At 58.5% G+C, this 57671-nt stretch carries 50 protein-coding genes (2 of these 50 running past the window's edge); 33 read left to right on the plus strand and 17 right to left on the minus strand.

Annotation, left to right across the window (positions count from 1 at the left end; genetic code table 11):
- From metK to secG, 20 genes are all read left to right on the plus strand, one after another.
- Positions 1-228: the 3' portion of a methionine adenosyltransferase gene (gene metK / locus HMPREF2547_RS01825; RefSeq protein WP_070438390.1), read on the plus strand. Its footprint begins 990 nt before the window's first position; the window shows 228 of its 1218 coding nt (coding positions 991-1218); the start codon falls outside the window, past its left edge; it ends in the stop codon at positions 226-228.
- A gap of 49 nt (positions 229-277) precedes the next feature.
- Entirely contained in the window at positions 278-2314 is a 2037-nt protein-coding gene (locus HMPREF2547_RS01830; protein WP_070604551.1) for a primosomal protein N', read from the plus strand.
- A gap of 60 nt (positions 2315-2374) precedes the next feature.
- Positions 2375-2878 (plus strand): peptide deformylase, encoded by a 504-nt coding sequence (gene def / locus HMPREF2547_RS01835; RefSeq protein ID WP_016422719.1) that lies wholly within the window; start codon positions 2375-2377, stop codon positions 2876-2878.
- 94 nt (positions 2879-2972) lie between these two features.
- On the plus strand, positions 2973-3947 hold the full coding sequence (gene fmt / locus HMPREF2547_RS01840; RefSeq protein ID WP_070604553.1) for a methionyl-tRNA formyltransferase: 975 nt from the start codon (positions 2973-2975) through the stop codon (positions 3945-3947).
- Positions 3948-5405: an RsmB/NOP family class I SAM-dependent RNA methyltransferase gene (locus HMPREF2547_RS01845; RefSeq protein ID WP_070604555.1), complete on the plus strand. Its 1458-nt coding sequence runs from the start codon at positions 3948-3950 to the stop codon at positions 5403-5405.
- Positions 5406-5416: 11 nt separating this feature from the next.
- Entirely contained in the window at positions 5417-6085 is a 669-nt protein-coding gene (rpe, locus tag HMPREF2547_RS01850; RefSeq protein WP_070604557.1) for a ribulose-phosphate 3-epimerase, read from the plus strand.
- Positions 6086-6101: 16 nt separating this feature from the next.
- Positions 6102-7154, plus strand: coding sequence for a bifunctional diaminohydroxyphosphoribosylaminopyrimidine deaminase/5-amino-6-(5-phosphoribosylamino)uracil reductase RibD (ribD, locus tag HMPREF2547_RS01855; protein WP_016422723.1), 1053 nt, complete (start codon positions 6102-6104; stop codon positions 7152-7154).
- 69 nt (positions 7155-7223) lie between these two features.
- Positions 7224-7811: a riboflavin synthase gene (locus HMPREF2547_RS01860; RefSeq protein WP_048731872.1), complete on the plus strand. Its 588-nt coding sequence runs from the start codon at positions 7224-7226 to the stop codon at positions 7809-7811.
- An 11-nt stretch (positions 7812-7822) separates the two neighbouring features.
- Entirely contained in the window at positions 7823-9085 is a 1263-nt protein-coding gene (locus tag HMPREF2547_RS01865; protein ID WP_070604559.1) for a bifunctional 3,4-dihydroxy-2-butanone-4-phosphate synthase/GTP cyclohydrolase II, read from the plus strand.
- Positions 9086-9568: a 6,7-dimethyl-8-ribityllumazine synthase gene (gene ribH, locus HMPREF2547_RS01870; RefSeq protein WP_048731874.1), complete on the plus strand. Its 483-nt coding sequence runs from the start codon at positions 9086-9088 to the stop codon at positions 9566-9568.
- A 2-nt stretch (positions 9569-9570) separates the two neighbouring features.
- Positions 9571-10065, plus strand: a complete 495-nt coding sequence (locus HMPREF2547_RS01875; protein ID WP_070604562.1) for a PH domain-containing protein — start codon at positions 9571-9573, stop codon at positions 10063-10065.
- Between the two features lie 29 nt (positions 10066-10094).
- Positions 10095-12143 carry an excinuclease ABC subunit UvrC gene (gene uvrC / locus HMPREF2547_RS01880; RefSeq protein ID WP_070604564.1) on the plus strand — a complete coding sequence of 683 codons (2049 nt, stop codon included), beginning with the start codon at positions 10095-10097 and terminating at the stop codon, positions 12141-12143.
- A 112-nt stretch (positions 12144-12255) separates the two neighbouring features.
- On the plus strand, positions 12256-13146 hold the full coding sequence (rapZ, locus tag HMPREF2547_RS01885; RefSeq protein ID WP_005510809.1) for an RNase adapter RapZ: 891 nt from the start codon (positions 12256-12258) through the stop codon (positions 13144-13146).
- 23 nt (positions 13147-13169) lie between these two features.
- Positions 13170-14117: a gluconeogenesis factor YvcK family protein gene (yvcK, locus tag HMPREF2547_RS01890; protein ID WP_048731879.1), complete on the plus strand. Its 948-nt coding sequence runs from the start codon at positions 13170-13172 to the stop codon at positions 14115-14117.
- A 191-nt stretch (positions 14118-14308) separates the two neighbouring features.
- Entirely contained in the window at positions 14309-15307 is a 999-nt protein-coding gene (whiA, locus tag HMPREF2547_RS01895) for a DNA-binding protein WhiA (protein ID WP_048731892.1), read from the plus strand.
- 183 nt (positions 15308-15490) lie between these two features.
- Complete coding sequence (gene gap, locus HMPREF2547_RS01900; protein ID WP_048731894.1) at positions 15491-16495, plus strand: type I glyceraldehyde-3-phosphate dehydrogenase; 1005 nt, start codon at positions 15491-15493, stop codon at positions 16493-16495.
- Positions 16496-16604: 109 nt separating this feature from the next.
- A complete protein-coding gene (gene pgk / locus HMPREF2547_RS01905) occupies positions 16605-17816 on the plus strand; it encodes a phosphoglycerate kinase (RefSeq protein ID WP_049172950.1) in 1212 nt (403 codons plus the stop codon).
- Positions 17817-17885: 69 nt separating this feature from the next.
- Entirely contained in the window at positions 17886-18674 is a 789-nt protein-coding gene (tpiA, locus tag HMPREF2547_RS01910; RefSeq protein ID WP_049190741.1) for a triose-phosphate isomerase, read from the plus strand.
- A gap of 202 nt (positions 18675-18876) precedes the next feature.
- Positions 18877-21705: a phosphoenolpyruvate carboxylase gene (gene ppc, locus HMPREF2547_RS01915; RefSeq protein WP_070604566.1), complete on the plus strand. Its 2829-nt coding sequence runs from the start codon at positions 18877-18879 to the stop codon at positions 21703-21705.
- Positions 21706-21782: 77 nt separating this feature from the next.
- Positions 21783-22019, plus strand: coding sequence for a preprotein translocase subunit SecG (secG, locus tag HMPREF2547_RS01920; protein WP_005510775.1), 237 nt, complete (start codon positions 21783-21785; stop codon positions 22017-22019).
- 116 nt (positions 22020-22135) lie between these two features.
- Here the strand turns inward: secG and pgl are convergent, their stop codons facing one another.
- From pgl to zwf, 3 genes are read right to left on the minus strand one after another with little or no spacing between them, the layout of a single operon-like run.
- Complete coding sequence (gene pgl, locus HMPREF2547_RS01925; protein ID WP_049193714.1) at positions 22136-22903, minus strand: 6-phosphogluconolactonase; 768 nt, start codon at positions 22901-22903, stop codon at positions 22136-22138.
- Positions 22900-23916, minus strand: a complete 1017-nt coding sequence (locus HMPREF2547_RS01930) for a glucose-6-phosphate dehydrogenase assembly protein OpcA (RefSeq protein ID WP_049193712.1) — start codon at positions 23914-23916, stop codon at positions 22900-22902. Before HMPREF2547_RS01930 ends, pgl begins: the two co-directional genes overlap by 4 nt.
- Positions 23917-23966: 50 nt before the next feature.
- Positions 23967-25571 carry a glucose-6-phosphate dehydrogenase gene (gene zwf, locus HMPREF2547_RS01935; RefSeq protein ID WP_049193711.1) on the minus strand — a complete coding sequence of 535 codons (1605 nt, stop codon included), beginning with the start codon at positions 25569-25571 and terminating at the stop codon, positions 23967-23969.
- Positions 25572-25705: 134 nt separating this feature from the next.
- Here zwf and HMPREF2547_RS01940 point away from each other — a divergent pair, with 134 nt between their 5' ends.
- The 3 genes from HMPREF2547_RS01940 to HMPREF2547_RS01950 are packed head-to-tail and all read left to right on the plus strand — an operon-like array spanning position 25706 to position 27500.
- Positions 25706-26068, plus strand: a complete 363-nt coding sequence (locus HMPREF2547_RS01940) for a GntR family transcriptional regulator (RefSeq protein ID WP_049193741.1) — start codon at positions 25706-25708, stop codon at positions 26066-26068.
- Entirely contained in the window at positions 26065-26784 is a 720-nt protein-coding gene (locus HMPREF2547_RS01945) for an AAA family ATPase (protein ID WP_049193710.1), read from the plus strand. The genes HMPREF2547_RS01940 and HMPREF2547_RS01945 overlap by 4 nt, the downstream gene beginning before the upstream one ends.
- On the plus strand, positions 26781-27500 hold the full coding sequence (locus tag HMPREF2547_RS01950; protein WP_049193708.1) for a hypothetical protein: 720 nt from the start codon (positions 26781-26783) through the stop codon (positions 27498-27500). The genes HMPREF2547_RS01945 and HMPREF2547_RS01950 overlap by 4 nt, the downstream gene beginning before the upstream one ends.
- Positions 27501-27768: 268 nt before the next feature.
- Here HMPREF2547_RS01950 and tal read toward each other — a convergent pair whose 3' ends face one another.
- The gene (tal, locus tag HMPREF2547_RS01955) at positions 27769-28884 is read right to left on the minus strand and encodes a transaldolase (protein ID WP_070604568.1); all 1116 of its coding nucleotides are present in this window, start codon (positions 28882-28884) and stop codon (positions 27769-27771) included.
- A gap of 170 nt (positions 28885-29054) precedes the next feature.
- Positions 29055-31154 (minus strand): transketolase, encoded by a 2100-nt coding sequence (gene tkt, locus HMPREF2547_RS01960; RefSeq protein WP_049170630.1) that lies wholly within the window; start codon positions 31152-31154, stop codon positions 29055-29057.
- A gap of 289 nt (positions 31155-31443) precedes the next feature.
- Here tkt and HMPREF2547_RS01965 point away from each other — a divergent pair, with 289 nt between their 5' ends.
- Positions 31444-32358, plus strand: coding sequence for a heme o synthase (locus tag HMPREF2547_RS01965; protein WP_172954651.1), 915 nt, complete (start codon positions 31444-31446; stop codon positions 32356-32358).
- 383 nt (positions 32359-32741) lie between these two features.
- Here the strand turns inward: HMPREF2547_RS01965 and HMPREF2547_RS01970 are convergent, their stop codons facing one another.
- From HMPREF2547_RS01970 to mptB, 4 genes are all read right to left on the minus strand, one after another.
- Entirely contained in the window at positions 32742-33755 is a 1014-nt protein-coding gene (locus HMPREF2547_RS01970) for a COX15/CtaA family protein (protein ID WP_016422745.1), read from the minus strand.
- A 93-nt stretch (positions 33756-33848) separates the two neighbouring features.
- The gene (locus HMPREF2547_RS01975; protein ID WP_070438410.1) at positions 33849-34652 is read right to left on the minus strand and encodes an ABC transporter permease; all 804 of its coding nucleotides are present in this window, start codon (positions 34650-34652) and stop codon (positions 33849-33851) included.
- Positions 34652-35620, minus strand: coding sequence for an ABC transporter ATP-binding protein (locus tag HMPREF2547_RS01980; protein WP_070438414.1), 969 nt, complete (start codon positions 35618-35620; stop codon positions 34652-34654). The genes HMPREF2547_RS01975 and HMPREF2547_RS01980 overlap by 1 nt, the downstream gene beginning before the upstream one ends.
- A 25-nt stretch (positions 35621-35645) precedes the next feature.
- Complete coding sequence (gene mptB, locus HMPREF2547_RS01985; protein ID WP_070567119.1) at positions 35646-37385, minus strand: polyprenol phosphomannose-dependent alpha 1,6 mannosyltransferase MptB; 1740 nt, start codon at positions 37383-37385, stop codon at positions 35646-35648.
- A gap of 185 nt (positions 37386-37570) precedes the next feature.
- Here mptB and HMPREF2547_RS01990 point away from each other — a divergent pair, with 185 nt between their 5' ends.
- The 7 genes from HMPREF2547_RS01990 (at position 37571) to HMPREF2547_RS02020 (ending at position 44021) form a co-directional block, all read left to right on the plus strand.
- On the plus strand, positions 37571-38269 hold the full coding sequence (locus HMPREF2547_RS01990) for a helix-turn-helix transcriptional regulator (protein WP_070604570.1): 699 nt from the start codon (positions 37571-37573) through the stop codon (positions 38267-38269).
- Complete coding sequence (sufB, locus tag HMPREF2547_RS01995; RefSeq protein WP_016422750.1) at positions 38266-39732, plus strand: Fe-S cluster assembly protein SufB; 1467 nt, start codon at positions 38266-38268, stop codon at positions 39730-39732. Before HMPREF2547_RS01990 ends, sufB begins: the two co-directional genes overlap by 4 nt.
- A gap of 5 nt (positions 39733-39737) precedes the next feature.
- Positions 39738-40928 (plus strand): Fe-S cluster assembly protein SufD, encoded by a 1191-nt coding sequence (sufD, locus tag HMPREF2547_RS02000; RefSeq protein ID WP_016422751.1) that lies wholly within the window; start codon positions 39738-39740, stop codon positions 40926-40928.
- Between the two features lie 92 nt (positions 40929-41020).
- A complete protein-coding gene (sufC, locus tag HMPREF2547_RS02005) occupies positions 41021-41782 on the plus strand; it encodes a Fe-S cluster assembly ATPase SufC (RefSeq protein WP_016422752.1) in 762 nt (253 codons plus the stop codon).
- On the plus strand, positions 41775-43028 hold the full coding sequence (locus tag HMPREF2547_RS02010) for a cysteine desulfurase (protein ID WP_016422753.1): 1254 nt from the start codon (positions 41775-41777) through the stop codon (positions 43026-43028). Before sufC ends, HMPREF2547_RS02010 begins: the two co-directional genes overlap by 8 nt.
- Positions 43029-43048: 20 nt before the next feature.
- Positions 43049-43564: a Fe-S cluster assembly sulfur transfer protein SufU gene (gene sufU / locus HMPREF2547_RS02015; protein WP_016422754.1), complete on the plus strand. Its 516-nt coding sequence runs from the start codon at positions 43049-43051 to the stop codon at positions 43562-43564.
- Entirely contained in the window at positions 43557-44021 is a 465-nt protein-coding gene (locus HMPREF2547_RS02020) for a metal-sulfur cluster assembly factor (RefSeq protein WP_016422755.1), read from the plus strand. The genes sufU and HMPREF2547_RS02020 overlap by 8 nt, the downstream gene beginning before the upstream one ends.
- 405 nt (positions 44022-44426) lie before the next feature.
- Here the strand turns inward: HMPREF2547_RS02020 and HMPREF2547_RS02025 are convergent, their stop codons facing one another.
- Positions 44427-45890, minus strand: coding sequence for an amino acid permease (locus HMPREF2547_RS02025; protein WP_049190722.1), 1464 nt, complete (start codon positions 45888-45890; stop codon positions 44427-44429).
- 98 nt (positions 45891-45988) lie between these two features.
- Positions 45989-47197: a lycopene cyclase family protein gene (locus HMPREF2547_RS02030; protein ID WP_070604572.1), complete on the minus strand. Its 1209-nt coding sequence runs from the start codon at positions 47195-47197 to the stop codon at positions 45989-45991.
- 20 nt (positions 47198-47217) lie between these two features.
- On the opposite strand from HMPREF2547_RS02030, the gene HMPREF2547_RS02035 reads away from it, so the two are divergent.
- Entirely contained in the window at positions 47218-48849 is a 1632-nt protein-coding gene (locus HMPREF2547_RS02035) for an ABC-F family ATP-binding cassette domain-containing protein (protein WP_069359559.1), read from the plus strand.
- On the opposite strand, the gene HMPREF2547_RS02040 is transcribed toward HMPREF2547_RS02035, so the two are convergent.
- From HMPREF2547_RS02040 to acnA, 6 genes are all read right to left on the minus strand, one after another.
- Positions 48846-49604 carry a response regulator transcription factor gene (locus HMPREF2547_RS02040; protein WP_224433497.1) on the minus strand — a complete coding sequence of 253 codons (759 nt, stop codon included), beginning with the start codon at positions 49602-49604 and terminating at the stop codon, positions 48846-48848. The two genes, HMPREF2547_RS02035 and HMPREF2547_RS02040, sit on opposite strands and share 4 nt — an antisense overlap.
- Positions 49597-51873, minus strand: a complete 2277-nt coding sequence (locus HMPREF2547_RS02045) for a sensor histidine kinase (RefSeq protein WP_070604574.1) — start codon at positions 51871-51873, stop codon at positions 49597-49599. Before HMPREF2547_RS02045 ends, HMPREF2547_RS02040 begins: the two co-directional genes overlap by 8 nt.
- 45 nt (positions 51874-51918) lie before the next feature.
- Complete coding sequence (locus tag HMPREF2547_RS02050) at positions 51919-52665, minus strand: glutamine amidotransferase (RefSeq protein ID WP_080969614.1); 747 nt, start codon at positions 52663-52665, stop codon at positions 51919-51921.
- Positions 52666-52712: 47 nt separating this feature from the next.
- Positions 52713-53462 (minus strand): glutamine amidotransferase-related protein, encoded by a 750-nt coding sequence (locus HMPREF2547_RS02055; RefSeq protein ID WP_016422762.1) that lies wholly within the window; start codon positions 53460-53462, stop codon positions 52713-52715.
- A 142-nt stretch (positions 53463-53604) separates the two neighbouring features.
- Positions 53605-54171, minus strand: a complete 567-nt coding sequence (locus HMPREF2547_RS02060) for a TetR/AcrR family transcriptional regulator (RefSeq protein WP_016422763.1) — start codon at positions 54169-54171, stop codon at positions 53605-53607.
- A gap of 222 nt (positions 54172-54393) precedes the next feature.
- Positions 54394-57180, minus strand: coding sequence for an aconitate hydratase AcnA (gene acnA / locus HMPREF2547_RS02065; protein WP_080971469.1), 2787 nt, complete (start codon positions 57178-57180; stop codon positions 54394-54396).
- Positions 57181-57547: 367 nt separating this feature from the next.
- On the opposite strand from acnA, the gene HMPREF2547_RS02070 reads away from it, so the two are divergent.
- Positions 57548-57671, plus strand: partial view of an Rv1476 family membrane protein gene (locus HMPREF2547_RS02070; protein ID WP_049193487.1) — the beginning only. The gene runs 386 nt beyond the window's last position; 124 of the gene's 510 nt are visible here — the first part of the coding sequence; its start codon is at positions 57548-57550; the stop codon falls past the right edge of the window.

Genomic DNA, 57671 nt, shown 5'->3' on the forward strand with positions numbered 1-57671 from the left:
TACGTCGACTCTTTCGGCACCGGTCACGTTTCGGACGACGCCATCCGCGAGGCTATCAACAAGGTCTTCGACCTTCGTCCGGCCGCTATTATTCGTGACCTGGACTTGCTGCGCCCGATTTATGCGCAGACCTCCACCTACGGTCACTTCGGCCGAACTGACTTGGACCTGCCGTGGGAGCAACTCAACCGTGTTGAAGAGCTCCGCGCAGCCGCTGGCCTGGGATAAACACCACCCGCCAGCATGACCCTGGGGTGGGGAAGTAGAGTAAGACTCTATGACCGACGCCCCTTTCGCACCCGCCGCCGCAGCTGAGAAGCTGCCTGTCGCGCGGGTGCTTCCACTTTTGGGGCTGCCGCAGTTGGATCGCCCCTTCGATTACCTGGTTCCGCGCGCGCTAGCGGAGGAAGCGGTTGTCGGTTGCCGGGTGCGGATTCGATTCCACGGCCAATTGGTCAATGCGCTGGTGCTGGAGCGCTGTGCCACGCCCACTCACGACGGCAAACTGTCCTATCTCAAGGATGTCATCAGCACTGAGGTTGTCTATCCGCCACAGCTTCGACGGTTGGTGGATTCTCTGGCGGAGTATTACGGCGCAACACGCTCAAACATCATTCGATCCGCCATCCCAACCCGTCATGCACGGGCCGAACGTGCCCGCAAGGAGAAGATGCCCCCAACGTGGGAGGAATTGGGAAAGCTTGCCACCGAGGATCCGGACCTTTCCGCGTGGGGCAACTATGTCTTCGGCGAATCCTTTGTCGATTCCGTCCGCAAGGGCGCCCCGGCACGCGCAGCGTGGCAGCCAGTTCCAGGGGAACAGGTGGCAGCCATGCTCGCCGCGCTCAGCGTTTTGGTCGCCCGCGATGGTGGCGGTGTTCTCATCATTGTGCCGGACGCACGCACGCAGGCACGCTTCGAGAGCGCTTTTCGCGAGCTCATTTCTGCCCGTCAGCTCACTCTTCTCGGGGCTGGTCTCGGTCCCGAGTCCCGCTATCGCCGCTACCTGGATATCCTGCACGGCCAGGGGCGCATAGTCGTCGGAACGCGCTCGGCAGCGTACGCCCCAGTGCAGAATCTGCGTTTAGCAGTGATTGTCGATGATGGCGATGACAACCTCGTAGACCCCCGCGCACCCTACGTCCACTCTCGCGAGGTGCTGGTCACGCGAAGTGCGCAGGAGGGATGCGCTCTTATTTTTGCATCGTATAGCCGTACAGCAGAGGTGCAGCTGCTGGTCTCCTCAGGTTGGGCGCACAATCTGGTTGCAGGCGCCGACGCCCTCGCTGAATCCATGCCGGAGATGATTGCCTCCACGGACACTTCCGAAGACCCGGATGACGTGAGTAGGGGACGCCTTCCTGCCATCGCTTTTCGACGGGCAAAAGCCGCGCTGCGCGAAGAGCTTCCGATTCTGGTCCAGGTACCCCGCAAGGGATATGTACCGACATTGTCGTGTCGCTCCTGTGGCGCGCCTGCGCGCTGTCGCTGGTGTAACGGTCCACTGGGAATTCCACCGTCCGATAACCCGGACGATCCGGCGCCGCCGACCTGTCGGTGGTGTGGCCGCATCGACATCCACCACCGTTGCCATAGCTGCGGTTCCACCAAGATTCGGCCAGTCGTGGTCGGCAGTGAACGTACGGCGGAAGAGTTTGGTCGTATTTTCAGTCCATTCCCAGTCGTCGCTTCCTCTGGCGAACGGATTGTTGACGACATTCCCGAAGGCCCGAGGGTCGTGGTGGCCACGCCGGGAGCCGAGCCTTATGCGCCGGAGGGCTACGGAGCAGTGATGCTGCTGGACACTTGGGCGATGCTCGGCCGGCAGGACTTGCGCGCTCATGAAGAGGCCTATGCGCATTGGTCTCGAGCTGTCACGCTTGCGCGCCCGCGGGAGCGAGGAGGGGCAGTGGTTATCGATGCGGATGCTGCAGTCCCGACTGTGGCCGATCTTCTGGCATGGGACGCGGTAGGCGCTGCGAACAGGGAATTGGCCGACCGTACAGCCGCCGCTCTGCCTCCGGCCTTTCACGTGGCAGCGGTGGACGGGACTGAAGAGGGCCTGCGTAACTTCATGGAGTCCCTGGAGGTTCCATCGGGCGCGGAAATCCTGGGGCCGGTAGACCTTCCCCGCAACGCCAGACCACCAGCAGGCGTGGAACCGGGTACACCTATTCAGCGGATGTTGGTGCGCTGTGACCGTCGGCAAGCACGGGCGGTGGGAGCGGCGTTGAAGGCAGCACAGGTCGTTCGAGCGACCAGGAAGGACCCGACGCCGGTGCGCGTTGTCGTCGATCCGATTAATTTCGGCTAGCTGCTAAAATGAGCGCGTTATCGCTTGATTCACACCAGTTTTCTTGGAGGCTCTAAGTTCATGGCAGTTCGTGAGGTACGTCTTTTCGGCGATCCGGTGTTGCTGTCCAAGGCGGATACCGTCACTGATTTCGACGCGACGCTGTCGCACCTGATTGATGACATGTTCGACACGATGGACGAGCAACAGGGCGTCGGGCTCGCGGCAAACCAGGTCGGCGTGCTGCAGCGCGTTTTCGTCTACGACTGCAACGGCACCCGCGGGCACATCGTCAATCCGGAATGGGAAGCCATCGGCGACGAGACTGTCCACGAAATCGAAGGATGCCTATCTATCCCGGGTATTAATGGACCCGTGACTCGACACGCACGTGTGCGCGTTACTGGCCAGGATCGCCACGGCACACCGGTGAGCTTCGAAGCTGATGATTTGCTGGCTCGCTGTGTGCAGCATGAAAGCGACCACCTGGATGGTGTGCTGTTTTTGAAGCGTCTCGAGGGCGACGAGCGCAAGACCGCGATGCGTTCTCTGCGTGAGCAGGACTGGTTCCTCAACCGCGGTTAACTCACCTGCGCCTAGACCCCTGGGTGTGGCGCCCCGAGTTTCATCACTAGATTAACTAGAACAACTAGGTCCACCAGGAAGGAATCCACTTACTGTGCGCCTGATTTTTGCCGGAACCCCGGAACCTGCTGTCGTTGCACTGAAGAAGTTGCTCGAAGACTCCCGTCATGAAATCGTCGCTGTTCTCACTCGCCCCGATGCCCGCCGTGGCCGCGGTAAGTCGCTTTCGCCCTCGCCGGTGAAGGCTCTGGCCTTGGAACACGACATTCCCGTGCTCACCCCGACGACCCTGCGCGATGAAGAGATCCAGCAGCAGATCCGCGAATTAAACGCCGACTGCATCCCGGTGGTCGCCTACGGCAATCTCGTGCCGGAGGATTTGCTCGATGTACCGACGCACGGCTGGGTCAATCTGCATTTCTCGCTGCTTCCTTCTTGGCGAGGTGCCGCGCCGGTGCAGGCAGCTATCGCCGCTGGCGACGAGGTCACGGGTGCCAGTACCTTCCGGATTGAAAAGGGCCTGGATACCGGACCAGTTTTCGGTACCGTCACCGAAGCGATTCGCCCGACTGATAATGCCGACGACCTCTTGACCCGCCTGGCATACTCCGGCGCGGATCTCCTAGCTGCCACCATGGACGGCATCGAAGCCGGTGCGTTGCGTCCGACCGCTCAGCCGGAACAGGATGTCAGCTACGCCGCTAAGTTCGGGCCGGAGGATGCCCGAATCGTTTGGACTCAGCCGCGTCATCTTCTTGACCGCCGCGCTCGTGCATTCACGCCTGCCCCAGGTGCGTGGACGACTCTCGACGGTGCACGTTTGAAGGTCGGAGAGCTCACCCCGCTTTCCGACGAGGACAGCGCCGCGGTCGACGAGGTGCGAAAGGCAGCTGCTCCGGAGGCGGCAGCCGCCACACCGGGTGAGTTGGTAGTGGAGAAGCACCGAGTATCTGTGCGTTGTGCCGATGGCTATGTGCAGCTGGTGAAGGTGCAGCCACAGGGTAAGAAGATGATGGATGCGTCCGACTGGGCGCGAGGTAGCCAACCCGGCGGAAAGGTCTGCGAGTAAATGGGCAACGACAAACCCCGCCACACCGGTGGCGGACGGCAGCGCGGCAACCGCAGCGGACAGAACCGCAATGACCGCAACCGTAACCGTGACAACCGAGGTGGGGACAATCGCGGTGGCATTGACCAGCCGCGCAAGGTCGCACTGAAGGTACTAGCCGACGTTCGCGAGAATGATGCTTACGCGAACCTGCTGCTGCCCAAGTTGCTGAAGGCACACAAGCTCAAGGGTCGGGATGCTGCTTTTGCAACGGAGCTGACGTACGGCACACTGCGGGCGGAAGGCCTGTTGGATGCCGTGATTGAGGCATCGTCGTCACGCCCGTTAAGCGATATTGCTGGACCGGTGATGGATGTGTTGCGCCTGGGCACGTACCAGCTGCTGCGTACGCGCGTCGACGCCTACGCTGCGGTCGATACCTCGGTGCGGGCAGTGGCGAAGGTGGCGGGACCTGGTGCGCGCGGCTTTGTCAATGCCATTTTGAGGAAGGTTTCCTCGAAGACCGAAAGCGAATGGGTGGCTGAGATTGCGCCGGATCCTGCGACCGATCCGATTGGCTACGTAGCGATGAAGCATGCCCACCCGCGCTGGATTGCGATGGAGTTTGCCCGCGCACTCGGTGCACAAGCCGGTGAGCTGCAGCAGGCACTCGCTGCCGACGATGCGCGCCCGTTGGTGCACTTGGTCGCTCGTCCGGGCGAGATTACGGCTGAAGAATTGGCACTGATTACCGGCGGTGAAGAGGGACCGTGGTCGCCGTACTGCGTGCGCTTGGATTCCGGTGCCCCAGGAGAATTGGAGCCGGTCCGACAGGGCTTGGCTGCGGTGCAGGACGAGGGTTCTCAGCTCATTGCGCGTGCCGTCACCATGGCACCCGTTGCCGGTGAAGACAGCGGCCGCTGGTTAGATCTGTGTTCCGGCCCCGGTGGTAAGTCAGCTTTCATCGGTGGCATCGCTGCTATTGAGGGCGCGAAGCTCGATGCTGTTGAGGTATCTGCGACTCGCGCAGAACTGGTGAAGAAGGCCACGGCCGGGCTGCCAGTGACTGTAACGGTTGCGGATGGTCGCGATACCGGGCTGGAGGCAGGCTTTGACCGCATTTTGGTAGACGCGCCGTGCTCTGGTTTGGGCTCGCTTCGCCGTCGCCCGGAAGCGCGCTGGCGGAAGTCGCCGTCCGATCTGAACTCCTTGACTGCGCTGCAGTTTGAACTGCTCAGTGAAGCTGTGCGTCTGGCACGGCCGGGTGGCATCATCGTCTATTCCACGTGTTCTCCGCATCTGCGGGAAACCAGGGGCATTGTCGATAGGGCAGTGACGGAATTGCCGGTGACGGAGCTGAATGCACACGAGTTGGTAGCGCCGATGACTGATGTCGGACCGTATCCATCTGTGCAGATGTGGCCACACCGCCACGGTACCGATGCGATGTTCTTCTCAGTTTTGCGCAAGAACGACTAGGCTCAGAGGTTATGAGCGCACCAATTATTGCCCCGTCCATTCTCGCTGCTGACTTCGCTCGCCTCGACCGCGAGGTTGAGGCTGTAGCCAATGCAGATTGGCTGCATATCGACGTCATGGATGGCCACTTCGTTCCCAACCTGTCCTTCGGCGCTCCGGTGCTGGAGGCCGTAGCTGCGGTGACGGACAAGTACTTGGATGTCCATCTCATGATTGAGAACCCGAAGAAGTGGGTCGACACCTACATTAAGGCGGGGGCGAGCTCCGTTATTTTCCATGTGGAAGCCGTCGACGATGCCATCGCACTGGCACGCCACATTCGTTCCCAGGGCGTGAAGGCCGGGTTCTCGCTGCGCCCGGGTACCCCAATTGAGCCGTGGCTGGATCACCTCGCCGAATTCGACGAGGTGCTGGTCATGAGTGTCGAACCCGGTTTCGGGGGCCAGTCCTTTATGCCGGATCAGCTAACCAAGGTCGAGAAGCTGCGTCAGCGCATTGATGCCGAAGGTCTGGATACTCTGATCGAGATTGACGGTGGTATCTCCGCCAAGACCATCGAATCCGCTGCCGCCGCCGGTTGCGACGCCTTCGTTGCAGGGTCGGCCGTTTTCGGCGCTGATGATCGTGCGGCGGCTGTCGATGAGCTGCGCGCATTGGCCACTACTGCTGCAACTAAGTAGACGGCGGTGAAGCACGGTGGCACAGTTTCCGGATCTCGTCTCCGCACAGCCGCTGACTGACGCTCAAGCTATGGCATTGGCCATAGAAGCCGGCCAGCGAGTTCGGGGCACCACCTATCCCAATCCACCGATTGGTTGCGTCATCCTCGATACCGCAGGGATTGCGGTAGGAGTGGCCGGAACTGAGCCGGTAGGTGGCCGACACGCAGAGCCACAAGCATTGGAAATGGCGGGGGCACGAGCTCAGGGCGGTACTGCAGTGGTCACACTAGAGCCGTGCAATCATATCGGCCGTACACCACCGTGCACCGAGGCACTTGCGGCAGCCGGAGTTTCCCGCGTCATATTTGCGGTCGCCGATCCTAATCCCGTGGCCGCTGGCGGCAGCGAGTGGTTGCGATACAAGGGAATCGACGTGGTCGAGGAGTTCCAACGCAATCGTGTGGCGGATGGCTATCTGCGTCCATGGTTACACTGGCAGCGCACTCGGCGCCCACACATCACGCTGAAGACGGCGGGCACGCTGGATGGTTTCGCCGCCGCTACCGACCGCACCTCGCAGTGGATTACGGGGGAGCAGGCGCGGGCACGGGTACATATCGATCGTGCACGTCGGCAAGCGATTGTCGTCGGAACGGGAACAGTGCTCGCTGACAATCCGCGATTGACCGCGCGCACACCAGACGGCGAGGAGCTGTCAACGCAACCCCTGCGCATCGCGATCGGCACCTCGGAGGTCGCCGCCGATGCGAATATCCGCGGCGATAACTTCCGCCACATTCGCACTCACGATGTGGAAGTGGCGCTGGAGACAATGGCGGATATGGGACTTATTGACGTGCTGGTAGAAGGCGGCCCACGGCTCGCCAGCGCTTTCTTAGAAGCCGATGCTGTCGACGCGATTGAGTCTTACATTGCCCCGGCGTTTCTCGGAGCTGGTCTGCCGGTGACATCGGCCAACCATGAGACCACCATCACTGACATCTCGCGCTTTCGTACCGTCGCGGTCGAGACTCTGGGAGATGACATTTTGATTACGGCTCTCCGCAGTGGCAAAGATCGCGGGTAGACCGGCTAGAGTTAATTTTGTAAAAATCTTTCAATTTATAACAAACGGTAAAGGATTTTCCTGACCACTATGTTTACGGGAATTGTTGAGGAACTCGGCGAAATTCGCGAAATCCACCGCGAAGCCGATTCCATTACTCTGACCATTCGCGCGACCACCGTGCTTGACGACGTGCACCACGGTGATTCCATTGCTGTCAATGGCGTTTGTTTGACCGTCGTGGAGTTTGGCGATGATTTCTTTACCGCTGATCTCATGCAAGAGACTCTGGTTAGGTCGAGCCTCGGCCAAGTTGAGGTCGGCTCCAAGGTCAACCTCGAACGTGCAACCGCAGTCGGTCAACGCCTTGGCGGCCATATCGTGCAGGGACATGTCGATGGCACCGGCGAGGTTATTTCGCGCACGCCAGGGGAGCGCTGGGAAGTAGTGCGGATTTCGCTGCCGGAGCATCTCTCCAAGTATGTCGTGGAAAAGGGCTCAATTGCCGTGGATGGTACTTCGTTGACCGTCTCTGCAGTAGGCGAGGGGTTCTTTGAAGTCAGCCTGATACCGACGACGCTGACGGACTCCGTTATTGGTTCGACCGCGGTAGGCACCAAGGTCAATTTGGAAGTCGATGTGCTAGCCAAGTACGTCGAGAAAATGTTGGAAAGATAAGCTACAAGACTGTGATTAAGTTCAATTCTGTAGAGCGGGCCATTGCGGACATCGCAGCCGGTAAGGCCGTGGTCGTCGTCGACGATGAAGATCGTGAGAACGAGGGCGACATCATCTTCGCCGCCGAGAAGGCAACGCCTGAACTTGTTGCCTTTATGGTTCGCTATTCCTCTGGTTACATCTGCGCGCCCCTGACCGCCGAGGACTGCGAGCGTCTGAATCTGCCACCGATGGTGTCAGAGAATGAGGATGCCCGCGGTACCGCATACACAGTGACCGTGGATGCCAACACCGGTACGACCGGTATTTCCGCCACAGATCGTGCGAACACCATTCGTACTCTGGCTGACCCCACGTCGAGCCCGCACGATTTCACCCGACCAGGACACGTGGTCCCGTTGCGAGCTCGCGATGGTGGCGTCCTCGTCCGTGCCGGCCACACCGAGGCTGCGGTCGATCTCGCCCGCCTGGCAGGGCTTCGTCCTGCCGGCGTGCTGTGTGAGGTTGTCTCCGAGGAAGACCCGACCGGTATGGCGCGCGCGGAGGAACTGCGTCGCTTCTGCGACAAGCACGATTTAGCGCTGATCTCCATTGAGCAGCTGATCGAATACCGTCGCCACAACGAGCACTTGATTGAACGCGTTGTCGAAACCAAGCTGCCGACCGACTACGGCGAGTTCCGTGCCATTGGGTACCGGAGCCTTATCGACGGTGTCGAGCATGTTGCTCTCGTTGTGGGGGGTGTTTCTTCCAACGATGGTCAGGACGTCCTCGTGCGTGTGCACTCCGAATGCCTCACCGGCGACGCACTGGGATCTCGCCGCTGCGACTGCGGTCAGCAGCTGCACAACTCCATGCGCATGGTTCACGAAGCGGGGCGCGGCGTCATCCTGTACATGCGCGGGCACGAAGGCCGAGGCATTGGTTTGATGCCGAAGCTGCAGGCCTACCATCTGCAAGATGAAGGCGCTGACACCGTTGATGCCAATCTCGCGCTCGGTTTGCCGTCGGATGCCCGTGAGTACGGCACTGGTGCACAGATCCTGCAGGATCTTGGAGTCACCACTATGGCGCTGCTGACGAACAATCCGACCAAGCGTGCCGGCCTAGGTGGTTATGGACTGGAGATGAGCCGCCGGGTACCGGTGCCAGTTGAGGTCAACGAGGATAACTTGAAATACTTGTTGACAAAGCGCGAACGCATGGGCCATGAGCTCCCTTGGTTGGATGAGTACATGGAGACCCACGGCATTTCGACAGAAGGAGCACAGTAGATGAGTGGCGCAGGTCTTCCTGAAATTTCCGTTCCCGATTCCACTGGTGTGACCGTCGGTCTGGTCACCTCTCACTGGAACGAGGAGATTACTGGGCAGCTTCGTCGTGAAGCGCTGGCCCAGGCCGAGGAGGTCGGCGCTGTAGTTACGGATGTGACTGTCGTCGGTGCTCTGGAGATTCCGGTTGTGGTGCAACAGCTCGCCCGAACTCACGACGCCGTGGTGGCGCTGGGGTGCGTTATCCGCGGTGGTACGCCGCACTTCGACTATGTCTGCGACTCGGTGACTGAGGGCCTGACGCGGATCGCACTGGACTGTGAAACGCCAGTTGGCAATGGTGTGCTGACCTGCAACACTGAACAGCAGGCAATTGATCGTGCCGGCGGTGAGGGCGCCGCGGAGAATAAAGGTCGCGAGGCCATGGCCGCAGCGCTGCACACCGTCGCAGTGTTGAAGTCCCTTCGTGAAGGTGGAGCTGAGTAAGAATGGGTAACTCCGAACGCCACAGCAATTCGACTGCCGTCGACACCGGTAACGAAGACAAATGGCTGTTGGAAATCACCTCGCAAAAGCTGCGTCTGTGGGCGATTATCGCTGCAGTTGTGGTTTTCGCTATCCATATCTTCATGGGTATCGTGGTGGACTTTGGTAACACCGGAGCTTCGGTGACCGCTATCGACCAGCTGGCTTTCCCAATGATTGGTTTGATCATCGCCGGGGTAATCCTGCTGCTGACTCGGGCTCGCGTTCGCGTAAATGCCAGGGGTGTGGAAGTCCGCAATCTACTCAATGCGAAGTTTTACCCGTGGGTCGATATCTACGGCCTGAGTTTTCCAAAGAAGTCCCGCTGGGCTCGCTTGGAGCTGCCTGACTTTGAGTTTGTGCCGATGCTCGCGATCCAGTCGGCCGACGGCAGCCGCGTCGTGGAAGACATCCGCCGGTTCCGTGAACTTGAAGACAAGTTCATGCCGGAGGACTAACCCAAGGACACGTTTTAAGGACACCGTAAGTGACTGACCCTTCTCAGTACCGTCCCGCCCCCGGCACCATTCCCACGGAGCCGGGGGTGTACCGTTTTCTCGATTCAACCGGGCGCGTTCTCTACGTCGGCAAGGCGAAGAATCTCCGTGCGCGTTTGTCTAACTATTTCCAGGACTTAACTCGGCTTCATCCCCGCACCCGCCAGATGGTGCAGTCCGCTTCGAAGGTGACGTGGACTGTCGTCCACAATGAAGTCGAAGCGCTGCAGTTGGAGTACACCTGGATCAAGCGCTTTAATCCGCGGTTCAACGTGATGTACCGCGACGACAAGTCGTATCCGATGTTGGCCGTCAGCGTTGGAGAGCTGTACCCGCGGCTCTTTCTCTACCGAGGACCGCGCCGGAAGGGCGTGCGTTATTTCGGGCCTTATTCACACGCGTGGGCTATCCGAGAAACTCTCGACTTGCTTACACGAGTTTTCCCAGCCCGCACCTGTTCAAAGGGAGTCTTCAACCGGCAGCAAGCCCTGGGGCGGCCCTGTTTGCTCGGCTATATCGACAAATGCTCGGCGCCTTGTGTCGGCCGTGTCAGTGCCGAGGAACACCGCGAAATTGTCCGTGGTTTTACCAGCTTCATGTCGGGAAATACGGGCCCGGTCACGAGGCGCTTAAAGAAGGAAATGGAGGAAGCTGCCGGCGAGTTAGACTTCGAGCGCGCCGCTAGTCTGCGCGACAACCTCGCTGCCATCGACAAGGTCATGGAGCGGCAGTCAGTCGTGCTTTCCGACGCCGCCGATGCCGACTTTATTGCGCTAGCAACCGACGAACTGGAAGCGGCCGTGCAGATTTTCCATGTTCGGGCGGGACGTATTTACGGTCAGCGCGGCTGGGTAGTGGAGAAGTCCGGCGAGTACGCGACTACGGAGTTTCGAGAGGGAGAGACTGACCCCAGCTTGGGTGGGCTGCTAACGCAGTTCCTGACACAGTTCTATGGCGACGCCGCCAAGCACGCGGATGTCGACGGCGATGAATCAACCACTGCCGCCCAGGTTGTGCCACGCGAAATTCTCGTTCAGGCCACGCCCGACGATCTTGACGAGGTTACTGCATTTTTGGCCGATATTCGTGGCACCAATGTAGATATTCGCGTCCCACAACGCGGTGACAAGCGGACGCTCATGGAGACCGTGCAGAAAAATGCAGCTGAAGCGCTACGCCAGCACAAGCTAAAGCGAAGTGGAGATCTAACTACTCGATCGCAGGCTCTCTCCGAACTCCAGGACGCGCTATTTATGGATGAAGCGCCGCTGCGCATCGAGTGCACTGACATCTCGCATATTCAGGGCACCGATGTGGTGGCCTCGTTGGTGGTCTTCGAGGATGGATTGCCCAAGAAGTCCGACTACCGTCGCTACCGAATCAAAGATGCAGCAGGTGACGGTCGCTCGGACGACGTCGGTTCTATCGCTGAGGTGGTGCGCCGTCGTTTTCTGCGCCATAACGAGGACAAGCTCGCCATGCCCGATGATGCAAGCGAGATGTTCGTCGAAGAGACGACTGATGCCGTCGATGAGCAGTCGCGGAGTAACCGCAAGTTTGCCTACCCGCCACAGTTGTTCATCGTCGACGGTGGTGCACCGCAGGTCGCAGCCGCACAGGCGGTCCTCGATGAACTCGGGGTCACCGATGTGACGTTGGTGGGAATTGCCAAGCGCTTAGAAGAGCTGTGGATTCCCGACGATGATGAGCCGCTCATTCTGCCGCGTAATTCGGAAGCGATGTACCTAATCCAGCGAATTCGTGATGAGGCGCACCGCTTTGCCATTAATTATCACCGTCAGCAGCGATCTAAACGCATGCGCTCGTCGGTGCTTGATGGCATTAAGGGGCTGGGGCCAGCACGCCGCAGTGAGTTGGTCAAGCACTTTGGTTCCGTTGCGGCGCTGAAGAAGGCCAGCGTCGAGCAGATCGAAGAAGTGGCTGGTTTCGGGCCGATGCTCGCGAAAACTGTTTACGATTACCTCCATCCAGACGAGAAGTCGTCAGAGCCAAACTCGGATGTCGGTCCGGGAGAGTAGGCGTAGAAGTAGGTAAACAAGTGGCTAAAACCGCACTTGAAACAGTGCTAGGGGGTTTACTTCCGCTAGTAAAACCGAGAGCGGTTGGGCGGAATTGTATTAGAGTGATGGCATGATTACTTCGGGTTATTCCCCTCAGGCTGAAAAGTCACTTGTGTTGATTACCGGCATGTCCGGTTCCGGACGCAATACGGCCGCCAGCGTCTTGGAGGAGATGGGCTGGTATGTCGCAGACAACCTGCCCCCGGAGTTGATTATGCGCATGGTCGAGTTGTCGTTTGAAGCGGACTCTCCAGTAGAGCGCCTCGCTATCGTCACCGACGTGCGCTCGCGCGCGTTCGCCGGCAGTTTGGGGGAGGTGCTCGACGGACTCCGCAATGAGGGGCGCCAGCCCTATGTCATCTTCTTTGATGCCAACGACGACACCCTCATCGCCCGCTACGACTCTGTCCGCCGCACCCATCCGCTGCAGGAAAATGGCACGCTTTCACAGGGTATTGCCGCTGAACGTCAGATGTTGCTGCCAATAAAGGGCATGTCGGATTTAGTAGTGGATACCTCTGACATGAGCGTGCACGATTTGCGCCGTGAGTTAGAGCATCAGTTGTCGGATACCGCTAGCAAGATTCAGCAGATCACCATCGAATCATTTGGGTTTAAGCACGGTGCGCCGCGCGATGCCGACATGCTTTTCGACGTCCGTTTTCTCCCCAATCCCTATTGGGTACCTGAGCTGCGTGCGGGCCGCGGTACCAACAAAGCCGTGGCCGACTACGTGCTGTCCCAACCTGAGTCTCAGGGGTTTTTGGACAACGTCACAAACTTGATTGAATTGGTTTTGCCCGGGTACCGCCGTGAGGGCAAGGGTTTTATGACTATCGCTGTGGGATGCACCGGAGGCCATCACCGAAGTGTGGCCATGTCGGAGGCGCTGGCTAAGAAGCTCGAGGGAGTTTCCGGGATCAACGTCAACGTCGTCCACCGCGATATTGACCGCAACTAGCGGTTTTAGTGGAGGTGTAGAAATTGACATCAATTACCAGTCTGGGTGGCGGTCATGGTCTATTTGCCACGCTGAGAGCTGACCGTCAGGTTGCGGACCATGTCACAGCGGTGGTCACAGTTGCCGACGACGGCGGATCCTCGGGTCGCCTTCGTCGTGAGCTGGGGCAGATTCCCCCTGGAGACCTTCGCATGGCACTCGCCGCGCTTTCCGCAGATACGGAAAAAGGCGATCTGTGGGAAAAGACACTGCAGCACCGCTTTGGCGGAACTGGCGCACTGGCAGGGCATGCGATTGGCAATCTGATTATCGCTGGCCTCACCAGTGTGATGGGAAATGAAGTCGACGCGCTTGACGAAATTGGCCGGTTGCTGCAAATCCGGGGTCGAGTCGTGCCCATGTCGCCGATCCCGCTAGAGATTGAGGCCGAAGTCGTTGGCTTGGAGCAGGATGCTCGCGTTGTGCGCCAGGTCCGTGGCCAGGTCGCAGTGGCCACGACACCTGGCCAGGTGCGCCGAATCCGGCTGATTCCTGAGACTCCGCCGGCATCCGAGGAGGCCATTGAAGCTATCCTCAATGCCGATTTGGTGACGCTGGGTCCGGGTTCGTGGTTTACTTCGGTTCTGCCACATCTTCAGGTGCCCGGGCTGCGGGATGCTCTGCAAGAAACCAATGCCACAACCGTCGTGGTGCTGAATCTTGTCGCCGAGCCGGGGGAGACCGCCGGTTTTTCTTCCGAACGGCACATCCATATGCTCACGCAGCATGCACCTAACTTGAAGCTCAATTACGTGCTTGTCGACGACAACACGCCGCTCGCGGATACCGAACGAGAATACCTGCAGCGAGCGGCGGATAGCCTAGACGCGCAGGTTGTCTTCGCCGATGTGCAAGAAGTTGATGACCACGGAGCTCTGACGGGTCGGCATTCGCCGGAGAAACTAGCTGTCGCACTTCGTCAGTTCCTCTAAAGCGTCCGGCCAGTCGAGGGTTTTAATGCATTCTCCTGCGAGGATGCAATAGACAATCAACTAATTGCCACTCGATTGGTACCGGATACTATCCTTGAGGTTTATTGCTAAAGCTCAAATGGGGTTAATTTTACCTAAATTAACCAGGCCCAAACCCAGCTCGCACACATGAAATGAGGATGGACAGCATCGTGGCATTGACGGCGAAGGTCAAAGACGAACTAGCCCGCGTGTCAGTTTCGCAGGAAAGCGCTCAGGCAGCGGAGATTTCGACCCTGTTCCGCTTCGCAGGAGGACTCCACCTGGTGGCAGGTTCGATTGTGCTGGAGGCTGAGTTGGATTCCGGCGCTGTCGCACGCCGCCTGCGCTCCATGCTGGCCGAACTCTACGATGTCAAAGCCAGCCTCAATGTCTTGTCTCCCGGTGGCTTGCGAAAGACCTCGAAGTACATCGTGCGGGTAACCGATGGCGCGGAACTCGTCGTTAGGCAAACTGGCCTGATTGACTCTGCAGGACGTCCTGTACGTGGGCTACCACGCAAGCTGATCATGGGGCAGAAAATTGATCAGGAAGCTGCATGGCGGGGTGCTTTTTTGGCACATGGTTCACTGACTGAGCCGGGGCGGTCCTCAGCTTTGGAAGTCACTGCTCCTTCTGCTGAAGCGGCACTCGCATTGGTGGGATGTGCTCGTAGGCTCGGAATTACGGCTAAGAGCAAGGAGAATAAGTCCCGCGGTGGCGATCGCGTAATCATCCGGGAGGGCGATGCAATCGGTGCGCTGCTGACGCGAATGGGAGCCCAGACTACTCGCCTGCAGTGGGAAGAACAGCGTATGCGTCGTGAAGTGCGAGCGACGGCCACTCGTTTGGCAAACTTCGACGATGCCAACCTGCGGCGCTCGGCTCGTGCGGCCGTTATTGCAGCAGCGCGAGTAGAGCGTGCTTTAGAGATTCTCGGTGACGATGTACCAGACCATTTGGTGTCTGCAGGACAGCTGCGCATCGAGCACAAGCAGGCTTCATTGGAAGAACTTGGGCAGCTGGCCAATCCGCCAATGACCAAGGACGCCGTCGCAGGACGCATCCGCCGTTTGCTCTCCATGGCGGACAAAAGAGCAAACGAACTCGGAATTCCCCCCACAACTGCAGTCGTTACAGACGAACTTTTTGACAAAGAAGTTGACGAGTAAAGCACCTGTTATGCCTAGTCAGGTGCGTAATTTTGGATAAATCTCCGTTTATTTGGGATTTTCGCACCAAACCACCGCTGCGCGAATGAAAAACCCAACGTACACTTCTGTAGTGAACCTGTTGGAGCGCAATCAGCGCCCTGACAAGTGGCATCGATTCGCCAATCCATTAAGGAGATTATTGTGACGGTTCGTGTAGGTATTAACGGTTTTGGTCGCATTGGCCGCAACTTCTTCCGCTCCCTGCTCGCTGCGGGCGCTGACCTGGAAGTCGTTGCTGTAAACGACCTCACTGATAACAAGACCCTGGCTCACCTGCTCAAGTACGACTCCATCATGGGCAAGCTTGACGCAGAGGTCACCTACGACGATGAGTCCCTCACCGTCAACGGCAAGCGCATCGCGGCATACGCTGAGCGCGACCCGAAGGACCTGCCGTGGGGCAAGCACGAGGTCGACATCGTCATTGAGTCCACCGGTTTCTTCACCGATGCCAACGCTGCCAAGGCTCACATCGAGGCTGGCGCCAAGAAGGTCATCATCTCCGCTCCGGCTAAGAACGAAGACGCAACCTTCGTTGTCGGTGTCAACCACACTGACTACGACCCGGAGAAGCACAACATCATTTCGAACGCTTCTTGCACCACAAACTGCTTGGCCCCGATGGCTAAGGTTTTGGACGACAAGTTCGGCATCGAGCGCGGTCTCATGACCACCATTCACGCATACACCGGTGACCAGCGTCTGCACGACGCTCCGCACAAGGACCTGCGTCGCGCCCGCGCTGCTGCTCTGAACATTGTTCCGACCTCCACCGGTGCTGCAAAGGCAGTCGCTCTGGTTCTGCCGCAGCTCAAGGGCCTGCTGGACGGCTACGCACTGCGTGTTCCGACCCCGACCGGCTCTGTCACCGACCTGACCTTCACTGCTAAGAGCGAGGTCACCGTCGAGTCCGTTAATGCTGCCATCAAGGAAGCTGCTGAGGGCGAGCTCAAGGGTGTTCTGGGCTACAACGAGGACCCAATCGTTTCCAAGGACATCGAGGGCGACCCGCGTTCCTCGATCTTCGACGCACCGCTGACCAAGGTCATCGGCGATCAGGTCAAGGTTGTCTCCTGGTACGACAACGAGTGGGGATACTCCAACCGCCTCGTCGACCTGGCTGTCTACGTCGGTGAGCGCCTCTAATAACACACCTGGTTAATCCCAGACCCCGAACGGGCCGGGGTGGTTGTGCCTGAGTAGGGCACGCCACCCACGGCCCGTTTTTACACACTTTCACAAGGATTTCATTGAGATGACTGTTAAGACTGTCAAAGACCTGATCAACGAAGGTATTGAAGGCCGTTACGTCCTCGTCCGCTCCGACTTTAACGTTCCGTTGAAGGACGGCGTTATCACCGATCCGGGTCGAATCGATGCTTCGCTGCCCACTCTGTCCGCGCTTGTCGAAGCCGGTGCCAAGGTCGTTGTTATGGCTCACCTGGGTCGCCCGAAGGGCGAGGTTAAGTCCGAGTTCTCCCTGGCCCCGGTCGCTGAGGCTCTGTCTGAGCGCCTGGAGCAGTACGTCGCGCTCGCCGGTGATGTCTCCGGTGAGGACGCGCACGAGCGCGCTAATGGCCTGACCGAGGGCGATGTACTCTTGTTGGAGAACGTCCGCTTCGATCCGCGCGAGACCTCCAAGGACGAGGCAGAGCGCGCCGAGTTCGCAGCCGAGCTGGCTGCACTAGTTCCGGACGGAGCGTTTGTTTCCGACGGTTTCGGTGTTGTTCACCGCGCCCAGGCTTCCGTCTTCGACGTCGCTAAGAAGCTGCCGCACTACGCCGGCAATCTGGTTCAGGCTGAGCTTGAGGTTCTGCGCAAGGTTGCAGAGACCCCGGAGAAGCCGTACACCGTCGTGCTCGGCGGTTCCAAGGTTTCCGACAAGCTGGGCGTTATTGAGGCTCTCGCGCCGAAGGTTGACTCCCTGGTCATCGGCGGCGGCATGTGCTTCACCTTCCTGGCTGCCAAGGGCTACGCCGTTGGCGCATCCCTGCTGCAGGAAGAGATGATTGACACCTGTAAGGATCTGCTGGACCGCTACGGCGATAAGATCGTTCTGCCAACCGACGTAGTCGTGGCTGACAAGTTCGCTGCAGACGCTGAAAACAAGGTGGTAGACGCCACCGAGATTCCGGAAGGCTGGATGGGCCTGGACATCGGACCGGCTTCCGCCGAGGCATTCGGCAAGGTGCTCGCTGAGTCCAAGACTGTGTTCTGGAACGGCCCGATGGGCGTGTTCGAGATGGAGGCTTTCGCAGCTGGCACCCGCGAGGTTGCACAGGCCATCATCGATGCCACCACTAACAACGGTTGCTTCTCCGTCGTCGGTGGCGGCGACTCCGCAGCAGCAGTACGTACTCTGGGGTTGAACGAGGACGGCTTCAGCCACATCTCCACTGGTGGTGGCGCTTCGCTGGAGTTCCTCGAGGGTAAGACTCTGCCGGGCGTCTCCGTCCTGGAAGACTAAGATTTTTCCACCACCGGATTTTCATCGCTTAAAAATCCGCTAATTGATAGGGAAGTGAATTCCACCACTATGGCACGTACACCATTTATTGCTGGTAACTGGAAGATGAACCTGAACCATCTCGAGGCTATCGGTGTGGTGCAGAAACTCGCGTTCGCTCTGCCAAAGGAGTACTACGACAAGGTTGACGTCGCTGTCATCCCGCCGTTTACCGACCTGCGTTCGGTCCAGACTCTGGTTGAGGGCGATAAGCTCGGCGTCACTTACGGCGCGCAGGATGTCTCAGTCCACGAGTCCGGCGCTTACACCGGCGAGATTTCCGCCTCGATGCTGGCAAAGCTCGGCTGCACCTGGGTCGTCGTTGGTCACTCCGAGCGTCGCGATATGCACGCAGAGGACGATGAGCTGGTCGCAAAGAAGGCCAAGGCAGCACTGCGCGAGGGCATGAACCCAATCGTCTGTGTCGGCGAGCCGCTGGAGGTCCGAGAGGCCGAAGAGCACGTCGAGTACGTTGTCTCTCAGGTCAAGGGCTCCCTGGCTAATCTGACCAACGCTGAGCTGGCCAAGACCGTCATCGCTTACGAGCCTGTCTGGGCTATCGGCACCGGTAAGGTCGCATCGGCTGCAGACGCTCAGGAAGTCTGTGCAGCTATCCGCGAGACCGTCGCTGAAATTGCGGACGAGAACATCGCAAAGGAAATGCGCATCCTCTACGGTGGTTCCGTCAAGGCCGAGAACGTCGCTGAGATCGTCGGCAAGCCCGACGTCGACGGCGGCCTCGTCGGTGGCGCTTCGCTCGACGGTGAAGCATTCGCGAAGCTCTGCGCACTTGCTGCAGATGCCGCTCAGAACGCCTAAGTGCATATAAATTCAGAACAACTGATAAGATAGGCGTCATGCGCGACCCCGGATTGGTTTTATTGATTCTCATAAAACCGATTCGGGGTTATTGCCTTTAGGCGGACTCAATCCAGGCACACCGACTGGCAATAAGTCAGCGCAATACATTTCCCGAGGCTTTCCACTTCGAATGCCCGGCAATTTTCAAAGGACGTGCTCAATGAACGAACAAGTACATGGTGACACTGACCGACACACTGCAAGCAATGAGCAATCCTCTTCGACCGCTACCGCGAAGCAGCAGGACTTGCTCTGGGAGGATATTCGCCACCTGGGTCGAATTCTTGGGCAGGTAATCCGCGAGCAAGAGGGTGACGAGGTCTTTAACCTGGTCGAAAATGCTCGCCGTGCAGCCTTCGAACTCCATCGTGGCGATGGCGACATCGAGAAGCTCACCGGCCTCTTCCGCGATATTGACCCTGCCGAGGCAAGCCCTGTCATCCGTGCTTTCACGCACTTCGCACTTTTAGCTAACCTCGCTGAGGATTTGCACGAGGAGCTGGGCATCGAGGCATCTCTCGATGCTGGCGATCCGCCGCAGGACTCCACGCTGGAAGCAACATGGCAGAAGCTTCGCGACGCCAAGGTTTCCAGCAGCGCCATTGCGGATATGATGGACCACATTGAGGTCGTCCCGGTTCTGACCGCACACCCAACGGAAACTCGTCGTCGCACAGTGTTCGATGTGCAGAAGCACATCACGGCCGCAATGCGGCGCCGCCACGAGATCCAGGCAGCCCCGATGAATGCGCGCACCGCGGACCGACTCGCTGAGATTGATGCCGATATCCGTCGCCGGATCCTGACGCTGTGGCAAACGGCTCTGATTCGCATGAACCGCCCGGATATTCGCGACGAGGTCGAAGTTGGTCTTCGCTACTACCAGCTTTCTCTGCTGGAAGCTGTGCCACAGATTAACCGAGACGTCGTCAAGCACTTGCGTCAGCTCGGCGGCGACAAGCTGCCGGCTAATCCAACCATTCGCATGGGTTCGTGGATCGGCGGTGACCACGACGGCAACCCATACGTGACGGAGGAGACGCTGCGCTACGCCTCCGATAGGGCAGCGGGTACGATCCTGCGTCACTACTTCTCGCAGTTGCACCTGCTGGAGCGCGAGCTCAGTCTCAGCGACCGCCTGACCAAGGTCACCGTAGATTTGGTCGGCTTGGCCAGCCGCGGCCACAATGACGTACCAAACCGCGAAGATGAGCCGTACCGTCGTGCGGTTCACGGTATCCGCGGTCGCGTGGCGGCAACAGCGGTGAACTTCTTCGACGAGTCCATCATTGAGGGCGACTGGTCGGAATTCACTCCGTATGACAGCGCCGAGGAGCTACTTGAAGAGCTCTCGATTATCGACGACTCCCTGCGGTCCAGCCACGATGACCTCATCGCCGATCACCGCCTGCGCGACCTGATGGATTCAGTGGAGGTATTTGGTTTCCACCTGTACTCGATTGATATCCGCCAGAATTCGGACTCTCATGAGGAAATCCTCACCGAGCTGTTCTCCGCTGCCGGTGTGGTGGACAACTACGCGGGATTGAAGGAAGCCGACAAGGTCGAGCTGCTGACCAAGGAACTGCAGTCCTCCCGTCCGCTGGTTTCGACTTCCGCAGATCTTTCCGAAGCTACGGCTCGCGAGCTAGGCATTATGCGTGCGGCATCTCGTGCGGTGCGCAAGTACGGTCACGACGCGGTACCGCACTGCATCATTTCGATGTGTACATCGGTCTCCGACCTGCTGGAGCCGATGATTCTGCTCAAGGAAGTCGGTCTGATTCGCCCGAATGGCTCCCAGCCGACCGGTTCTGTTGACGTCATTCCGCTGTTCGAAACCATCGAAGACCTGCAGGCTGGTGCCGACGTGCTGCGTGCTGCGTGGGACATTCCGGTCTACCGCGCATACGTGTCCGCACGCGGAGATCTGCAGGAAGTCATGCTCGGCTACTCCGACTCCAACAAGGACGGCGGGTACTTCGCTGCAAACTGGGCGCTTTACGACGCGGAGGTCGCCATCGTGGCAGCCGCGAAGGACAACGACATTCGCCTGCGTCTCTTCCACGGCCGCGGAGGTACCGTTGGCCGTGGTGGCGGACCGTCCTACGAGGCAATTCTGGCGCAGCCGTCGGGTGCAGTCCAGGGGTCGGTGCGTATCACCGAGCAGGGCGAGATTATCTCTGCCAAGTACGGTCACCCTGCAGCGGCACGCAGGAACCTCGCCGCACTTGTTTCGGCAACGATTGAGTCGACTCTGCTCGACGTCGATGACCTGAAGAACCCAGCTCGCGCCCACGAGATTATGTCGGAGATTTCCGACCTGTCTCGCGAGGCCTACTCGAAGCTCATGCACGAGGACCCGGGCTTTATTGACTTCTTCACGTCGTCGACCCCGGTCGATGAGATCGGCAGCCTGAACATCGGTTCGCGTCCGACCTCACGCAAGCAGACCCAGACCATTTCTGACCTGCGCGCAATTCCGTGGGTACTGTCCTGGTCGCAGCAGCGTTCTATGGTGCCGGGCTGGTTTGGTGTCGGCTCTGCACTGCAGGAGTGGATCGGCGAGGACGAAGACGGTTCCCGCCTGGCTGAGCTCCGTCAGCTCAACGAGATTTGGCCGTTCTTCAATTCGGTGCTGTCGAACATGGCGCAGGTCATGTCCAAGGCTGACCTGAACCTGGCGCGCGCCTACGCTAGCCTGTGCCAAGATAAGGCCGACGGTGAGCGCATCTACGGCATCATCAAGGCTGAGTTCGACCTGACTTTGGAGATGTTCCTGAAGGTAACCGGGTACAAGCACCTGCTGGAGGACAACCCGCTGCTCAGGCGCTCGGTGGACATGCGCTTCCCGTACCTTATGCCGCTGAACATCATCCAGCTGGAGATGCTGCGTCGCTACCGTGCCGGCGATAATCGCGACAAGGTGCGTCGGGGCATTCAGCTGACCATGAATGGTCTGGCAACTGCACTGCGCAACTCCGGCTAGGGATACCTAGCCAGCGGAGCAATTGCGCTAGTATAGTTGGAGTTCTTAAAGAAGCGACGTTTCAAAAGGAAGTGCGCGTGTACCTCGCCATTCAGATTGTCCTGGTCATCACATCCATCCTGATGACGCTGTTCATCCTGCTCCACAAGGGTAAGGGTGGCGGACTGTCCAGCCTCTTTGGTGGCGGCATGCAGTCGAATCTGTCCGGTTCGACTGTGGTGGAGAAGAACCTTGACCGCGTCACTATTGTGACCGTGATTATCTGGTTGCTCTGCATTGTCCTGTTGCTGCTGTTCAATACTTTCGGCTGGTAGGTTCTGCACGCAGCACGCCCCACCGAAGGCCTTTAAGTAATAAAAATTCCCGTCGATAGCATTTCGCTTATCGACGGGAATTTTGCTGTTTCTGAGCTTAGGAGTACAGGGACAGCCTACAGCTGTGCAGCCGCAGCATCGTCAACAAAGACAACGGTCTCTTGAGCACCGCGGACCCCGGCCGCCGGCCACTGCGCCGGGTCGCCCTGCTGAGCGATCGCCGCAATCGCCTCGGCCTTTTCACCACCGGCTACTAGTAGCCACACACGCTGAGAGCTGGCGATGGCCGGCATAGTCAGCGTGATGCGGGTCGGTGGTGGCTTCGGACAGTTATGCACGTCCACAACCAAGCGTTCCTGCTCAGCGAGCGCTGCGGTGTGTGGGAAAATCGAGTTGATGTGTCCCTCTCCGCCCATACCAAGAAGGTGCAGGTCAAAGCCGTTTGGAGCCTTCTGACGAACGATAGCTTCGTAGCTTTCGGCGGCCTCCGTGGTGGTCACGCCGCTATCGGCAGCAGCAAACTCGAAGATGTTCTGCTCAGGAACGCCGACGGGGGACAAGAGACGCTCACGGGCCGCCAGCGCGTTGCGGTCTGCCGAGTCGGCAGCGACAAAGCGTTCATCTCCGAAGAACACCAGGACTCGCTTCCAGTCGATGTCTCCAGAATCGTCGGCAAGCGCACTGAGCAGGGCAGTACCCGCGCCGCCGCCGGTGAGAACGACGCGTACAAAACCGTCATCGGTGACCGGAGAGACGTTGCCATTCTGGACGGCGACAACCGCATCGATGAAGCGTTGACGTGCAGCCTCGACGATGCCGGCCTGGTCTGCGGCGCGATGGAACTGAGGGGCGGGGACGGTATTCGAGACGTTATCGGTTGTCACTTGTCAGAGACTCCTGGTTCGTTCGCGAAGCTGGTGATCGTGGACGTTGGGGCCTGCATGCCTACGGTGTGAATCTGGCTGAGACCACGCAGGGCACGTCCGTAGGCAGTGTCGTGATCGAGGTGACGCAGTTCCTCTGCCAAGCACTCGGAGCGTGTTGGACGCGACAATGCGACCTTGAACGGGGGCTTTTCTCCGTTGGTGACCGATGCAGTGGTAGCGCTTTCAATATCGATGCGCAGGGTCTGGCCATTTTCACGCTCAAACGCGACGGAGGTCACCGGTGGCTTGGCGCGGCCCTTTTCGTCCACCGGAATCTTCTTCTCCCCGGTGGAGTAACGGTTGACCGGCAGCCCCAGGCGATCTGCCAACCAGCCGGCGGCGACCTCCACCGATGGCGACTCCTGTGGACCGTAGATGGACACGGAGGTCACCGGCGAGTGCGGCGGCAAGTCGAAAGCCGAGGCCAACACACCGCGCCAGTTCGTCAGTCGTGACCAGCTCAGGTCGGAATCGCCAGGCGTGTAGCCCGTACGGCGCGTGTAGATAGCGTTACTATTCGGGTCACACAACGAATCGGTGATACGGCGCTGGGCGATCCTGCCGATTGGTGTCGCCGCTGGGACTTGAGGCGCCTCAGACGGCCACCACGCCACGACCGGCGTATCCGGCAGCAACAGGGGAGTCACCACAGAGCTGTGGTGCTGACCAATCTCACCGGACATGTGCATAACGACGATCTCAGCGGCACCGGCATCTCCACCGACGCGGAGTTCCGCGTCGAGGCGATTGTCCAGGCGTGGATCATCAGAGACCAATACCAGCACACGGGATGGGTGCTCGCGGGAAACGGAGTTGACCGTGGAAATAATGTTTTCCAGGTCGTCTTCGCTTTTGGCCAAAACGATCAGGGTAAGGACACGGCCCGTGGTAACGATGCCGCCCTGCTCTCGAAGCTGCACCAACTGACGAGCAATGCTCGCGGTGTCAGTGTCTGGCAAATTGACAATCATGAAAGTGTTCTTTCTGTCAGAAAATTCTTAAGAACTGAGAGGTCGGCAACCTATGGCCGTCGCCAAGCGCGACCGTCGCGCTCAAGCATGTGGTCAGCGGAGGACGGCCCCCACGAACCTGCGGGGTAACCCTCGGGACGACCGCGCTTGGCCCAGTACTCGATGATGGGGTCAAGAATCTTCCAGGACAGCTCGACTTCCTCATTAGTGGGGAAGAGGCTGGCCTCGTCGAGAAGCGCATCCAGAATCAGGCGCTCGTAGGCCTCTGGCGACTGCTCGGTAAACACCTCGGAGTAGGAGAAGTCCATGTTGACATCGCGCACCTCCATGGCCGAGCCCGGAACCTTCGAGCCGAAGCGCATGAGCACGCCCTCGTCTGGCTGGACTCGAATCACCATGGCGTTCTGACCGAGAGCGGCAGTCATCGTCTCCGCAAAAGGCAAGTGAGGTGCGGACTTAAAGACCAGCGCAATTTCAGTGACGCGGCGGCCGAGGCGCTTGCCGGTGCGCAGGTAGAAGGGGACACCGGCCCAGCGACGGGAGTTGATCTGCAGCGTACAGGCGGCGTAGGTCTCGGTCGTGGATTCGGGGTCGAAGCCTTCCTCATCGCGCAATCCCGGCACGAAGTTGCTGCCCTGCCAATCCGCCGTGTACTGGCCACGAGCGGTGTATTTCGAAAACGGACGCACTGGCTCGACGGCACGCAGAACCTTAATCTTTTCCGCCTGCAGCTCTTCCGGGGTAAAGGCGATGGGCTCTTCCATTGCCACCAGCGCCAGGAGCTGGAGTAGGTGGTTCTGAATCACGTCACGAGCTGCACCAATACCGTCGTAGTAGCCAGCGCGACCGCCCAAACCAATGTCCTCGGCCATGGTGATCTGGACGTGGTCAATGTAGTGAGAATTCCACATCGGATCGAACAACTGGTTGGCAAAACGCATGGCCAGAATGTTCTGGACGGTTTCCTTGCCCAGGTAGTGGTCGATGCGGAACACAGCGTCTTCTGGGAAGACCGAGTTCACAATCCGGTTGAGTTCCTGAGCGGAGGCTAGGTCGTGTCCGAATGGCTTCTCAATAATCACGCGACGCCAATAATCCTCGCCCGACTGCGCCAGCCCCGAACGATCGAGCTGATGACAGACATCGGGGAAGTTAGCTGGCGGAATGGACAGGTAGTAGGCCCAGTTGCCAGCGGTGCCGCGGGAGCGATCGAGCTCCTCAAGTTGTGCGGCCAGGCGATCGAAGGCCTCGTCATCGGTGAAGGTACCGGTGACAAAGTGAATGCCCTCAGCCAGGCGCTGCCAGACACTCTCACGGAAGTCTGTGCGGGCGCCCTGTTCCACTGCGGTGCGCACATAATCCTCAAAGTCCTGTTTCGACCATTCGCGACGACCGTAGCCAACTAACGCGAAGGAGGCAGGCAGCAGACCGCGGTTGGCCAGATCGTAAATGGCAGGCAGAAGCTTCTTTCGGGCCAGATCGCCCGTCACTCCGAAAATCACCATGCCGCCCGGCCCCGCAATACGCGGCAAGCGCTTATCCTGCGGGTCGCGCAGCGGGTTGATGTATCCGTGGTGGTTGGTGCTGCCATCTCCGTTGTGCCGAGAACTGGCAGTAGGGGAGTTCGGATCGTTGCGTTGCAGAGAATCACTCACGGTTTACATAATGTCATATCGAGAAAAGTCCGGTGGAATCGTTTCCGATTCCTTCGATGGGGCCTTGACGGGCCCCTTTCTTCTGCTTTAGGTTTATGACATAGGTGGTATACCCGTACACCATGGAGGTGGATATGCAGGCGAAGGAGGCGGATTCTCGGCCCATCTACGTCCAGATTGCCGAGGATCTGAAATCAATGATTCTGTCCGGGGAGCTCGCGGCTGAAAATCGCGCCCCTTCAACCAAGGAGCTCTCGGAGTTCTATCAGGTCAACCCAACCACGGCTGCCAAGGCCATGACGGAACTGTCGATGGTGGGGCTCGTGGAGAAGAAAAGAGGACTCGGCATGTTTGTCACCCCAGGCGCCCGTGAGCGCATTCGCGCTGAGCGTCGTGAAGCGTTCCAGCGCACCTACATCGAGCCATTAAAAGTGGAGGCCGGCATTCTCGGCCTCACGCTCCACGACATCATCGCCATGCTGGAGGAGGAGAAATGAGCATCTACGGCGTGATTGGCCCCAACGGCGCCGGCAAGACTTACTACCTGCGTACCCTCGCGCAGATGCCTACGGCGGCCCTGGCGAAGGCTGCACCCGACACCCAGGTCTTCGGTGCCACCCCGCGCGAATATTTCCAGATCCTGCGCACCGGCTGGGATCAGCTCGATGTGCCCCACGCGGAGTCCCTCCTCGATTTCCCCGCTGACACCCCTATCAAAAAGCTCAGCCTGGGCCAGCGCCAGCTGCTTATCGCCGCTGCCACCCTGGCATCGGGCAAGGAAGCATTGCTTTTCGACGAGCCCTTCAACGGCCTCGATGTCGAGCACCGCGCCACATTGCGCGGCATGCTTATCGACTCGGCCGAATCGGCCAACCTTGTGGTCACCTCGCAGCACTCCCAGGATCTAGCCGGCCTAGTCGACACCTTGATTGTCATCCACAAGCAGGATGCGTACGGGCCCTATGACGTCGATAAGCTGCGCGCTAGCCATCCGGTGCTGCGCGGCCCTACGGATCTCGTGGCGCAGGTGGCCGGCCCAGTGCTCGCTAAGAAAACCCTCGGCGAGCGCTGCGAGGCAATCCTGTCTACAGAGCTCAGTTCGTCTGCCGCTGCGCATGCCCGCGCCCTCGGCGTTGAGGTGAGCTACCTCGACCCCGCGGCCCTCATCGACCTCGCAAGCACCTCCTCCTACATCGAACGGAGCAAGAAATGAGCACCGGAGCTTTCATCGCGACCAACAAGAAAACCTTCCTCGGTGTTGCCGCCGTGGCCATCCTGTACTCGGCCTTCGGGCGCATGCTCGTAGGCAGCGGAACCGGCAACACCTTGCTTGGCATTATCGCGCTGGGCATCCTCTTCCTCATCACAGCCCGGCGTTCGGTCACCCTGCGTGACTACGGCGTGAGCATCGCCCGCTGGGTACGCTCCGCAATCATCGCAATCTTGGGCACATCGTTGGTGGCTACCGCCTTCATCGTCACGGCGATGGTCATCGAACAGAACAAGTCCGGTTACTACCGCGGATTCGATAGCTTCATTGTCACCTCCGGACCGGCCCTGTTTCCGGACACTAACGGGGAGCTGTACATGATTGAGGATTCCGGGCAGAACTACACCACAGTTCTGCTCACCGCGCTGTGCGTCTTCTTGAGCTTCCTCATGGCTACCGTGGCGAGCACCGCAGTCGGCACCGTCGCCGGCGCGAAGGGCACTCGTGCAGGATCGATCACCATTGGCCTGGCCCTGGTCACGCTCTTCCTCTTCAGCTATCTGCTGGACGTGACCGACTCCGTACCGGGCGCCCCCTGGCCGGCTGTGCCGATCTTTGCCTCAATCATCACCGTAATCTCTGCGTTCGTGATGGCCTGGGCATTAAAGGAAGAGAAACGCCCGCTGCCCACTGTGCGCCCCGCCTTCGCCGCGTCCTAGCTCCATTAAAAAAGCTCCCCTGCGCGGGGAGCTTTTTCATGTCCAACGTTGAACATGCGGGTTAAGTAACACAACAGGCGAACCGAAACTGACAACCCCAAAAGTTACGGGCTGCAGATGTGAAACTGTGCAAGTTTATGACACCTTCAGGCTATTTTTCGGGCCGTTTTTGACATAAACGCAGTCAGTAACTCGGATCGCCAGGCGACCTGCTGGCGCCAGCCAGAAACGCAGCCACTACCAACAGGCACCTAGATAATCAGCAGGCTTACTTCAGCTGCTCCATGCGCTGTGCAATCGACTCGAGCAAGGACTGCCAGGAGTCCACGAACTTCTCCACGCCCTCGCGCTCCAGGACAGCGAAGACGTCATCGAGGTCGATGCCAATCTCGCTGAGCTGAATCATAACGGCGTTGGCTGCGTCACCCTGGCCGCTGACGGCGTCGCGAACCTCGCCCTCGAAGCCCGCGGCAGCACGCAGCGTCTTCTCCGGCATGGTATTCACAGTCTGCGGTGCAGCCAGCTCAGTGACGTAGAGAGTGTCCGGGTAAGCCGGGTTCTTCACACCGGTCGAAGCCCACAGCAGGCGCTGCGGCTTAGCACCGGCGTTTTCCAGCTGTGCCCAGCGAATATTCTGCGCCGAGAAAGTCTCCTCGAACTTGGCGTAAGCTGCACGGGCATTGGCCAGACCAGCCTTGCCGCGCAGAGCCAGGGCCTCCACGGAGCCGATCTTGTCCAGGCGAGCATCGATTTCGGTGTCAACGCGGGAAACAAACAGCGACGCAACAGAGTGAACCGAAGCCAGGTCCACGCCGTTGTCCTTCGCACGCTCAATGCCCTCGATGAACGCATCAATGACCTGCAGGTAACGCTCCACCGAGAAAATCAGGGTGACGTTTACCGAGATTCCCTCGGACAGAGCCTGGGTGACAGCCGGCAGGGAAGCATCGGTCGCCGGAATCTTAATCATCGCGTTCTGCTTGCCGACGCGCTCCCAGAGCTTACGGGCCTGCGCAATCGTGGCCTCGTAGTTGTCGGCGTAGCGAGGATCGACCTCGATGGAAACACGGCCATCGACACCGTCGGTTTCTTCGGATACACCAGCGAAAAGGTCACAGGCATCGCGGACGTCGTCGATTGCCATCGCGAACACAGCATCTGCCGGGTTCGCACCCTCTGCAGTGAGCTGCGCCAGCTGAGAGTCGTAATCCTCACCGGCGGTCATCGCCGAAGAGAAGATTGCCGGGTTAGTAGTGACACCGACAACCCGAAGCTCTTCAATAAGATTTTTCAAATCGCCCGAGGTGAGGCGCTGGCGCGAAAGATCGTCGAGCCACGCCGAAGTCCCTACCTTGGCGAGCGCTTCCATCGTGGTGTTTCCCATAGTGTTTAACGCCTTTCTGTCAATACCGCTTCGTTGCCTAAAGACTTCGCTAAAAGTTGTATGTCCTTAAACTACTGTGCGTCACAAACAATACTGGCGCTACCGGAGCGCGGTACGGTTTTCACAAATCCCGTCCCGACAACGGCCGATAGCGCCAGGTTTTAACAAACTTACTTAGCAGCCTCGATGGACTCCTTGGCGGCATCGACAACAGCCTCTGCTGTGATGCCGAACTTCTCGAACAGCTCCTTGTACGGAGCCGATGCACCGAAGTGCTCCAGGGAGACAGCGCGACCAGCATCACCCAGGTGGCGGTACCACGGCATTGCAATACCGGCCTCAACCGAGACACGAGCGCGGACGGACTTCGGCAGAACCTGCTCGCGGTAGGCATCGTCCTGCTGCTCGAACCAGTCAAGACACGGAACGGAGACAACGCGGGCGCTGACGCCTTCCTCAGCCAGCTTGTCAGCAGCTTCGACAGCGAGGTGAACTTCCGAACCGGTAGCCATCAGGATGACGTCCGGGGTCTCCTTGGCACCGTCGACAAGCACGTACGCACCACGACGGACGCCCTCAGCGGCCTTCTCCTTGGTACCTTCCAAGACCGGAACGTTCTGGCGGGTCAGGGCCAGAGCCTTCGGGCCTGCCTCGCCCTGAAGAACAGCGGCCCAAGCCTGAGCGGTCTCGTTAGCGTCAGCCGGGCGGACAGTGGACACACCCGGGATAGCGCGCAGCGAAGCCAGCTGTTCAACAGGCTGGTGCGTCGGACCGTCTTCGCCCAGACCAATGGAGTCGTGAGTCCAGACGTAAATAGGGGAGATGCCCATCAGCGATGCTAGGCGGACAGCCGGACGCATGTAGTCCGAGAAGATAAGGAAGGTGCCGCCGTACGGACGGGTGCCACCGTGGAGCAGAATGCCGTTGAGGATCGAGCCCATGGCGTGCTCACGGATACCGAAGTGCAGATTGCGGCCGTACGGGTCGGTGGTCCAGGTACCGGTGGTGATGGACTTCGGGCCGAAGGACGGCTCACCCTTCAGGACGGTGTTGTTGGAGCCAGCCAGGTCAGCCGAGCCACCCCACAGCTCCGGCAGGGTCTTGCCCAGTGCCTGCAGCGCGGCCTCAGAGGCCTTGCGGGTAGCAACGCCCTTCTCGTCCGGCTCCCAGGTCGGCAGCTCAGCGTCGAAGCCCTCCGGCAGCTCGCCAGCGGTCAGACGGTCCAGCAGAGCCTTGCGCTCCGGGTTAGCCGCAGCCCACTCGTCGAACTTGACCTGCCACTGTGCGTGAGCCTCAGCACCACGCTCAACCAGCTTGCGGGTGTGCTCAATGACCTCGTCAGCGACGTTAAAGCTCTTGTCGGTATCGAAGCCGAGAGCTTCCTTGATGCCGACAATCTCCTCGCCACCAAGAGCAGCACCGTGCGAAGCGCCGGTGTTCATCTTCGTCGGAGCCGGGTAAGCGATCACAGTGCGAACGCGAATGAAGGTCGGACGCTCCGTATCCTTCTTGGCCTCCTCGACAGCAGCCTCGAGTGCTGCGACGTCCTCGCCGCCGTCGACCTCAATGACCTGCCAGCCGTAAGCACGGTAGCGATCCGCGACATTCTCGGTGAAAGCAATGGTGGTGTCGTCCTCGATGGAGATGCCGTTGTCATCCCAGAAGACAATCAGGTTGCCCAGCTGCTGAGTGCCGGCCAGCGAGCCGGCCTCGGCAGTGACACCCTCCTGAACGTCACCATCAGAAGCGATGACGTACACGTAGTGGTCGAACGGAGACTCACCCGGAGCAGCTTCCGGGTCGAACAGCCCACGTTCCCGTCGCGAAGCCATGGCAAAACCGACAGCCGACGCCAGCCCCTGACCCAGCGGGCCAGTGGTGATTTCCACGCCGTCAGTGTGGCCGTACTCCGGGTGACCCGGGGTGAGTGCATCCCACGTACGCAGCGCCTTCAGGTCATCGAGCTCCAGGCCAAAACCGCCGAGGTAGAGCTGGACGTACTGCGTCAGAGAGGTGTGACCACAGGAGAGAATGAAACGGTCACGGCCGATCCACTTCGTATCCTTCGGGTCATGGCGCATAACGCGCTGGTAAAGAGAGTAAGCCAGCGGTGCGAGGCTCATCGCAGTGCCGGGGTGCCCCGAACCTGCCTTTTCAACGGCGTCTGCAGCCAGCACACGGGCCGTATCTACGGCCTTCGTATCCAAGTCAGACCAGTCCGAGGGGTAGTTGCGCACAACCCGTGCTTCATGCTCAGTCGACAGTGTCACGTGAATGACTCCTAGTATCCAAATGGATTAGTAAAATTCTCTTCCATACTAACTAGGATTGCGCGCTCCGGGTTCAAACCGGGCCGAATAGCTGAGAGATAAGTCTCAGAGGGCGCGCCGCACATGCTTTACGACGGTCATTATTGGAACCGTTATGATTACCGGTAAACTGATTGCCTGCCCCTCATTTAATTTTGCGGAAAAACTCGTCGGGAACTTTCCGACCGTTACATCCGACTATCTGTAAACGGGGGGTTTGTTTATGGCGCGTGAAAGGGACATTGCTTTGTTGGAAACAGTCAAGGCGTATATTGCACTGACTAAGCCAAGAATTATCGAGCTCCTGCTCGTCGCGGCCATTCCCGCAATGCTTCAGGCTGATCGCGGTCATGTTCACGTTGGACTGATTCTTCTCACCTTGTTCGGTGGTTGGTTGGGTGCCGCAGCTGCGCACACCTTCAACATGGTCATGGATTACGACATTGACCAGAAGATGCGCCGTACTCGCCGTCGCCCGCTCGCGCGCAACCAGGTTAGCCGTCGAGCGGCAGCGATTTTCGGCACTGTCTTGATGATTGCGTCGTTCCTATGGCTGTGGTTGCTGTGTAACTCGCTGCTGGCCGCCGTTTTCATTCTGATTACGATTGCCTTCTACATCTTCGTCTACACGTTGTGGCTGAAGCGACGTACTGATCAGAACGTAATTTGGGGTGGCGCTGCGGGGTGTATGCCGGTGATGGTCGGCTGGGCCGTGATCACTGACAACAACCCGGAGATTACGGGGCTGGCTCACTGGTGGCAGGCATTCATCCTGTTCCTGCTTATCTTCTTCTGGACTCCGCCGCACACCTGGGCATTGGGCCTGCGCTACAAGGAGGACTACAAGGCCGCTGGCGTGCCGATGATGCCAGTGGTCAAGCCGGCAATCGTCGTTTCCAAGCGCATTATTTACTACACCGCCGCGACCGTGATTACCACTCTGCTGTTGGTTCCGTACGCGGGTTGGATTTATCTGATTGGCGCCGTTGGCGCTGGTGCCTGGTTCCTGTGGGGCGCCATTGACCTGCACCGCCACGTTAAGACCGGTGGCAAGATCAAGCCGATGAAGCTGTTCTTCATGTCGAACAACTACTTGTCTATCGTCTGTGTGGCGCTTTCTCTCGATGCCGTACTCGGATTGCAGACAATTTCGAGCATGTTCTAGGGCAGTTGCTGAGCTCCTTTGAAGAGGCCCTTTCCGGTTGCGGGAAGGGTCTCTTTTTGTGTGTGGAGATGGGCACGGGGCTGCAAATGTGAAACTGTGCGAGTTTATGACACTTTCAGGCCATTTTTCGCGCGATTTCTGTCATAAACATAGTCAGTAACTCGGATCGATAAGTGGGCAGACCGCCCCCTTGCACCGCCCGCGCAGCCCGCACCGGCCGCGCAGCCCGCTAGCCACTGGGAAACGCACATCCGAGCACACGGAGCCGAGCAGACAGCAGAACCGCCTAAACACGCACAACCAAAGCGCGTGTTTAGGCGGTTCGAGCAGGAATCAACGGCCGGTAACCACAGTCGTTAACACAGCCGCTGACCGGCAGCTAGCTACGCGGTAACCTCGACGTTCTTCTCCGAAGCAACAGTGGCGGCAGCCGCATCGCCTTCAAGCGAGCCAGTGACTTCTGCGCTCCCACCGACAGTGCGGTAACCGTGCTGGAAAAGTACTGCAGTCAAAGCGGTGCAGATACCAGATCCGGCAACGTGAACCGGCACCAATGCCTCCGGTACACCGGACCAGTACTGAATCATTCCAACTACGCCCTGAGCCAAAATGAACACAACGAGTGCGATGGCAACCTTACGCACAGGTGCAAAGGCTTCCGAGGCCAGCAGACCGAAAATGAGGCCGATAACCAGGCCAAGGTAGAGGTACATAAAACCAGCGTGGATATGTGCCAGGTCAACAATCGGTAGCTGGAGGCGATCCTCCGGGAGCACCGAAGCATCTCCAGCGTGTGGTCCCGCACCGGTGACCATAGTTCCGGTAATCAGCGTCATCGTCAGGGCCAGGCCGGAGGCGGCAGCCAGATAGCGCAGATAGCGCGGGTACATGCGGGTAGCAGTGCCGTCATCAGGCTCAGAAATCTTGACGAAAAGCATGCCAGCGAGCCAGACCAGAATCATCGAAGGCAGGAAGTGCAGCGCTACGGCGTACCACTTCAGGTCAACCCAAACGGAGATACCGCCGATAACAGCCTGGACGATAACGCCGAGACCGTTGAGGAAGGCCAGCAACTTGATTTCCTGACGGCGACCGACACGCATAACCGAAAGGAAGAGCAGAAGTGTCAGAGCAACCAGCACAAAGGTGAGCAGCCGGTTGCCAAACTCAATAATCTGATGGAGCATTTCTGCTTCCCCCGCGACAGGAACGAAGCTGCCTGGGTGACATTCAGGCCACGAAGCACAACCGAGACCTGAACCAGTAACACGGACGATAGAACCGGTTACCGCAATTGCCGCCTGTGCAATCAAAACCAGCAGGGCATAGAGCTTCTGGCGCCCGATTGGTGTCAGCGGCAAAAACGATAGGGGCAAACTTCGATCTGCAGTATTCACATTAAGAAATTCTACCCATGCTGGCGGAAAATGGTAATAAGCGAAACCCCTGCGTTGGGCTGCGCTTTTCTATGCAGATTCCCCGACAGATTCCTAGTCATTCGGCATATCAAAACGGAACCAGCGGGCCGCGAATGCAGCGCCAAGGACGCCCCACACGAGTAGCACCCCGACAGCTGACCAATGGACGGACATGGCCAATGCCGCGGAGATCACGTCGGTAAGCGCGACGGACGGCAAGAGGTGTAGCAGTACAGAGCTGATGTCATCTAACGATGGCGCAACGGCCACATACGTAGTAGCACCAATGAGGATGAACCAGATCAAGTTGGCCAGACCTAGGATTAGCTCGGCTCCCAACGTACCTCCCATGAGCAAGCCCAATGAGGTAAAGACGAACGTTCCCAGAAGCATCCCCACATAAGCCAGCAGCCAGCCGCCAATCGACAGCTCTGCGCCAAGGGCGAGCCCCACGAGACTAAACAGTACGTACTGCAACGTGACGGTGGTGCAGACCGACACAATCTTGCCTGCGATAATGCCCCAGGGTGGCACGCCTGAGGCGCCGATGCGCTTCAGGGCTCCGTAACGGCGGTCAAAGCCCACGGCAATTGCCTGCCCGGTAAACCCTGCAGACATGACGGAAATCGCCAGCACCATGGGGAAGATACGCTCGAGCGGATCATCGAGCTCCAACACCGGCACCATCACCAGGCCGATGAGCATCGCCAACGGGATAATGATGGTGAGGAGCATTTGCTCACCATGTCGCCAGAAGAGCTTCGTCTCCAACCACGCCTGCGACATGACCAACTTCGCCATGTCCGAACGCTGTGGCGCTGGGGCGAAAATGCCCTTCGCAAAGCGGGAGGCATCAGACCTCGGTGCGGTAGTCATTAGCTCCTCATCTCCGTTCCAGTGATCTGCAAGAAGACATCTTCAAGCGATTGCGTCGCCCTATTCATCGAGGTGATCAGCACCTCTTGCTGCTCGCAACTCTGCGCCAAGACAGTCAAGGCGCGCGGTGAAGCCTCACCAATCAGGGAAAACTCTCCACCGCCAGAACGCTGCAGACGCTGTGGAAGACCGGACTCGCTGAAGTTGCGGTTGACCTCTTCGAAGTCAAGGCTGCCTCGAACGCTGATCTTCATAGCAGTGCTTGACGACGTTCCCTGGAGAGCCGATGCGCCTGCGCTAGTGATCTCCTCGGTGGTACCGGCCACAACTAAATGGCCCCGGTCGATAATCGCAACGTCGTCGGCAAGCGATTCGGCCTCGTCCATGAGGTGCGTTGTCAGGACCACAGTGACCCCATCACGGCGCAGCGACGAGATGAGATCCCAGACGGCTAGACGGGACTGAGCATCGAGGCCTGCTGTCGGCTCGTCGAGGAACACAAGCTCCGGACGTCCGACCAGGGCACATGCGAGCGACAGTCGCTGCTGCTGACCGCCAGAGAGCCTGCGGTAGTTCGTCTTACGATGGCGTTCTAGGCCAACGATTTCAAGGAGCCAATCAGTGTCCAGCGGGTTTGCGGAGTAACTGGCAACGAGGTTCAGCATTTCGCCAACGCGAACACCGGGGTAGGCACCTCCGCCCTGGAGCATGATGCCAATGCGGCTGCGCAGTGCTGTGGTTTGAGTGACCGGGTCGAGATCGAGAATGCGAATTCGCCCTTCATCCGGCTTGATGAAGCCCTCACACATTTCAACGGTTGTGGTCTTACCAGCGCCGTTGGGGCCGAGGAGCGCAAGAACCCTACCTCGATCCAGGGAAAGCGAAAGGTCTGATACAGCCTCAACGTCATCGAATTTCTTCGTTACGTTCTCAAGGCGCAGAGCAGGAGAATTGGCAGCGTTATTCACGGTTAGTCAGTCTAATCTCACAGTTTTAATGAAGGCGAAATACCTTAGATCGCGTCGAGTACGCCAAGATGACGAACATGACTGCGACGAAGAATACCAACGCCAGTAGGTAAATCTGAGCGACGGTGCCCGGAGGCAACCCCAGGCCGCGTGGTAGTACTACAAAACTGAAAATTGCCGAGTACAGAACCACGGCAATGCGAAATTGTACCCGGTTGGCCCAAGCGGACAGGGGCACGATGGCCCATAGCAGGTACCAGGGGTGCACGACGGGGAAGAGGATTACTAGAGCGAACATCGCGAGGCCGTAGCCGCCGAGCGGGTGAATGCGCCCACGGAACGTCGCTAACAGCATGCGCAGGAGCCAGGCAGCCACCAGCACTACGCCAATGCCGCGGGTAAACAGCAAAGCACTGTCGCTGATATCGCCGAGCCCCAGAAGCCTGCCGAAGAAACCAGCGATGATCCCGAGCAGGGTAGTCAACGACATCCAACTGCGCACCGTTGCGGCGCCACCCTGCGCGGTGATCCAACCAAAGCCCAGACCAGTTCCTAAGGAAACAACGACTGCCGTGACGACGGTTATTGCGCCCGTCACTACCGCGGAAAGAGCAACGGCCTTCCAAGTGCTGCCAAACTTTCGGGCCAGCCACATGCCGGCAAAGCCGAGCGCCACGAAACCGGTGACTTTGACCATTCCGGCAAGGCTGATGAGCACGATACCGCCTGCATACAGCGCCCACGATCTACCTCGGCTTTGGTTCTCGTGTCCGATCGGTCCGGGTTCTGGCAGCTCATCGGGCACCATCGATTGCGCAGGGCCGTGGATAGCTCGCAGACACAGTTCGAGACCAACGAGCAGGAGAGCCAGCAGCAGGGCCTCATTGTGGATACCGCCCACCAGGTGCAGCAATACCAACGGATTGAGCGTGCCCAGCCAGAGGGTGAACTGAGAGCTAACGCCGCAGCGGCGACCAAGCTGCACCAGCGCCCAGGACACCACGAGAAGCGAAACAATGGCGACAAGTCGATGCAGAAAGACGGAAGCGATGACCCCGTCGCTGGTTATCTTGGCGATACCCCATGCCACTGCGAGGGCCGTGGGACCGTATGGGCTCGGCGAGTGCGACCAAATCAATGGCACCGATCGGGCAAGTGGGTCGTTGGCTCCCAATAGGTCAACAGGTCCTGCGAGGTAGGGATCCATACCCCGCTCCACAATTGCAGCCTGCGCCAAATAGGAATAGATATCCTGCGTAAACAGGGGAGCGGTAAACATCAAGGGCAATACCCATGCCGCGTAGGTGCGTATGAGCATCGGAGTAGTCACTGCGGTGACGCGAGTCCGCGCACCGGCCAGAACGAAAGCGCCGACACCCAACCAGGCTGTGACTAACATGCCAATGCCCACGAAGGTGACGATTGTCGTTGCCACCAACATTCGACCGAGGATTAGCCCAAGTGGTGTACCCCAAAACTCATTTCCAACCACCGGTGTCGCGCCTGCGCCAATCCCAGCGACCATAATAAAGACCGCCCCGAGAGCACCCAGCCAACGCAGCCAGGTGAAGCGTCGGAGTTCGCGGTAATTGATGCGGTGTTGGAGCGGCTGTTCTGAGCCCTGGTGGAGGGTTGCCGACCTAGAACCGGCCAGACCAATCTTCGGAATGGCGTCACGCACCCCGAGAGCGTCGTCGAAGGTGGACGAGCGGCGCGGGGTAGGTCGGTTAGTTTTCACAAGGTCACATAGTAGACGATTCGACACGCCGAAAGGGCGTTCTAATCAGCGACGTTGCATTGATATTTAAATGCGTTGGACATTGTGACCCAATTACGACACAATTATGTTGTCTAATACACCAGCGGCGCAAGTGGGATACTTGCCTCGCTGAGCCACCTAGACACCCATTATTATCCAGCAGTCCAATCGCAGGAGGTGACTCACCAGTCATGGCAGATCGGAAGCCGACAGTCAATGATGGTGATACGCGCAAGCGCATTCTCCAATTGCTTCTGGAACACAACCCGGCGTCCGCGACTTTTATCGCAGACACCCTGGGACTATCCGCTGCAGGCGTCCGCCGTCATATTGACATTCTGGTGGACGAAGGTCTTGCCGAAACCGCTCCGGCACCCAGCACCGGCCCCCGGGGCCGAGGCAGGCCAGCAAAGTCCTATCGCCTGACAGATCGGGGCCGCGCTAGATTCGGGCACGCTTACGACGATCTTGCCAGTGCAGCTCTGACCGCACTGCGCAAGGCCGGTGGTGAGCAGGCAGTTGCCCAGTTTGCCCGTCAGCGCATTGATGACATTCTGCTCGGCGTCACGCCAGTGGGGCAGGACGCAGAGAAGGAAGAGGTCGTAGAGGCCGTCGTCGATGCTTTCCGACGGGCCGGGTACGCGGCAACTATCAACCAGAACACTGGCGGCGTGCAAATTTGCCAGCACCATTGCCCAATTAGCCACGTAGCCTCCGTGTTTCCGGAGCTCTGCGCGGCGGAGCATGAAGCCGTTAGTAAATTATTAGGTCAGCACACCCAACCGTTGGCGACTATCGCTGATGGAAACGGTATCTGCACTACGAATATCCCACTCACTCCCGTAACAAAGACACTTACTGAATCGCCACAAGAAAGGAGCGGAGAATGACCCTCGCCCATGAGAACTCCACCGACGTGGCTGAATCCACGAAGGCTGCCACTCCGCAGACTGACGAAGAGATTATCGAGTCCATTGGTGCCTACCAGTTCGGTTGGCACGACCCGGATACCGCTGGCGCTTCCGCGAAGCGTGGCCTGTCTGAAGCGGTCGTTCGCGATATTTCGGCTAAGAAGAACGAGCCGGAGTGGATGCTTGAACGTCGCTTGAAGGCTTTGGAAATCTTCGACCGCAAGCCGCTGCCCACCTGGGGCGCGGATCTGTCGGGCATCGACTTCGACAACATTAAGTACTTCGTTCGCTCCACCGAGAAGCAGGCCCAGACCTGGGAAGACCTGCCGGAGGATATTAAGAACACCTACGACAAGCTCGGCATTCCGGAGGCTGAGAAGCAGCGCCTGGTCGCAGGTGTCGCCGCTCAGTACGAGTCTGAGGTTGTCTACCACCAGATTCGCGAGGATCTGGAGGCCCAGGGCGTTATCTTCCTGGACACCGACACCGCTCTCAAGGAGCACCCGGAGCTGTTTAAGGAGTACTTCGGCACCGTCATTCCGTCCGGTGACAACAAGTTCTCCGCTCTTAACACCGCAGTCTGGTCCGGCGGCTCCTTCATTTACGTGCCGAAGGGCGTCCACGTGGACATCCCGCTGCAGGCATACTTCCGTATCAACACGGAAAACATGGGACAGTTCGAGCGCACGCTCATTATTGTCGACGAAGATGCCTACGTGCACTACGTCGAGGGCTGTACCGCTCCGATTTACAAGTCCGACTCGCTGCACTCGGCTGTTGTGGAGATCATCGTGAAGAAGGGTGGCCGCTGCCGCTACACCACGATCCAGAACTGGTCGAACAACGTCTACAACCTGGTTACCAAGCGCACCAAGTGCGAAGAGGGCGCAACCATGGAGTGGATTGACGGCAACATCGGTTCCAAGGTCACCATGAAGTACCCGGCAGTGTGGATGACCGGTCCGCATGCCAAGGGCGAGGTGCTGTCCGTGGCTATGGCTGGCGAGGGCCAGTTCCAGGACACCGGCGCCAAGATGGTGCACATGGCTCCGCACACGAGCTCCAACATCGTGTCCAAGTCCGTGGCCCGCAACGGTGGCCGCGCTGCCTACCGCGGTCTGGTGCAGGTCAACAAGGGTGCCAAGCACTCGCACTCCAACGTCGAGTGTGACGCACTCCTGGTGGACACGATTTCACGTTCGGACACGTACCCATACGTGGATGTCCGCGAGGACGACGTCACCCTCGGCCACGAGGCAACGGTTTCCAAGGTCTCTGACGATCAGCTTTTCTACCTGATGAGTCGCGGCATCGAAGAAGAAGATGCAATGGCCATGGTCGTGCGCGGCTTTGTCGAGCCCATCGCCAAGGAGCTCCCGATGGAATACGCCCTCGAGCTCAACCGCCTCATTGAACTGCAGATGGAAGGTTCGGTCGGTTAATACCAATGACTACGACGATTAACAACGAAAACCAGGCTGCTCATAGCCGTCGCGTGCTGGCGAACAAGGGCGACGTTTTCTCATCCTTCAACGTGGAGGACTTCGCCGTGCCGCATGGCAAGGATGAAGAGTGGAAGTTCACGCCGCTGCGTAAGCTCCGCGGTCTCCACAACGGCACCGCAGCAGAGCCGGTTGCAGCCTCAATTTCGGTCGAGACTGCTGGTCAGGATGGCGTCGCTGTGGACGTCGTCAAGCGTGACGACGAGCGCCTTGGTCGCGCCGGCGCCCCAACGGACCGCGTGGCAGCACAGGCGTACTCCAACTTCGACGATGCGCACATCGTGACCTTCGCGAAGAACTCGGTGTCCAAGGAGCCTGTCGTCATCGACATCGATGGTCCGGGCGAGGACAAGGTGTCCTACGGCCACATTGTCATTGACGTGCAGTCCCATGCCGAGGCCGTCTGCGTCATTAACTACCGAGGCAGTGGCACGTTCGCGGACAACATCGAGTTCGTAATCGGCGACGGCGCCAAGCTGGGCGTCGTGACCATGGTGAACTGGAACGAAGATGCCGTTCATGGCTCTGCGCACCACGTTCGTGTCGGCCGCGATGCTACGCTGCGCCACACTGTCGCAACGTTTGGCGGCGAGGTTGTCCGTATCGTTCCGCGCGTTGCTTTCACGGCACCCGGCGGCGACGTCGATCTGCTGGGCGTGTACTTCGCTGATGCCGGTCAGTACTTTGAAAACCGCATGCTGGTCGACCACGCTGTGCCGAACTGCCGCTCCAACGTGATGTACAAGGGCGCGCTGCAGGGCGAGCCGAATGTCGCTCATCGTGAGGCCCGCACCGCGTGGGTGGGAGACGTGCTCATTCGTGCAGAAGCGACGGGCACCGACACCTACGAGCTCAACCGCAACCTGCTGCTCACCGAAGGCGCGCGTGCCGACGCAGTTCCGAACCTGGAAATTGAAACCGGTGAGATTGCCGGTGCTGGGCACGCTGCCACCGTTGGCCGCTTCGACGAGGAACAGCTCTTCTACCTGCTCTCGCGCGGTATTCCGGAGCTGGCCGCTCGCCGTCTGGTGGTTCGCGGCTTCTTCAGCGAGGTCATCAACCTGATTCCGGTCGAGTCCGTTCGCGAGAAGCTTGAAAAGCTCGTTGACGAAGAGCTCAACACCGCTGGCTTCTAACCGCTTATCTTCTTTCTCACCCTTTCCGTCCTGTCAACCCGGAAGTGCCGGGGGACAGGCCACTTACACCGATTAAAGGAAAAGATTTCACTATGAGCACTTTGGAAATCCGTAACCTCCACGCGCAGGTGCTGCCGACCGATGAGTCCGCCGAGCCCAAGGAGATTTTGAAGGGCGTCAACCTGACGATCAACTCCGGCGAAACCCACGCTGTGATGGGGCCGAACGGCTCTGGTAAATCCACCCTGAGCTACACCATCGCAGGTCACCCGCGTTACGAAGTCACCGAGGGCGAGATTCTCCTCGACGGCGAAAACGTGCTGGAGATGAGCGTCGACGAGCGCGCTCGCGCTGGGCTCTTCCTGGCAATGCAGTACCCGGTCGAGGTCACCGGCGTGTCCATGTCCAACTTCCTGCGCTCTGCAGCAACCGCTGTCCGCGGCGAGGCTCCGAAGCTGCGCCACTGGGTCAAGGAGGTCCGTGAGGCAATGGCTGACCTGGAGATCGATTCGTCGTTCTCCGAGCGCTCCGTCAACGAGGGCTTCTCCGGTGGCGAGAAGAAGCGTCACGAGATTCTGCAGCTCGACCTGCTGAAGCCGAAGTTCGCCATCCTGGACGAGACCGACTCCGGCCTGGACGTCGACGCTCTGCGCGTTGTCTCTGACGGCATTAACCGCTACCAGGACGAAAACGACGGCGGCATTCTGATCATTACTCACTACCAGCGCATCCTGAACTACGTGAAGCCGGACTTCGTCCACGTCTTCCACGATGGTCGCTTCATCACCTCCGGTGGCCCGGAGCTTGCAGACGAGCTGGAAGAGCACGGCTACGAGAAGTACATCAATGCCTAACGCCGAACTACTCAGCCCATCACTCCGCGAGGACTTTCCGATTCTGTCGCGCACTGTCCGTGACGGAAAGCGGCTGGTCTACCTGGATTCCGGAGCGACCTCGCAGCGCCCCAAGCAAGTCATCGATGCTGAGGTGGAGTTCCTAACCCACCACAATGCACCGGTGCACCGCGGTGCCTACGAGATTGCTGAGGAGGCCACGGACGCCTACGAAGATGCCCGCGAAGCCATTGCAGGCTTCATCGGCGCCGACTATGACGAGCTGGTCTTCACCAAGAACGCCACCGAAGCGTTGAACACAGTGGCATTCGTGCTTGGCGACGACCGCGCAGGTCAGTACCAGGTCGGCGAGGGTGACGAGATTGTCGTCACTGAGCTGGAGCATCACGCGAACTTGGTGCCGTGGCAGGAGCTGGCTCGCCGCACTGGTGCGACACTGCGTTGGTATGGCGTGACTGAAGACGGCCGCATTGATATGGACTCGCTGGAGCTCAGCGAGAAGACCAAAGTTGTGGCCTTTACCCATCAGTCAAACGTCACCGGTGCAGTAACCGATGTGAAGGAAATGGTGCGCCGTGCTCGCGAGGTCGGAGCGCTGGTAGTCCTCGATGCCTGCCAGTCGGTGCCGCATATGCCTGTCGACGTCAAGGAGCTCGATGTGGACTTCCTGGCGTTCTCCGGCCACAAGATGCTCGGCCCCAACGGGGTCGGCGCGCTCTACGGTCGCCGGGAACTGCTCGAGGCACTGCCGCCGTTCCTCACTGGTGGCTCGATGATTGAGGTCGTCACCATGGAGAAGACCACCTTCGCGGCGCCTCCGCAGCGCTTCGAGGCGGGTACCATGATGACCTCCCAGGTCGTCGGCCTGGGTGCTGCGGTGAAGTACCTGGATGCCATCGGTATGGATAAGGTAGCTGCTCATGAGCACCACCTGACCGCGCTCGCACTGGAGAAGCTGCAGGAAATTGATGGCGTGACCATCATCGGTCCGACTACTCCAGAACAGCGTGGCTCTGCAGTCTCCTTCAAGGTCGAGGGCATTCACCCGCACGATCTTGGCCAGGTTTTAGACGACCAGGGCGTGTGCATCCGCGTCGGTCACCATTGCGCGTGGCCAATTCACCAAATCCTCAACGCCCAGTCGACCGCCCGGGCATCCTTCTACATCTACAACACGGAAGAGGACGTTCAGGCGCTTGCCGACGCAGTGCGCCATGCACAGAAGTTCTTCGGTGTCACCCCGTAGCTTTAAGAAAGGAGAAGGACATGAAGCTCGAGCAGATGTACCAGGAAGTTATCCTGGATCACTACAAGCATCCGCAGCATGCGGGTTTGCGGGAGCCTTTCAATACGGAAGTGCATCACGTCAACCCGTCGTGTGGCGATGAACTCACGCTTCGCGTCACTCTGAACGACGACCTCACCGTCGTCAATGACGTCTCCTATGACGCCGTGGGCTGTTCTATCTCGCAAGCCTCCACCTCAGTTATGGCTGAGGAGATTGTCGGCAAGACTGTCGACGAGGCCATGGCCAAGCTTGCCGAGTTCGAGAAGATGGTCACGTCCCGAGGCAAGATTGAGGGCGATGAGGACATTATCGGCGATGGGATTGCCTTCGCTGGAGTTTCTAAGTACCCCGCCCGCGTGAAGTGCGCACTTCTCGGATGGAAAGCTTTCCAGGCCGCAACCGCTGAGGCCCTGGCCAACGCTGCTGAAGGCAACGGCGTTGGTACCGCGACTGTAACCGTTACCAATGACGAGGAAGGCCATCGCCATGACTGAACCAATCGCTAATGACGCCACCTCGCCCGCACAGCCTGATGCTGTCGACGAGGACACCATGACTACTGGTGCTCCCATTGATGAGGGGGATGCGTACGAGTCCATCACCGTCCCGCCGGCACCGGAGCAGACCGAAGCCGATAACAAGCTGGCTATCCAGGTTGAAGAGGCAATGTACGAGGTTGTTGACCCGGAACTCGGAGTCAACGTCGTGGACCTGGGCCTGGTATATGACATCTGGATTGAAGAAGGCGACATTGCCGCTATCTTCATGACACTCACGTCCCCGGCCTGCCCGCTGACCGATATGCTCACCGACCAGACTGCCTCCGAGGTTATGAAGGTCGAGGGTATCCGCGACTTCCGCCTCAACTGGGTCTGGTCCCCGGCATGGGGCCCACACATGATTACTGAGGACGGCCGCGAGCAGATGCGCGCTCTCGGCTTCTCGGTCTAGATGATCAGTGACAGCGGTGATTAGAGAACCGCTACGTTAAAAGTGCTTGGCGACGAGCTCCTGGCTCGTTCAGCTAGGCACTTTTTCGTTTGTTTTTTGAGTTGCTGACTGCGTTTATGGCCGGGATCGGTAGGGCGATGCGAGTTACTGACTGCATTTATGTCAAAAATGGCTCAAAAAATGGCCTGAAAGCGTCATAAACTTGCACAGTTTCACATCTGCAGCCCGTATTCACACGAGCATCCCCGCAATTTTTTCAAGCTGTCCGACTCGGAGTTAAAAACGACCCCACCTGGCACTGAAAAGTGCCAAGCGGGGTCGCTATTGTCTTCGACTGCTAATCCAAGTTGTGAGAGTTAGATGCGAGATGCATAGCTACTCGCATCTATTCACAGCTCTTCGCAGCTATTCGCGAGTCATGTCTGCGGTGGCCGGGTCAACGAGCTTGGAGCCCGTGACCTTCTTATGGATAAACCACAGCAGGACGAAGACCGGGATACCCAGGTACGGAGTGAGGATAGCGAAGATATTCTCGCCAGTGCGAATCGGATCAAGTGCCTGTCCGGCCACCACAAAGAAGCACATAATCAGTGCCAGCACAGCACCGGCGGGGAAAAAGTTCGCCTTGTAGGGAAGCGAATCCAACGGGATATTCTGGGCCTTCAGACACTTGCGGAAGCGGTAGTGGCTGAAAGAGATACCAAACCAGGTGATAAAGCCCGCGAGCGCAGACAGCGTCAGCAAGAAGGTGTACGCCACACCATCGCCTACCAATGAGGTAATGAAGCCAGCCATACCGATGACAGCGGTGGCAATCAGAGCGCGCAGCGGAACGCCATGCCCAGAAAGCTTGCCAAAGTAACGCGGAGCGTGTCCCTGACGGGCCAGGGAAAACAGCATACGAGTGGACACATACATACCGGAGTTACCCGCGGACAACACCGAAGTCAGAATAACGGCGTTCATCAGGCCAGCGGCAATCGCGATACCTGCGCGTTCAAAGACCAGGGTGAACGGTGAAATGGAAATATTGTCCTCGGCGGCATTCAGAAGATTCGGGTCCGTGTACGCAATAAGGAAACCAATAACAGCGATGGCACCGATGTAGAACAGCAGGATACGCCAGAAGATAGTGCGAATCGCGCGGGGAATCGTACGCTCAGGATCTTCAGCCTCACCTGCTGCTACGCCAACCATCTCGGTGCCCTGGAAGGAGTATCCAGCTACAACGAAGACAGCCAACAGTCCCATTCCGCCATTGACGAATGGGGCGTCGCCCGTGGTCCAGTTTTCGAAGCCGGGGGAGGAGCCGCCCAAGATACCGAAAATCATGCCGACACCAAGAACGAGGAAGACGATGACGGTAATGACCTTGATGGTCGCAAACCAGAACTCACCCTCGCCGAATGCACGTGCGGACAGGGCGTTAAGCCCGAATAGAATCGCGAGGAAGAGCGCGGACCAGATGATTGAAGGCACATCCGGGAACCAATAGCGCATCACCAGCGCAGCAGCGACGAGCTCTGCGGCCACAGTAATCGCCCAGTTAAACCAGTAGTTCCAGCCCATGGCAAAGCCGAAGGATTCTGAGACGTATCGGCGACCGTACTCCTGGAAGGAACCGGGCACCGGCAGGTAAGCGGCCATCTCGCCGAGAGACTGCATAACCAGCCACACCATGATGCCGATAAGAGCGTAAGCGATAAGCGCACCGCCTGGACCGGCCTGCGAAATGGTCGCACCGGAGGCAACAAACAGGCCCGTACCAATGGCACCACCAATGGCAATCATGTTCAGGTGGCGAGCTCTCAGCCTGCGCTGAAGCTTATGGTTTTGTGAGGAAGTCTCCTCAGATTGCGTCGAAGTCATTCATTTATCATAAGCGTTTGTACTCCGGTGAATGCAAAAACCACACCGCTTTAATTGTTGGTATCACCCCACAAATCGGCTGATGTATATGCTCCCGGTCAACGAGATCTCCATCTCCCAGGTCCCCACACAAACCCTGCGATGAGCTTTCCGCACGTACGCGGACTCATTTTCAGCAAAGGCACGGCCACTTTCGCCATAGCGCGAAGCGTCGTCAGTGGGGATGTCCCTATCAAATAGGCAAACACGTCCTTTTCCGGCAACGAAAAGAACGCCCGAAAAAACGCACCCGTCTGTCGTGCATCGAACCCCAGCAACGCCGCGAGCCCACGTTCGCGTAGCCATCGCTGCAATCGCATGCTTAACGACGTCCCCAGCGTCCGGCTTCCCTTCTTTTCCATATCGGCCAAGAAGCGGTCGACATCTTCGATAACCGAACCCACCGAGTAACCAGTGGCAGGATGCATCCAACCACCAGCAAAGCCGAAGAGGGTGCCCATGGATGGTCCACTGTGCCAGAAGTTACCGCGGCGAGAGGGAAAGTTTGCCAGTAGGGGAAAGGACACCACTTCTTCATCGATGGCCAGATCTTCCGAAAGCCCCAGGGACTTCAACCGTGCACTTTGGCGTCTACGCAACAGCGCTAAAAGTGCGGAGTCATCGGCCTCACCGCCGATCCGGACTGCAGCACCGGCTTCGCCACGATACCCGTCAACCATAGGAGTCGGAGTAGCGAGAATGGTCTCTTCAATGAGGAAGGTCCTGTCATCCAAGAAAATGCGATAGGAGAAACTAGCCGGCTCTGCCGCTGGGTCAACCGGTTCAGCCGGAGTGAAGTCCATGAGGACTGCGCGGCGGTGGGCGCTGGGGACGTCGTCAAGCGAAAAGATGTGCCCGATGGCGAGCTGCCGTACCTGCCCACCTCGCCCGACTGCGGCGTGCGTGCGCCCGGTGGTGACAATTGTGATGTCAGTACCCGTGGTTTCGGAATCGGTGAGTGCGCGGCGTTCGATGTGGAAACCGCCAAGTTCTTGCAGGCAGTCCTTGTTAACAACGCCGTAGTTGCGGGCGAGCTGACGTTCGGTGCCGTCGGCAAGAATGACGCTGGGTTGAAAAGTGGCGGCGAGGAAGTCGCTGGGCAACCAGTCGGGGAGTTGGTCGCACCAGAGACCAATCGTCGAGGGCAGCGTGCCACCGGCGGGGGCATAAGCGGTGACATCCCAGCCGCGAGCGGATGCGCGGTGGGCGGCGATTCTTCCGGCGGGCCCGAGGCCGACGACGGAGGCGGTCACGGGAAATGAAGTCATAACTGGTAGGCTACTCGTTCGTGATTGTGACCCATGACCTTGAAGTCCGAGTCGGCGCCCGTACCCTGCTCACTGCGCCGGGTGAGCAGCTGCGCGTCCAGCCGGGAGACCGGATTGGACTCGTCGGGCGAAATGGTGCTGGCAAAACGACGACTATGCGTATTCTCTCCGGTGAAACTGAACCCTATGGCGGTTCAGTAGTGCGCTCTGGCTCGATTGGTTACCTGCCACAGGACTCGCGCGAGGGCAACATCGACATCTCCGCCCGCGACCGTGTGCTGTCGGCGCGAGGTCTTGACCAAATCCGCCGCAGCATGGATCGCCAACAGGAGATCATGGAGACCGCGACCACTGACACGAAACGCGATGCGGCGATTCGGAAGTTTTCGCGTCTCGAGGAGCGCTACCACGACCTCGGCGGCTACGAGGCGAACGCCGAGGCAGCCCGCATTTGCGACGCGCTGGGGTTGCCGGAGCGCGTACTCGACCAGCCGCTGAAGACGCTTTCGGGTGGTCAGCGCCGCCGCGTCGAGCTTGCGCAGATTCTCTTCGCCGCTACCGAAGGCTCGGGCAAGTCCGCCACGACGCTGCTTCTCGACGAACCGACGAACCACCTCGATGCGGATTCGATTACCTGGCTGCGCGAATTCCTCAGTAAGCATGAGGGCGGCTTGATTATGATTTCGCACGATGTCGAGCTGCTCGAGGCCGTGTGTAACAAAGTCTGGTTCCTCGATGCGGTGCGCGCCGAAGCTGATGTGTACAACATGGGCTGGAAGAACTACCTGTCGGCACGCGCGACCGATGAGGCTCGACGTCGCCGTGAGTTCGCTAACGCGGAGAAGAAAGCCAGCGCACTGCGCAAGCAGGCCGAGAAGCTAGGCGCGAAGGCGACGAAGGCCCGTGCGGCCAAGCAGATGGTGGCTCGCGCTGAGCGCATGATGGACAGTCTCGACGAAGTCCGCGTCGAGGATAAGGTCGCCCACATTTCCTTCCCCGAGCCGGCGCCCTGTGGCAAGACTCCGCTCAACGCCACGGGACTGACCAAGATGTATGGTTCGTTGGAAGTCTTCGCCGGTGTGGATCTTGCGATTGACAAGGGGTCCCGCGTGGTTGTCCTCGGCTTCAATGGCGCTGGTAAGACGACGCTGCTGAAGCTACTCGCCGGTGTGGAGCGCACCGATGGCGAAGGCGGCATTGTCTCCGGCCACGGCCTGCGCATCGGCTATTTCGCCCAGGAGCATGACACGATTGCCCCGGACAAGACTGTCTGGGAAAACACGGTCTACGCCTGCCCTGACGTCAACGAGCCGGAACTGCGGAGCCTGCTCGGTGCCTTTATGTTCTCCGGCGACAAGCTGCAGCAGCCAGCGGGAACCCTCTCCGGTGGTGAGAAGACGCGTCTGGCGCTGGCGACGCTGGTTAGCTCCCGCGCAAACGTCCTGCTTCTCGACGAGCCCACTAACAACCTCGACCCGCAGTCCCGCGAACAGGTTCTCGATGCACTTCGCACTTACACCGGGGCCGTCGTTCTGGTTACCCACGATCCAGGTGCGGTCAAGGCGCTAGAGCCCGAGCGCGTCATCGTGCTTCCCGACGGCACCGAAGACCTCTGGAGCGACGACTACATGGAAATCGTCGAGCTGGCTTAAGACGGATCCATTGGCCCTGGCAGGTAACCGTCCTGCTGAGCGAGCCTATACATCTCCGACTTGTTAAGGCTGTTCTCGGCCCGGCCAGCTGCCGCATACTTGGCTCGAATACGACCCAAGTAGTCCAACACGGTGTTCGGTGTCAGCCCTGTCATCGACGCGACTCGCTTCGTCGACTCACCGGAGGCGTAAAGCTCCAGTACCTCACGCTGGCGTTCTGACAAATCGACAGAGTCGAGCAGGGGATCAGAGTCAACTACCGATGCCCATTCTGTAGTCAGCGCGCCCTTGCCAAGTGCCGCCAGCCGTACTGCAGACACGATTGTCTCCGGGGTTTCCGATTTCTGCACAACCCCCATTACTCCGGTACGCACTGCCTTTCGGACAAGGTATGGGCTTTCAGCTGACGAGAGGATGAGCACGTGATCGGTAACCAATTCCAGCGACAGAACGTTCTGTGCTGGATCTGAATTATCCGCCAGCCGTAGATCCAGCACGACCACATCCAGGCGGTCATCGGTGCCCACATCGGCCAGTAGCTCCGGCACAGTTTGATAACAGCCGACGAGCTCAAAGTCTGGCTCTGCAGAAAGCAGGGTTTCGAGCCCCTGCAGAGTCAAGGCATGATCATCAATCGCAGCAACGCGAAGCAAACGATCCGACTGCACGCTGTAATCTCCGATGTTGTCGGAGTCAATTGCAGCCGAGACGTCGATGGAAGCATTGCTCATTCCCGCAATATTCTCCCTAGTCACGTGACATCACTATCCTCTCACCGGCTTCATCAAACCTTTGCACTCCATTGTCATCAGAAATAGATGCAAATGCACGTCTGCCCGGGGGCAATAGGCGAATTGTTACCGATCCTTCTTCGGCGTTATCGATTGCTTCGAGGAAGTTCGGCATCAACTTGGCCACCGCGGAATCGTCGTCGACAAGCGGAATACGGCGCACATCGGTGCTATCGGAAACGGCCTGCGTGTGATTGCGGTCATCGAGGAGCCGGACATGAACACCTCTTGCGCGGGCGTCCCAAACAGCTTGGTGAAGGGACCCAACATTTAGATGCGGCGAACGTAGGACGTCTCGGAGAAGCTGCTCTGTAAGCCGCGCACGCAACTGCAGTCGCGGGGTCGGTTCTTCCAAAACTGCAGCGGCGCTAAAAATGGGGCCGACCCGGCGCTGCAGCCATTCGTAGTTACTCTGGCTGCTAATTTCGTACTCTTTGGCGGCCCCGGCAGCGTACAGCGCACGATTATAATCCTGAATAGACTGCGGAACGGTGCGCATAAAAAAGCGGACCATGATGGACGTCAAAATTCCCGCGACCAACATCACGGAGCGAACTAACAGGTCAACTCCAGAGATACTGATGTGGGTCGTATCCGAGGGGGCAAAGGGGAAGAACTTGAGAAGTTCCACCATGATCGCGCCACCGAGCACTGAATTCAGCGCAACCCAGGGGCGGCCGCGGATGGCGAGCAATGCAGATGCAAAAGAAATTAAGCTAAAGTGCCAGAAATACGACCATTCCAAATTATTTGGAATGGGCTGGTAGAGCCCCACGACAGCTAATACAACGATCGCGACACCAGTTACAATTGCACGGGCTAACGGCAATTGTGAATGGCGGCCATACATAATCAGCCCGAGAAGGCCGATCGCTAATGCCAGACTGATTTGCCCGGCCGCGGTAAATAATTGTCCATTACTGACTAGAACCATGAACAACACGCCGACGATCGCGCCGTAGAACTGCCAGGAAAAAACAATTGACATTCCCATGAGGTCATACAGCGATGTCGTGTGAGCGGAGGAATCGACTACATCTTCCTCTTCCACAGGAGAGGTATTACCGTGCCATTTGAGAATAACCTGAGTACCTTTCCCAGGCTTTGAATTAACGAGAGCATCTCCACCGCGAAGGGCCTCCATTCGCCCTTTAACGCTCAACCGGATACCTGCACGATGCGGGTCAATTCCCTCGGGGTCGAACCCGGTGCCATCGTCACGAAAATCAATAGACACCTCTCCCGAGGCAACACGAATGTGGCATTTCTTTTCCGCTGCGGCACCTGCGTGACGCTTGGCATTATTTGCCACCTCGGTTGCGGCTAATAGGAACGTGTTAGCAACTTCTCCTGGCAGCCGAACTGGACCGCCTTCTTCGCTGGTATCTAGCGTTACCCCAATGTCGGGGCTCACCGACATCAATTGCGCTCGTACGGACTCCGCAAAAGTTCTACCGCTTACTGTTTGCCGAGGCGAGAAAAACAGCCCAGTCTGCTCGTCTAGCGAGAAGTCAATCTTAGAGCCCTTACCGATTGCAGACAGTGCGGCCAATACATAGTCATGGACATAGGCGTTGAAGCTGCTCATCGCCTCGCCGCGGACACGCATACGCTCCGCTCTCTCATTGACCTTCCGAGAGTTCTCGTAGGTGAAGTCAATAAGCCTTGCGACGGGTTGTGCAGAGCCTGCAATAATCACAAATGGAAAAGTGTTGATGAGATTGAAACCAACATCCGACAACATGTCGAGCCAAAAAGTGTGTCCCAGCAACCACGAATTAATGACCGCAATAAGTCCGGGAACAAATACCATCACGGACAAACTGATGTGGAGTGGCACTGTCAGAGCAAATGCAGCGAGGGCTAAACCTGAAAATGGGCTATACCAGAGCGCATTTCCAACGAGGTTATGAGGGAGATCCCAATAGGTTGAAACCAACATCAGGAAAACCAACATGATGTACATCGGCACACGCAGTGCGGTAATAAGGCCTCGCCGCGTATTATTAATCACAGCCCAAATCAGCAACATATCGCTGAGAATGAATATGAGCAGTGATGCAAAAGGGAACCAGTGGCTCAGAAAGTTTTCAAAGGGGACAGAACGAACAGCCGATTCAACCTGCCACAAAAAGCCGGTGACGGCAATAATAATCGCGCCGGATCGCAGCACAGACATTTCAATTGATGGTGACTGTCCGGCAAGTGCCGAATCGGGATTCCACCTCTCCATGCGACAATCACATTCCTTTTGCTTATTGCCACTAGACAAAACTAATTAGTCTCTACATGCGGTATGGAGCCGAGCGAAATTCTGAAGAATACGCCCACTTCGAGCAACATCCAACTGTCGCGCGGCCGACACCGCTTTAAGATCTGTTCCTGGTAAATAGTAGCCCTCATTTGCGTAAATCTGGAGACGCTGGGCAAATGTGTTGGCATCTAATTCCGGGTGAAACTGCGTCGCATATGCATTGCGGCCCAACCGAAACATCTGTACGGGGCAGTCCTTACCAGTTGCCAACAACGTAGCGTCGCCAGGCAGTTCTTCGATGGCCTCCTTGTGGCCGACGATGGCGTGAAAGTGGGCCGGTAAACCATCAAGAATTGGATCTGATTCGCCATCTGGAGTTGCAGCTACTTCGATTACAGCTGCCTGCTCCCCGTGCTTGCGGGAGACACGGCCATGGCCAGCAGTACCGAGCAGGCCGACGCCATAACAAGCTCCGAAGAAGGGGAAGTCTCGTTCGAGCACTTCTGCCAACAAATCCTCGAACCAGGTCTCGACTTCCTTCTGTAGATAGCTCTTATCGTCATCAGAGGCGTTAAAGGGTCCTCCGCCAACGATTACGCCCGAGTAGTTATCTAGATTCAGATTCCCCGGACGAGACTGTTCCAGGCGAATTTGATGCAACTTTGCCGGCGCCAATGCACACCTCCTGGCAAATGAGAGATGTTCAGCGTGAGCTGCGGCATCTTCGCCGCGTGTGGAAAGCAAGAGGAAGGGCTTGGCGGAGGTAGACATTTGCGGGAACAAATTTCGTGAAAAAGGGAGCTAGAGGGGGACGGAGACTACTGCACCACTAGCAGGCTCGGATTGGCTGCATGCGTACATACGTGCATAAATCGGGGGATGATTGACGAGACGGCCTGGAGGTCCACATCAGATACCTTTAGTCGAATCGCGTCGACTTCCAACGGGTCAAAGTAACCGACGTCGGTGTAGAAAGACATTCTGCGGAGCAGTCCGTTAGCATTCATCTCCGGATGAAATTGGGTAACCCAGTTATTCGATCCGATCGAGTACATCTGCACCGGACAGGTTGGACCTGTGGCAAGCAAAGTTGCGTGATTGGGAAGTTCCGCAACGGATTCCTTGTGGCCAGTCAACGCATAAAAAACCGGAGGCAACACCGAAGCTATTGGATCTTGAGTGGCGGCTTCGGTGAGCTCTACCCGGGTAGAACCCGCTACTTCGCCGTGGCGCAGGTTAACCAAACCACCCGAAGTAAAGGCTGTGTAGCTAGCGCCGTAGCAGATAAGCAGTGCGGGGACAGGACTCCTAAGTACGTCGTAAAGCACATCGTGCGAATACTTCTGCAAACCCGAATGCTCAAGGTCGGTGATGTTAAATGGGCTGCCTCCGACAAATACGCCGTCATAGGAGGTCAGGTCGGGCAACTTAGCGCCGACAGCGTCGATGGTAAACAGATCCAACTGGCTGGGCTCAAGCCCGGTGGAATCCAGAAAGTCCTGGTACTCGGCTTGCCCCGCACCATCTGCGGGGCGGAGCGCCACCAACAAAAACTTACCCACACTCATAAATAGACAGCTTAGTCCATATTGAGTGAAATCTATGCATCTTCACCGGTCAAACGGGGTAAATGCACGGCAGAAAGCCGAAACCCGCTCCCGTATTAGGGGAGCGGGTGGTACGTAACGCTATCAGGCCTAGCCTGAGTGGCTAGTCCTTGCGCCGTAAGCTGTCTTCAACTAAATCAAGCACGGAATCCAATTCGTCGACAGTGCGACCAGATGCCAGACGAACGATGATGCCATCGAGCATCAGCTCGAGAAAAAGCTGCATCGTGCGAACCGAATAATCCGACCGTAGGGAGCCGGATGAGGATGTCTGGGTCAATCGGTGGGCAACAGCGTCATCCAATTGATCCTGATGGCCCAACCATTGGCCCTTAAACTCCGGATCGCTGCGAAGGCGACGGGCAATCTCAAGGCGAGTTCCCAGCCAGCCATGCTTGTCTGGGTTCGCCACGATGTCACGCATTACTTCCACTAAGCCGGAAGCCTCCGCGACTTCCGCCATATTTGCGGCATCTTCTTCGGCCAATGCTAAGAACAGACCTTCTTTGGATCCGAAGTGATGGAAAATAGCACCGCGAGACTTACCGGTAGCGGACTCCAGACGAGAGACCGTTGCGCCGTCGTAGCCGAATTCTGCAAAGCACTGCCGAGCGCCGTCGAGAATTTCGTGCCGCCGTTGAGCTAAATCCTGGTTACTCACTTTTGGCATAAGGAAACTCTTTTCTTGCCGGCGACGCCCAGGGACATGTTTCACTGCATGACGTGGCAGCGCCATTCCTATACTTCCCAAGCCTCATTTTGGTTGGGGTAGAGAAACCCGAGGCCGGCAGGGCGCTAGCCCGTGGGGTATGAATCCGCGGGCTAGCGCTACCTACCGGCCTCTAGAAGCGCTGCTTGTAACAAGCCCTAGCGCGCACGAGTCAAAGGGAAACTAGTTGCCCTTGATCATGTTGCGCAGGACGTACTGCAGAATACCGCCGTGGCGGTAGTAGTCAGCCTCACCAGGGGTATCGATGCGGACCACAGCGTCGAAGTCGAAGGACTCGCCGTTTTCCTTGGTAACCGTAACCTTGACGGTCTTCGGGATGGAGCCGTTGTTCAGCTCCTCCAGACCAGCGATGTCGAAGGTCTCAGTGCCATCGATGCCCAGGGACTTCCAGGACTCACCCTCCGGGAACTGCAGCGGAACAACGCCCATGCCGATGAGGTTCGAGCGGTGGATACGCTCGAAGGACTCAGCGATAACAGCCTTGACGCCCAGCAGCAGGGTGCCCTTAGCTGCCCAGTCACGGGAGGAACCGGTGCCGTATTCCTTACCACCAACGACGACCAGCGGAGTGCCAGCCTCCTTGTAGTTCATGGCAGCGTCGTAGATGAAGGCCTGCGGGCCACCCTCCTGGGTGAAGTCGCGGGTGTAGCCACCGGTAACACCGTCAAGCAGCTGGTTCTGCAGGCGGATGTTAGCGAAGGTGCCGCGCACCATGACCTCGTGGTTACCACGACGGGAACCCAGGGAGTTGTAGTCCTTGCGCTCAACGCCCATGGAGTCGAGGTACTGAGCAGCCGGGGTGCCCGGCTTAATGGAGGAAGCCGGGGAGATGTGGTCGGTGGTCACCGAGTCACCCAGGGCAGCAAGGACGCGAGCGCCCTTGATGTCGGAAACCGGTGCCGGCTCCATTTCCATCTCGTCGAAGTACGGTGCCTTGCGGATGTAGGAGGACTTGTCGTCCCAAGCGAAGGTCTTGCCCTCCGGGGTCGGCAGGTTCTGCCAGCGCTCGTCACCAGCGAAGACATCCTTGTAGTCCTCGTCGTACAGCTCGGAAGAGATGGAGGCCTCGATGGTTGCTTCGATCTCTTCGGTGGACGGCCAAATGTCGCGCAGGAAGACGTCGTTGCCCTCTGCGTCCTGACCCAGGGCGTCGGTTTCAAAGTCGAAGTCCATGGTACCGGCGATCGAGTAGGCGATAACCAGGATCGGGGAGGCCAGGTAGTTCATCTTCACGTCAGGGGAGATGCGGCCTTCGAAGTTACGGTTACCGGACAGAACCGCGGTAGCAGCCAGGTCGGCCTCGTTGATGGCGGAGGAAATCTCAGCCGGCAGCGGACCGGAGTTACCGATACAGGTTGCACAACCGAAGCCGGACAGGTAGAAGCCCAGAGCCTCGAGGTCCTTCCACAGGTCAGCACGCTTGAAGTAGCCGTTAACAACCTGGGAGCCCGGAGCACAAATGGTCTTGACCCACGGCTTAGCCTGCAGACCCTTCTCGACTGCCTTGCGTGCCAACAGACCAGCACCAATCATGACCGACGGGTTGGAGGTGTTGGTACAAGAGGTGATGGAAGCGATAGCGACCATACCGTGGTCGAGCGTGTACTCGCCGCCCTTCGGGGAAGTGACGGTAATCGGGGAGCTCGGGCGACCTTCAGCGCCGTTAGCGGCGGACTCGCCGTGGCCCTCGCGGGACTCGTTGTAGTCTGCGGCCAGCTCGGAGGTCGGTGCGGAAGCCTTGACAGCGCCCTTAATCTCGCCGTCGGAGTAGTTGTGCAGGTCCTTGCGGAACTGCTCCTTGGCGGAAGCCAACTCGATGCGGTCCTGCGGGCGCTTCGGGCCAGCGATGGACGGAACGACGGTGGACAGGTCCAGCTCGAGGTACTCGGAGTACTCAGCCTCCGGAGTGTTCTCGTCCAACCACATGCCCTGAGCCTTGGCGTAAGCCTCGACGCGCTCCAGGGTCTCCTTGTCACGGCCAGTCAGGGCCAGGTACTTGACGGTCTCATCGTCGATCGGGAAGATTGCGGCGGTGGAACCGAACTCTGGCGACATGTTACCGATGGTCGCACGGTTGGCCAGCGGCAGCTTGGAGACGCCAGCGCCGTAGAACTCTACGAACTTGCCGACGACGCCGTGCTGGCGCAGCATATCGGTGACGGTGAGCACAACGTCGGTTGCGGTAACACCCGGCTGAATGTCGCCAGTCAGCTTGAAGCCAACGACGCGCGGTATGAGCATGGAGATTGGCTGGCCAAGCATTGCGGCCTCAGCCTCAATACCACCGACACCCCAGCCCAGGATGCCCAGGCCGTTCTGCATGGTCGTGTGAGAGTCAGTACCAACACAGGTGTCCGGGTATGCCAGGCCGTTGTTCTCGAAGACAACGCGAGCCAGGTACTCGATGTTGACCTGGTGGACAATACCGGTTCCCGGAGGAACAACGCGGAAGTTGGAGAATGCGCCAGTACCCCAACGGAGGAACTTGTAGCGCTCATCATTGCGCTGGTACTCAATCTCGACGTTCTTAGCCAGAGCGTCTTCGCTACCGAAGGCCTCGATGATGACCGAGTGGTCGATGACCATCTCTGCCGGGTTCAGCGGGTTAACCTGATCCGGGTCGCCGCCGAGAGTCTTAACAGCCTCACGCATGGTAGCCAGGTCGACAACACAGGCGACGCCGGTGAAGTCCTGCATAATAACGCGAGCAGGGGTGAACTGAATCTCGATCGACGGATCAGCCGAAGGAACCCAGTTGGCGACAGCCTTGATGTGCTCCTCAGTGATGTTGGCGCCATCTTCGTTGCGCAGCAGGTTCTCACCGAGAACCTTCAACGAGTAAGGCAGCTTCTCCATACCCGGCACGGCGTCAAGAGCGAAGTAGTCATAAGACTTGTCTCCGACCTCAAGCTTGCGCAGGGCGTTGAAAGAGTTCTTGCTTTCAGCCACAGTCAGCTCCATTTCTATTCGGGTGAATTGTCGCCTTAACTGAAGAGTCCGGCACTCGAATTTCGGCTCTCCATAAGGCATAGGTGCGATCACGCCGCCCCTTATCAACCAATTAAAGCAATAATCACGACGCGGGGCACACGAGCCCACACACACGTTTTTAAGGAAGCGTTACCGTCCTTGCATCAACAATAACAGTACGAACGTTCTGTATGTAGATTGCTCGCGGCGCGCCGAGTCACGCTACCCCCGTTCACATCCAGAGCAGGCCATTATAGATAGGACAAACGAAGCAGCATCTCCGCCAAATTGGGGCGCGTGGAAACCATTCTCACGCAAAACAGGAGCACGATACGGAAGGCAATTAATGCATACGCCAGCAGATTCACAGGCAGCGAAAGAAACCGTCGAGAAGGTGGTCGCTCAGCTACGCACCGACAACATCGTGACAAATAACCCACAGCTCCGAGAAGCGGTCCAGCCAATTGTCG

Source organism: Corynebacterium sp. HMSC055G02, from assembly GCF_001809065.1.
Lineage (GTDB): Bacteria > Actinomycetota > Actinomycetes > Mycobacteriales > Mycobacteriaceae > Corynebacterium > Corynebacterium jeikeium_D.

Bases quoted from the DNA above. Each gene is read 5' to 3' on its own strand.
- HMPREF2547_RS01830 (WP_070604551.1), top strand. From the start codon at position 278: ATGACCGACGCCCCTTTCGCACCCGCCGCCGCAGCTGAGAAGCTGCCT.
- def (WP_016422719.1), top strand. From the start codon at position 2,375: ATGGCAGTTCGTGAGGTACGTCTTTTCGGCGATCCGGTGTTGCTGTCC.
- HMPREF2547_RS01845 (WP_070604555.1), top strand. From the start codon at position 3,948: ATGGGCAACGACAAACCCCGCCACACCGGTGGCGGACGGCAGCGCGGC.
- rpe (WP_070604557.1), top strand. From the start codon at position 5,417: ATGAGCGCACCAATTATTGCCCCGTCCATTCTCGCTGCTGACTTCGCT.
- HMPREF2547_RS01860 (WP_048731872.1), top strand. From the start codon at position 7,224: ATGTTTACGGGAATTGTTGAGGAACTCGGCGAAATTCGCGAAATCCAC.
- ribH (WP_048731874.1), top strand. From the start codon at position 9,086: ATGAGTGGCGCAGGTCTTCCTGAAATTTCCGTTCCCGATTCCACTGGT.
- HMPREF2547_RS01875 (WP_070604562.1), top strand. From the start codon at position 9,571: ATGGGTAACTCCGAACGCCACAGCAATTCGACTGCCGTCGACACCGGT.
- rapZ (WP_005510809.1), top strand. From the start codon at position 12,256: ATGATTACTTCGGGTTATTCCCCTCAGGCTGAAAAGTCACTTGTGTTG.
- pgk (WP_049172950.1), top strand. From the start codon at position 16,605: ATGACTGTTAAGACTGTCAAAGACCTGATCAACGAAGGTATTGAAGGC.
- tpiA (WP_049190741.1), top strand. From the start codon at position 17,886: ATGGCACGTACACCATTTATTGCTGGTAACTGGAAGATGAACCTGAAC.
- ppc (WP_070604566.1), top strand. From the start codon at position 18,877: ATGAACGAACAAGTACATGGTGACACTGACCGACACACTGCAAGCAAT.
- HMPREF2547_RS01930 (WP_049193712.1), bottom strand. From the start codon at position 23,916: ATGATTGTCAATTTGCCAGACACTGACACCGCGAGCATTGCTCGTCAG.
- HMPREF2547_RS01940 (WP_049193741.1), top strand. From the start codon at position 25,706: ATGCAGGCGAAGGAGGCGGATTCTCGGCCCATCTACGTCCAGATTGCC.
- HMPREF2547_RS01945 (WP_049193710.1), top strand. From the start codon at position 26,065: ATGAGCATCTACGGCGTGATTGGCCCCAACGGCGCCGGCAAGACTTAC.
- HMPREF2547_RS01950 (WP_049193708.1), top strand. From the start codon at position 26,781: ATGAGCACCGGAGCTTTCATCGCGACCAACAAGAAAACCTTCCTCGGT.
- tal (WP_070604568.1), bottom strand. From the start codon at position 28,884: ATGGGAAACACCACGATGGAAGCGCTCGCCAAGGTAGGGACTTCGGCG.
- HMPREF2547_RS01975 (WP_070438410.1), bottom strand. From the start codon at position 34,652: ATGACTACCGCACCGAGGTCTGATGCCTCCCGCTTTGCGAAGGGCATT.
- HMPREF2547_RS01990 (WP_070604570.1), top strand. From the start codon at position 37,571: ATGGCAGATCGGAAGCCGACAGTCAATGATGGTGATACGCGCAAGCGC.
- sufB (WP_016422750.1), top strand. From the start codon at position 38,266: ATGACCCTCGCCCATGAGAACTCCACCGACGTGGCTGAATCCACGAAG.
- sufD (WP_016422751.1), top strand. From the start codon at position 39,738: ATGACTACGACGATTAACAACGAAAACCAGGCTGCTCATAGCCGTCGC.
- sufC (WP_016422752.1), top strand. From the start codon at position 41,021: ATGAGCACTTTGGAAATCCGTAACCTCCACGCGCAGGTGCTGCCGACC.
- HMPREF2547_RS02010 (WP_016422753.1), top strand. From the start codon at position 41,775: ATGCCTAACGCCGAACTACTCAGCCCATCACTCCGCGAGGACTTTCCG.
- sufU (WP_016422754.1), top strand. From the start codon at position 43,049: ATGAAGCTCGAGCAGATGTACCAGGAAGTTATCCTGGATCACTACAAG.
- HMPREF2547_RS02020 (WP_016422755.1), top strand. From the start codon at position 43,557: ATGACTGAACCAATCGCTAATGACGCCACCTCGCCCGCACAGCCTGAT.
- HMPREF2547_RS02025 (WP_049190722.1), bottom strand. From the start codon at position 45,890: ATGACTTCGACGCAATCTGAGGAGACTTCCTCACAAAACCATAAGCTT.
- HMPREF2547_RS02030 (WP_070604572.1), bottom strand. From the start codon at position 47,197: ATGACTTCATTTCCCGTGACCGCCTCCGTCGTCGGCCTCGGGCCCGCC.
- HMPREF2547_RS02045 (WP_070604574.1), bottom strand. From the start codon at position 51,873: ATGGAGAGGTGGAATCCCGATTCGGCACTTGCCGGACAGTCACCATCA.
- HMPREF2547_RS02050 (WP_080969614.1), bottom strand. From the start codon at position 52,665: ATGTCTACCTCCGCCAAGCCCTTCCTCTTGCTTTCCACACGCGGCGAA.
- HMPREF2547_RS02055 (WP_016422762.1), bottom strand. From the start codon at position 53,462: ATGAGTGTGGGTAAGTTTTTGTTGGTGGCGCTCCGCCCCGCAGATGGT.
- HMPREF2547_RS02060 (WP_016422763.1), bottom strand. From the start codon at position 54,171: ATGCCAAAAGTGAGTAACCAGGATTTAGCTCAACGGCGGCACGAAATT.